General features: G+C 45.5%; 48 protein-coding genes and 1 pseudogene. 23 read left to right on the forward strand and 26 right to left on the reverse strand.

What is annotated here, in order from left to right:
* The 6 genes and pseudogenes from L5M28_RS17440 to L5M28_RS17465 form a co-directional block, all read right to left on the reverse strand.
* Positions 1–143 (reverse strand): annotated as a pseudogene (locus L5M28_RS17440) (IS982 family transposase); the annotation flags it as partial.
* A gap of 97 nt (positions 144–240) precedes the next feature.
* On the reverse strand, positions 241–1,881 hold the full coding sequence (locus L5M28_RS17445) for a methyl-accepting chemotaxis protein (protein WP_263204077.1): 1,641 nt from the start codon (positions 1,879–1,881) through the stop codon (positions 241–243).
* 127 nt (positions 1,882–2,008) lie between these two features.
* On the reverse strand, positions 2,009–3,157 hold the full coding sequence (gene chrA, locus L5M28_RS17450) for a chromate efflux transporter (protein ID WP_263204078.1): 1,149 nt from the start codon (positions 3,155–3,157) through the stop codon (positions 2,009–2,011).
* A gap of 200 nt (positions 3,158–3,357) precedes the next feature.
* A complete protein-coding gene (gene rlmC / locus L5M28_RS17455; protein ID WP_263195884.1) occupies positions 3,358–4,530 on the reverse strand; it encodes a 23S rRNA (uracil(747)-C(5))-methyltransferase RlmC in 1,173 nt (390 codons plus the stop codon).
* Between the two features lie 109 nt (positions 4,531–4,639).
* Positions 4,640–5,815: a glycerol-3-phosphate dehydrogenase/oxidase gene (locus L5M28_RS17460; protein ID WP_263204079.1), complete on the reverse strand. Its 1,176-nt coding sequence runs from the start codon at positions 5,813–5,815 to the stop codon at positions 4,640–4,642.
* 137 nt (positions 5,816–5,952) lie between these two features.
* Positions 5,953–6,450, reverse strand: a complete 498-nt coding sequence (locus L5M28_RS17465) for a MarR family winged helix-turn-helix transcriptional regulator (RefSeq protein ID WP_263195886.1) — start codon at positions 6,448–6,450, stop codon at positions 5,953–5,955.
* Positions 6,451–6,589: 139 nt separating this feature from the next.
* On the opposite strand from L5M28_RS17465, the gene L5M28_RS17470 reads away from it, so the two are divergent.
* From L5M28_RS17470 to L5M28_RS17480, 3 genes are all read left to right on the forward strand, one after another.
* A complete protein-coding gene (locus L5M28_RS17470; protein WP_263183275.1) occupies positions 6,590–7,015 on the forward strand; it encodes an organic hydroperoxide resistance protein in 426 nt (141 codons plus the stop codon).
* 275 nt (positions 7,016–7,290) lie between these two features.
* Positions 7,291–8,724: a cytochrome C biosynthesis protein gene (locus tag L5M28_RS17475; protein WP_263195887.1), complete on the forward strand. Its 1,434-nt coding sequence runs from the start codon at positions 7,291–7,293 to the stop codon at positions 8,722–8,724.
* Between the two features lie 86 nt (positions 8,725–8,810).
* Entirely contained in the window at positions 8,811–8,996 is a 186-nt protein-coding gene (locus L5M28_RS17480; RefSeq protein WP_028759392.1) for a hypothetical protein, read from the forward strand.
* Between the two features lie 81 nt (positions 8,997–9,077).
* Here the strand turns inward: L5M28_RS17480 and L5M28_RS17485 are convergent, their stop codons facing one another.
* Genes L5M28_RS17485 through L5M28_RS17495 form a run of 3 tightly spaced genes read right to left on the reverse strand, consistent with a single transcriptional unit; the run spans position 9,078 to position 10,384 of the window.
* On the reverse strand, positions 9,078–9,368 hold the full coding sequence (locus L5M28_RS17485; RefSeq protein ID WP_105250069.1) for a hypothetical protein: 291 nt from the start codon (positions 9,366–9,368) through the stop codon (positions 9,078–9,080).
* A 30-nt stretch (positions 9,369–9,398) separates the two neighbouring features.
* Positions 9,399–9,968, reverse strand: a complete 570-nt coding sequence (locus L5M28_RS17490; protein ID WP_263195888.1) for a class I SAM-dependent methyltransferase — start codon at positions 9,966–9,968, stop codon at positions 9,399–9,401.
* Between the two features lie 5 nt (positions 9,969–9,973).
* Entirely contained in the window at positions 9,974–10,384 is a 411-nt protein-coding gene (locus tag L5M28_RS17495) for a hypothetical protein (RefSeq protein ID WP_113939830.1), read from the reverse strand.
* 498 nt (positions 10,385–10,882) lie between these two features.
* On the opposite strand from L5M28_RS17495, the gene fccA reads away from it, so the two are divergent.
* The 4 genes from fccA (at position 10,883) to L5M28_RS17515 (ending at position 15,066) form a co-directional block, all read left to right on the forward strand.
* Positions 10,883–12,676, forward strand: coding sequence for a fumarate reductase flavoprotein subunit FccA (gene fccA, locus L5M28_RS17500; protein ID WP_113939829.1), 1,794 nt, complete (start codon positions 10,883–10,885; stop codon positions 12,674–12,676).
* A 257-nt stretch (positions 12,677–12,933) separates the two neighbouring features.
* Positions 12,934–13,923 carry a 2-hydroxyacid dehydrogenase gene (locus L5M28_RS17505; protein ID WP_263198678.1) on the forward strand — a complete coding sequence of 330 codons (990 nt, stop codon included), beginning with the start codon at positions 12,934–12,936 and terminating at the stop codon, positions 13,921–13,923.
* Positions 13,924–13,991: 68 nt separating this feature from the next.
* Positions 13,992–14,729, forward strand: a complete 738-nt coding sequence (locus tag L5M28_RS17510; protein WP_263204080.1) for a dienelactone hydrolase family protein — start codon at positions 13,992–13,994, stop codon at positions 14,727–14,729.
* A gap of 49 nt (positions 14,730–14,778) precedes the next feature.
* Entirely contained in the window at positions 14,779–15,066 is a 288-nt protein-coding gene (locus tag L5M28_RS17515; protein WP_263204081.1) for a hypothetical protein, read from the forward strand.
* Positions 15,067–15,405: 339 nt separating this feature from the next.
* On the opposite strand, the gene L5M28_RS17520 is transcribed toward L5M28_RS17515, so the two are convergent.
* The gene (locus L5M28_RS17520) at positions 15,406–15,558 is read right to left on the reverse strand and encodes a hypothetical protein (RefSeq protein ID WP_263196741.1); all 153 of its coding nucleotides are present in this window, start codon (positions 15,556–15,558) and stop codon (positions 15,406–15,408) included.
* Positions 15,559–15,882: 324 nt separating this feature from the next.
* On the opposite strand from L5M28_RS17520, the gene L5M28_RS17525 reads away from it, so the two are divergent.
* The 3 genes from L5M28_RS17525 (at position 15,883) to L5M28_RS17535 (ending at position 20,163) form a co-directional block, all read left to right on the forward strand.
* A complete protein-coding gene (locus tag L5M28_RS17525) occupies positions 15,883–18,597 on the forward strand; it encodes a TonB-dependent receptor (RefSeq protein WP_263204082.1) in 2,715 nt (904 codons plus the stop codon).
* Positions 18,598–18,730: 133 nt separating this feature from the next.
* Entirely contained in the window at positions 18,731–19,396 is a 666-nt protein-coding gene (locus tag L5M28_RS17530; protein WP_317630022.1) for a peptidase, read from the forward strand.
* Positions 19,393–20,163, forward strand: coding sequence for a PepSY domain-containing protein (locus L5M28_RS17535; RefSeq protein WP_263204084.1), 771 nt, complete (start codon positions 19,393–19,395; stop codon positions 20,161–20,163). The genes L5M28_RS17530 and L5M28_RS17535 overlap by 4 nt, the downstream gene beginning before the upstream one ends.
* A gap of 148 nt (positions 20,164–20,311) precedes the next feature.
* Here L5M28_RS17535 and L5M28_RS17540 read toward each other — a convergent pair whose 3' ends face one another.
* Positions 20,312–20,857 carry a mechanosensitive ion channel family protein gene (locus L5M28_RS17540; RefSeq protein WP_006080363.1) on the reverse strand — a complete coding sequence of 182 codons (546 nt, stop codon included), beginning with the start codon at positions 20,855–20,857 and terminating at the stop codon, positions 20,312–20,314.
* Between the two features lie 106 nt (positions 20,858–20,963).
* On the opposite strand from L5M28_RS17540, the gene L5M28_RS17545 reads away from it, so the two are divergent.
* The 4 genes from L5M28_RS17545 (at position 20,964) to ahpF (ending at position 26,008) form a co-directional block, all read left to right on the forward strand.
* Positions 20,964–21,707 carry a spermidine synthase gene (locus L5M28_RS17545; protein WP_113939824.1) on the forward strand — a complete coding sequence of 248 codons (744 nt, stop codon included), beginning with the start codon at positions 20,964–20,966 and terminating at the stop codon, positions 21,705–21,707.
* Between the two features lie 89 nt (positions 21,708–21,796).
* On the forward strand, positions 21,797–23,332 hold the full coding sequence (locus tag L5M28_RS17550) for a leucyl aminopeptidase (RefSeq protein WP_173246576.1): 1,536 nt from the start codon (positions 21,797–21,799) through the stop codon (positions 23,330–23,332).
* A 371-nt stretch (positions 23,333–23,703) separates the two neighbouring features.
* Complete coding sequence (ahpC, locus tag L5M28_RS17555; protein WP_105250080.1) at positions 23,704–24,273, forward strand: alkyl hydroperoxide reductase subunit C; 570 nt, start codon at positions 23,704–23,706, stop codon at positions 24,271–24,273.
* Positions 24,274–24,436: 163 nt separating this feature from the next.
* Positions 24,437–26,008 (forward strand): alkyl hydroperoxide reductase subunit F, encoded by a 1,572-nt coding sequence (ahpF, locus tag L5M28_RS17560; protein WP_263196734.1) that lies wholly within the window; start codon positions 24,437–24,439, stop codon positions 26,006–26,008.
* A 72-nt stretch (positions 26,009–26,080) separates the two neighbouring features.
* Here the strand turns inward: ahpF and L5M28_RS17565 are convergent, their stop codons facing one another.
* The 6 genes from L5M28_RS17565 to brnQ form a co-directional block, all read right to left on the reverse strand.
* Complete coding sequence (locus L5M28_RS17565) at positions 26,081–26,521, reverse strand: GNAT family N-acetyltransferase (RefSeq protein ID WP_113939821.1); 441 nt, start codon at positions 26,519–26,521, stop codon at positions 26,081–26,083.
* A 34-nt stretch (positions 26,522–26,555) separates the two neighbouring features.
* On the reverse strand, positions 26,556–26,885 hold the full coding sequence (locus tag L5M28_RS17570) for a hypothetical protein (protein ID WP_263204085.1): 330 nt from the start codon (positions 26,883–26,885) through the stop codon (positions 26,556–26,558).
* Positions 26,886–26,902: 17 nt separating this feature from the next.
* Positions 26,903–28,627, reverse strand: a complete 1,725-nt coding sequence (recJ, locus tag L5M28_RS17575; protein ID WP_263196730.1) for a single-stranded-DNA-specific exonuclease RecJ — start codon at positions 28,625–28,627, stop codon at positions 26,903–26,905.
* Between the two features lie 94 nt (positions 28,628–28,721).
* A complete protein-coding gene (gene dsbC, locus L5M28_RS17580; protein WP_263204086.1) occupies positions 28,722–29,447 on the reverse strand; it encodes a bifunctional protein-disulfide isomerase/oxidoreductase DsbC in 726 nt (241 codons plus the stop codon).
* A gap of 140 nt (positions 29,448–29,587) precedes the next feature.
* Complete coding sequence (gene xerD / locus L5M28_RS17585; RefSeq protein WP_212599768.1) at positions 29,588–30,490, reverse strand: site-specific tyrosine recombinase XerD; 903 nt, start codon at positions 30,488–30,490, stop codon at positions 29,588–29,590.
* Between the two features lie 120 nt (positions 30,491–30,610).
* Positions 30,611–32,023 carry a branched-chain amino acid transport system II carrier protein gene (gene brnQ / locus L5M28_RS17590; RefSeq protein ID WP_173246583.1) on the reverse strand — a complete coding sequence of 471 codons (1,413 nt, stop codon included), beginning with the start codon at positions 32,021–32,023 and terminating at the stop codon, positions 30,611–30,613.
* 528 nt (positions 32,024–32,551) lie between these two features.
* Between brnQ and L5M28_RS17595 the strand changes: the two genes are divergently transcribed.
* From L5M28_RS17595 to L5M28_RS17620, 6 genes are all read left to right on the forward strand, one after another.
* Positions 32,552–33,268 (forward strand): tRNA1(Val) (adenine(37)-N6)-methyltransferase, encoded by a 717-nt coding sequence (locus L5M28_RS17595; protein ID WP_263204087.1) that lies wholly within the window; start codon positions 32,552–32,554, stop codon positions 33,266–33,268.
* A gap of 236 nt (positions 33,269–33,504) precedes the next feature.
* Complete coding sequence (srmB, locus tag L5M28_RS17600) at positions 33,505–34,764, forward strand: ATP-dependent RNA helicase SrmB (protein WP_105250089.1); 1,260 nt, start codon at positions 33,505–33,507, stop codon at positions 34,762–34,764.
* A 362-nt stretch (positions 34,765–35,126) separates the two neighbouring features.
* On the forward strand, positions 35,127–36,338 hold the full coding sequence (locus L5M28_RS17605; protein ID WP_263204088.1) for an efflux RND transporter periplasmic adaptor subunit: 1,212 nt from the start codon (positions 35,127–35,129) through the stop codon (positions 36,336–36,338).
* A complete protein-coding gene (locus L5M28_RS17610; protein WP_263204089.1) occupies positions 36,338–39,529 on the forward strand; it encodes an efflux RND transporter permease subunit in 3,192 nt (1,063 codons plus the stop codon). Before L5M28_RS17605 ends, L5M28_RS17610 begins: the two co-directional genes overlap by 1 nt.
* A 228-nt stretch (positions 39,530–39,757) precedes the next feature.
* Complete coding sequence (locus L5M28_RS17615; RefSeq protein ID WP_263204090.1) at positions 39,758–40,465, forward strand: TatD family nuclease-associated radical SAM protein; 708 nt, start codon at positions 39,758–39,760, stop codon at positions 40,463–40,465.
* 190 nt (positions 40,466–40,655) lie between these two features.
* Positions 40,656–42,893: a PAS domain-containing protein gene (locus tag L5M28_RS17620; RefSeq protein WP_263204091.1), complete on the forward strand. Its 2,238-nt coding sequence runs from the start codon at positions 40,656–40,658 to the stop codon at positions 42,891–42,893.
* On the opposite strand, the gene L5M28_RS17625 is transcribed toward L5M28_RS17620, so the two are convergent.
* The 3 genes from L5M28_RS17625 to L5M28_RS17635 form a co-directional block, all read right to left on the reverse strand.
* Entirely contained in the window at positions 42,874–44,277 is a 1,404-nt protein-coding gene (locus tag L5M28_RS17625; RefSeq protein ID WP_028761621.1) for a hypothetical protein, read from the reverse strand. The genes L5M28_RS17620 and L5M28_RS17625 overlap by 20 nt on opposite strands.
* Positions 44,278–44,372: 95 nt before the next feature.
* Positions 44,373–44,927: a hypothetical protein gene (locus tag L5M28_RS17630; protein ID WP_113939813.1), complete on the reverse strand. Its 555-nt coding sequence runs from the start codon at positions 44,925–44,927 to the stop codon at positions 44,373–44,375.
* Positions 44,920–45,669, reverse strand: a complete 750-nt coding sequence (locus L5M28_RS17635) for a transcriptional regulator (RefSeq protein WP_105250092.1) — start codon at positions 45,667–45,669, stop codon at positions 44,920–44,922. Before L5M28_RS17635 ends, L5M28_RS17630 begins: the two co-directional genes overlap by 8 nt.
* 429 nt (positions 45,670–46,098) lie before the next feature.
* On the opposite strand from L5M28_RS17635, the gene L5M28_RS17640 reads away from it, so the two are divergent.
* Positions 46,099–46,920, forward strand: a complete 822-nt coding sequence (locus L5M28_RS17640) for a cytochrome C (RefSeq protein WP_168824862.1) — start codon at positions 46,099–46,101, stop codon at positions 46,918–46,920.
* 10 nt (positions 46,921–46,930) lie between these two features.
* Positions 46,931–47,449 (forward strand): hypothetical protein, encoded by a 519-nt coding sequence (locus tag L5M28_RS17645; RefSeq protein WP_263204092.1) that lies wholly within the window; start codon positions 46,931–46,933, stop codon positions 47,447–47,449.
* Positions 47,450–47,642: 193 nt separating this feature from the next.
* On the opposite strand, the gene nhaD is transcribed toward L5M28_RS17645, so the two are convergent.
* The 6 genes from nhaD to tkt all read right to left on the reverse strand — a co-directional run bounded on the left by nhaD (position 47,643) and on the right by tkt (position 56,012).
* Positions 47,643–49,112, reverse strand: a complete 1,470-nt coding sequence (nhaD, locus tag L5M28_RS17650) for a sodium:proton antiporter NhaD (RefSeq protein ID WP_263204093.1) — start codon at positions 49,110–49,112, stop codon at positions 47,643–47,645.
* Between the two features lie 231 nt (positions 49,113–49,343).
* Entirely contained in the window at positions 49,344–50,081 is a 738-nt protein-coding gene (locus tag L5M28_RS17655; protein ID WP_028761626.1) for a YdiY family protein, read from the reverse strand.
* 205 nt (positions 50,082–50,286) lie between these two features.
* Positions 50,287–51,354 (reverse strand): class II fructose-bisphosphate aldolase, encoded by a 1,068-nt coding sequence (fba, locus tag L5M28_RS17660; RefSeq protein ID WP_028761627.1) that lies wholly within the window; start codon positions 51,352–51,354, stop codon positions 50,287–50,289.
* A gap of 220 nt (positions 51,355–51,574) precedes the next feature.
* Complete coding sequence (locus tag L5M28_RS17665; protein ID WP_263204094.1) at positions 51,575–52,750, reverse strand: phosphoglycerate kinase; 1,176 nt, start codon at positions 52,748–52,750, stop codon at positions 51,575–51,577.
* Between the two features lie 134 nt (positions 52,751–52,884).
* Entirely contained in the window at positions 52,885–53,901 is a 1,017-nt protein-coding gene (gene epd / locus L5M28_RS17670; protein WP_105250098.1) for an erythrose-4-phosphate dehydrogenase, read from the reverse strand.
* A gap of 116 nt (positions 53,902–54,017) precedes the next feature.
* On the reverse strand, positions 54,018–56,012 hold the full coding sequence (gene tkt, locus L5M28_RS17675; protein WP_028761630.1) for a transketolase: 1,995 nt from the start codon (positions 56,010–56,012) through the stop codon (positions 54,018–54,020).
* Positions 56,013–56,457: 445 nt separating this feature from the next.
* On the opposite strand from tkt, the gene metK reads away from it, so the two are divergent.
* The gene (gene metK, locus L5M28_RS17680) at positions 56,458–57,609 is read left to right on the forward strand and encodes a methionine adenosyltransferase (protein ID WP_113939808.1); all 1,152 of its coding nucleotides are present in this window, start codon (positions 56,458–56,460) and stop codon (positions 57,607–57,609) included.
* Positions 57,610–57,671 lie beyond the last annotated feature (62 nt).

The following is a 57,671-nucleotide window of genomic DNA, read 5'->3' on the forward strand; positions in this document are numbered from 1 at the left end:
AAAAGTATGATGATGGTCATCACTTCGCTCATCGTCATACGGCCAGGGCGTTGACGCTTGCGTGTACCATCGGTTAACAGCGTTTTTTCCCATTCTGGAATGAAAACAGCGCAAAAATCATCGACATCGCAAAACACTTCCACTAATTTATGCATAGGCCCTCCGGTGTGATGGGGTTTCTCTTGGTCGAAAGATCCGATCACTTGGAGGGCTATTAGTTCAACATTTCTTATCCCGAGTTCAGGTTAAGTTAATACCTTCCTCTGATACCGTCAGACTCACTCTGGCCGCATCTTCGCTGGAGTGCAGTAGCTCATTCACAATCTCTTGGATGGCATACACGTTGCGGTTAATTTCTTCGGTTACTGAGCTTTGCTCTGTCGCCGCTGCCGCAATTTGGGTACTCATATCATTAATCGCAGTCACAGCCGAAGTCACTGACCCCAGACTGTCTGAAATCGTGCGAGAAGAATCTACTGAACGCACGCAGCTCTGTTGACTCTCTTCCATGGCTTTCACGGCTTGGGTCACTAGCTTATGCAGTGCCGATAACATCTCGTTGATTTCTAACGTGCTGGCTTGAGTTCGACTGGCTAAATTACGCACCTCGTCGGCGACCACAGCAAATCCACGGCCCTGTTCACCAGCACGGGCCGCTTCGATGGCGGCGTTCAATGCCAATAGGTTAGTTTGCTCGGCAATACCACCAATGACAGAAAGCACGCTGTTGATCTTCTGCGATTGCTCGCTGAGTGACTTTATACTGCCCGCCGCATTATTGATTTGCGACATTAAAGACGCAATCTCCTCAAGCGAAGCATCAACACAGCGCTGTGCATTCGCCACATCACCAGTAGCAGCGTGAGTCGCTTCGGCTACTTGAGTGGTATTCTTAGCCACTTCGTTCGCAGTGGAGGACATCTCAGTGATTGCAGTCACCACCTGATCGGTTTCATTGTTATGACTCACCAACTGGCTCGACATGACTTTAGTTTGATCATGAATCGCATTGGCTGCCGTTTTTACTTTTGCCGTCGCTGTCGCAACATCGCCGATAATATGCTGAAGTTTATCGACAAAGAGGTTAAAGGAGCGCCCAAGTTGAGCAATTTCGTCTTCACCTTTTACGGTAAGTCGCTTGGTTAAATCCCCTTCGCCCTTAGCAATATCATTTAAGTTATCGGCCATATTCTTGATTGGCACGACCATACGGTGGGCGGCAATCATAATGATAAAGCCAGTAATACCCGTAAGGAAAAGCGCTATCAGCAAAATCGCGAAGGATTTTTCTGCCATTTGCTCAGTCACTGTCTCGCGATAATCTTCAACAACAGCTTCAATATCATCGATATATGCCCCAGTACCTAACATCCAGTCAGTACCAGGGATCATCATGACGTAACTGATTTTTTCAATCTGCTCATTAGTATTAGGTTTTTGATAGTAGTAGGAAAAACTACCATCACCACGTTTAGCTGCATCGAGCAGACCGACAATAATTTTAGTGCCTCGGGGATCTGTCATATCTATTTTATTTTGCCCTTCTAAGCTAGGAAGTAGGGCATGGAAAATATTTTTCCCTTGAGAGTCATACATGAAGAAGTAACCCGCACTGCCAAAACGTATGTCTCTTAGCGCTTGATTCACATTCCCTTGTTCTTTTAACGATAATTGGTAATTCACTATACCAGCGGCAATTTCGGTAGCTTCTTTGATTTGTTGTTTACGTTCACCGACGAGCTTAGATCTAAAGGTAACCACCTCATCGGCAAGCGCATCTTGCTCAACATAATAAGAAACCGACATCAACACCAATAATGCGAGGATCAAAGGAAACAGCGACAGCAATAATAATTTATTGCGCAAACTCAACTTAGACATACTTGAATGCTCCAAAGGATTACAACTTGTATCTTCGGAGTATAGCTAAGATTGTTGTATTTCTATGCGCTTAAAGTAACAAAATCTTAATCTTGCTCAATAAACATTCGATTAATAACGACTCAGTTCAAAGCATATTAAGCAGCACACCACATACACTAAAGCCTAATACCAGTTGTAGCATAGGTGGTTTAAATAACTTTAATGCACCAAAACCGAGCAATACCAAGGCCATATCTTTACCTGAGAATACCGCCTGAGAAAACACGGGTTGATAAAGTGCTGCGGCAAGTAAGCCAACAACACAGGCATTCACTCCCGCTATCGCGCCAGCAATTTTTGGTCTTGCGGCAATCGCATGCCAACTTTTCAACCCCACCAGCATGAGTAAAAAACCGGGTAAGAAAATGGCTGCGGTTGCGATGCAAGCTCCCATGAAGGGCTTATCTAACATCACTTCAGCGCCTAAAAAGGTCGCAAAGGTAAACATAGGTCCTGGCACTGCTTGGGCAAAGGCATAACCTGTCAGAAAACGATCGCCACCTATGGTATCACCCACCGCAGTTTCCAACAGAGGTAGCACAACATGACCACCACCAAATACTAAGCTCCCTACGCGATAAAACTCACCGAAGATCCAAGCTTCAGATCCTAAATCCACGATAAAAAAACTGCCGATGAGCAACACGAAAAAGAGCAACAAATAGAAGTAATTCAATCGAATCGGTGCCAGCGCTACTGTGTCATCTTGGCTCGCACTCAATTTATAGATGCCGATAGTGGCGGCGCCGAGTAACAAGAGGATTTGCGTCAACATAGATGGCGCAATCAAAATTGCCGCAGCACTGACTAACATTAATAGGCGTGCGGATTTGCGTTGGCAGAACTGTTTAAACATGGCGAGAACGGCATCGGCAACCACAACGACGGCCATTAACTTAAGCCCATAAATCATCCCTTGAACATAATGATTGGCGAGCCAGGCCGACGTTGTTACCGCCAGTAAGTACATCAAAATAAAGGAAGGTAGTGTAAAACCGGCAAAAGCAGCAAGCGCGCCAACAAGCCCGCCTCTTTGATAACCAATGGCAAAGCCCACTTGGCTCGACCCTGGCCCCGGCATAAATTGGCTTAAGGCAACCAGACTGACGTAACGCTTATCATCGAGCCAACCGAGTTCATTTACGAAGGTCTGGCGAAAATAACCAATGTGCGCCGCAGGTCCGCCAAAACTCATCAAGCCCAAGGTAAAAAAGCGTAGGAAAATCTGTAGCATAAATCGCCGCCCATCAATGCATAAAGTGCTGAAGATTATGCCACTAAAAAGACACTTTGATGAAGTTTCACGCGAGCAGCACAGATAAAAGTATTGCAAAGACTCCACATGGTAGAGTCCTTATGATTGTTTGAGCGGACTTCAAGAGTCGTAAAGCGAGTGAACACAAATGCTTAGTGATAAATTGATGAGCTAAAAAATTAATCCTTCACCAACATAGCTAAGACTTCAAAATGATCCGTGTGGGGGAATAAATCGAATAACTGTACTTTAGTTAAGTGATAGCCTTGAATATGTTCGAGATCTTTCGCTAAGGTTTTGGGATTACAGCTTGAATAGAGAATCGCCTTAGGGGCAAACTCGCTTAAAGACTGACATAGTGCCTCGCCAATACCGCGCCTCGGCGGATTAACTATGATCAAATCCGGCTTATCGGCAGCGCTTTTACCCTTAGCAAAATCGGTGGAATCGAGCGCCATAAATTGTACGTTTTCGAGCCCCATCATCTGCGCTGACATTTGCGCGCAGGCAATCGCTTCAGCTTCAATTTCAATCCCTGTGAGGGTAATGTCTTTGGATGCACAGTGCAGTCCGAAACCGCCTACACCACAGAAGAGATCCCATAACGAATGAGGTGAAAACTCGGCAACCCATTCACGGGCCGTTTGATATAACTGAGCCGCAACGTGTGGATTGGTTTGGAAAAAGCTCTTAGGCCGAATAAACAAAGGCACATGATTAAAACGTTCTTCAAGCCTAGTATTCTCAGTTAAGAAAATCTCTTCATCACCCTCAAGTATTGCCATATGAACCGGTTGGATATTGACTGACACCACTTTTATTTGCGGATATTCAGCTAATAATGCAGGTAATTCACGTTCGATACGTTCGATACTATTGGTGGACCGCAGTACAAACCGCAGTAGATATTCACCACGCACTTGACTGCGGGTCAGCAGAATAAATTTAAGTTCACCCTTGGCTCTATCTACCCGATAAGGAGGAAGTCCAGCCTGCTGCACAAAGCGTGTTAAGCGATGTAATAAATCTTGCATATCAGATGGATATAAAAGGCAGTCGCAAAGATCTACCGCCTCGCCACTTGGGCTCACAATCCCCAACACAGGCGCATGGGCGGCGCCTAAGGCCACCATTTTAGCTTTATTACGAAAGCCGCTGTCCTCCCCAATTACCGGCAGCTGAAAAATATCGGGCAAATTAGCTGGGATAAAAGGCGCGAGTAGTTGCTGTAAAATTTGAGTCTTAACCGCCACTTGCTGCACCATAGGTTGTTGTATATGCTGGCAAGAAAGGCACTGACCTTGGTTAAAATAACCACATTGCTTGGCGGTATTTACAATAGCAGCATTCACGGCAGATCCTAGATATCAGTAAAAAAGCGCCACACTGTAGCGGTTTTACAGGTAAAAATCACCTTGAAGCATATTCAAATCAGCATCAAGTGCATAATTCACGGCGCACTCAAGATAGGGTAAGTTTATCAACATCAGCAATAGACTGCCGCTTACCTATGGCCTTTTCAATCCATTCAAGCACTTCGGCTGAGGTACTGCGAAACGTCGTTAACTTACCGCCATATAAACTGAGTATTCGCGGATGGGAAATTGATGTTTTCATCAAGGTATCCCGCGGTCGCTCAAAGGCTTGGCTATTTTGCTTAGGTAAAACCCGAATACCGCAGAAGGTTTGGGTAATTAAAGCCTTAAGTTCATCAATCTCCGGCGTTAGCGGGAAGTAATGCTTATAAATACCAAGCAGATAATTAATTTCAGACTCGGTCGCTTGGGGCGGCTTATCTAAAGAGGTTAATTCAGTTTCTGTGGTGCCGACTAAGGTTTGACCATACCAAGGCATCACAAATATTACCCGTTTATCGAAGCATGACTCTAAGTACAAGATACCATCGGGCGCAGGAATATCCAGTAACACATGGGCGCCTTGCACCCAATCGAGTTCAACACCCGAAAGTGGGGGCAAGACTTTGCTTAAAACAGCATTTACCCAAGGACCTGCAGCATTAATCACAAGCTTCGCTTCGGCTTTATGGATTTCGCCCCTGTGGCTAAAACTCAGCTCACAGGTCTCGCGCTTGTGTTCCAACTCAAGAAATTCAGCCTCGGCATACACTTCAGCGCCCAGTGCCTGTGCGCTACGCGCCACCGCTTGAGTTAATAGTTTATCGTCGGTCTGCGCATCCCAGTACTGAAATACGGCTTTTAATCCAGAGAGTTTTAATCCCTTGAAACGATGCCAATGCACAGCAGGTACTGACACAAATTGGCCTAAAGGATCAAATTCACTCAGCAGTACATACATACTCAGTCCTGCGCGAATGGTCCAAGGACTGCGCAGACTGTTGTCGTACACGGGAATATAAAAGGGCACAGCTTTAACAAGTGATGGCGCAAGATTGAGTAAATGTCGCCTTTCAAGCAATGACTTACGGACTAAATTAATTTGTCCGGTTTCTAAATAGCGTAAACCACCGTGGATAAGCTTGCTGGAATTCGCTGAGGTTTGGCCGCCAATTTCGCCCTTTTCAATCAGCAAGGTGGAATAGCCCGCTGCTGCCGCATATTGGGCAATGCCAACACCGCTGATCCCACCGCCAATAATGGCTACATCGAAACAGGCCATAACTCACTCTCGCTAACCTTCAATAGACGACTGACCCGCTGAGCCTCAAGCATACAACTCATTACGCTCAGTCGAACCGCTAATAAGCGTTAATATGTCAATAAGTTAATCTTAGATCAAATCTCGACGATAAGAGTTTAATCAATACTGGCATGTAATTGCTTAAGTGCTTGATCGCACATAGTCTTTAAGGCTTTTAGTTCGCTCGCCTCGCCGCCGACTTTGCAACGCATCAAATGGGGAATTTCACTTGCCTGTGTTTTGAGGGAAAGTCCTGCAGGCGTTAAGGCCAGCACTCTCACGCGTTCATCCTGCTCGCTACGCCCGCGAGTCACTAATCCTTTAGATTCTAGCCGCTTCAGCAATGGCGTTAACGTGCCTGAATCGAGGAAAAGTTTATCGCCTAAGGTTTTGACACTAATCCCCTGCTCTTCCCATAGCACTAGCATGACTAAGTACTGCGGATAGGTTAGATCTAATTTGTCCAACAAAGGCCGATAGGCACGCACCATAGCATTTGCAGCACTATAAAGTGAGAAGCACACTTGATTCTCAAGACATAAGGCATTCTCTGTGCTGGTATTTTCTGCCATATCGACAGGATTAACACGGGTGTTGGGTTGAGTTGTTGCCATAGGAAGATCCGACAAATTAAATATATTGCGCACAATATACTTGCATTCACACCAAAGATCGAATTATAGTTTATCACAATTGAATTGCGCGCAATTTAAATCGATTTACTTAATCCTTAACCTCAGAAGGTCTAATACTATGAAAACACTTTATGAAACACGTGCCACAGCAAAAGCGGGTCGTCAAGGTCAAGTCAGCACTGATGATGGTTTACTTGATGTCGCTTTAGCCTATCCAAAAGCCATGGGCGGTAGCGGTCTCGCCACGAATCCTGAACAACTGTTTGCCGCAGGTTATGCCGCCTGTTTCTCAAACGCCATTCTGCACGTCGCAAAAATCGGCAAAGTGGATATTACCGAAGCGCCAGTCAGTGCAGTTGTTGGGATTGGTGCCAATGACGCCGGTGGTTTTGCATTAGCGGTTGCCTTAGAAGTCAGCTTAGATTTACCGCAAGAAGCCGCAGAAGCCCTAGTGCGTCATGCGCATCAAGTTTGTCCGTACTCGAACGCCACGCGCAATAATATCGACGTGAAACTTAGCGTAAATGGCGTAACGTTAGGCTAACCATAACCCATCATCGACACCTGTTGATAACGTCAGAAATAGAGCACCCTCGGGTGCTTTATTCTTTATTAGCCAATAACGACTCAAGCTGAGAGTGAGTGTGCATCACACCATTTCACAGGGAGATAAACTGGTTTCAGTTCCCAAAAAATTATTATTCGCGAGTTAACTAACACTTCTTAATATCTAATTTAATCAAAATGATTGATTTAAGTAGAGTAAGAGATAATCGAACCGTTTGACGATACTTAAACCCACTCTCTGTGGGAGGCGCTATGACAAAATATCTATCGAAATTATCTCTCTTTTGCTCGCTATTATTCCTCTTTGCCTTTTCTATCCCGAGCTGGGCCGAGACAACACCCTCAAGCTCAGCGGATCGAACGTGGCATTATGCGAATGATCAGGGTGAGCTCAAAATTAAGCTGTATTTCTTTTGGTCAAAAACCTGTCCGCACTGTGCAGAGGCCCATCCCTTCATTGATTCATTACCGCAAAAATACCCTTGGATAGAACTCGAATCCCATAGGGTGTCAGATCCCGGCGTGCAGGATATTTGGCAAAATATCGCCTCCAAAACCAGTACAGAAGCACGCTCAGTACCCTATATGGCAAGTTGTGAAAAGGCCATTGTGGGATATTCAAGTGAAGCGGTAACGGGTGAATTTTTAGTCAATCGACTGAAGAATTGTTATTTATCCCTTGGCGGTAAACTGAGCGACGCTGACCTCCCCACTAAAGGAGCCACCAGCACAACCACAAGCGCTCAAACAGATGCACCGCTCTTTGGCACTTGTGGCACAGATACTGGTGAAGGCACCTGTGATGCCACCAGCTTAAGCGAGTCCGTTGCAGAGCCTGAAGTTCAACCCGTTGAATTACCTTTAGTGGGAGTAGTGACACCTGAGACTATGTCTCTGCCGTTACTCACCTTAGTGCTCGCAGGTGTCGATGCTTTTAACCCTTGTGCCTTCTTTGTGTTGCTATTTTTACTGTCGATAATGGTTAATGCCAAGAGTCGCAGCCGCATGTTACTCGTCGGCGGGATTTTCGTATTCTTCTCCGGCTTTATTTATTTCCTGTTTATGACGGCATGGCTAAACATCTTCCAACTGCTGGGGGCAGGCAGTGATGGCGGTATGATCATTTTAGCGGCGGGTTGTTTAGCTTTGATCGCAGGAGCCATCAATATCAAAGATTACTTCTTTACTAAGGGAGAAGTGACACTATCGATGTCGGCAGAAAATCGTACGAGTCTAATAAAACGCATGGGGAAACTATCCAATTCCAGTAACTTAGGCGCGTTACTCATAGGTTCTACCGTATTAGCTATCCTCGCCAATGCCTATGAGTTACTTTGCACCGCAGGCTTCCCAATGATCTACACCAGTGTGCTATCTATGCACAATCTGCCAGACATTGAACGCTATATGTATTTGGTTTTATACAATATTGTATATGTGATCCCGCTGGCTATTATTGTTATCGTTTTCAGTGCGACCTTAGGCAAACGTAAGTTAACCGAAAAAGAAGGCCAAACCCTGAAACTTATGTCAGGCGTGATGATGTTGGGGATGGGTATCGCACTGGTTATTGACCCAACAGCACTGCAAAATGTGAGTCTGGCACTCGGATTGATTTTAGGCTCACTAGGCGTTACAGCAATAATTGTCATCGGCCGAAAACTGCTCACGGCCAAGGTAAAATAATTGCAGATTGGCAAATTCATGTGTAACGACTAAAGTTAACCGTGGGTTTGCCGATAAAGGGATCCAGCTTACAATTGAGGTTAGTTATGTCAATTTCACTGAATACACAAGCTATCGCACCGAATCTAGAAAATGGTGCAATTGGCGTTAAGGTTGCTCAGTTAGCAAAAGAGCAGCAAAAAGCCGAAGGTAAAATCGCGGTAGATTTAATTGCAGCTGCGGCGCCAAAACCCGTAGGCAATGCAGGCCACAACATCAACACCACGGCCTAATTGTTAGCAATACAAAATCAAAAAAAGCGCTCTGATTATCAGGGCGCTTTTTTGTTATTTTCTCTAAAACGTCAGGCGAATTTAAGAAAAAGCGTTACCATTCACGTGCATAATAGTGAATGTCCACACCACAAACGCCAGTGGGATATGCACTAAGGCATAGAAACACTGATCGAGTCGCCCCATTCCTTTTGCTAACAAAATCAAATATAAGTGTAATCCAATCACCAAAGGAAATAGCGCTAACAGCGGATAGAGTGCGACAGGGTTTGCATCGGAAAATAAGCTGTGACTGAATAAAGCCCACGCCACCATAAAGGCGGTCGTCAACGGCGGCGTTGCAATGCGATATTGCTCTGGATAGGGAAACATCCTACGACCTCTGAGTCTCAATCAATAAATTTACGTTGTAGGTTTTCGCGCAATCAACTGGGCTTTATAACTGCTTTGAGTGGACTGCGGATCACATAATCGACCTTCAAAGTAATGTAAAGATTGCCAGTTAGCAAACACTGATTTGAGTTCATTTTCAGTAAGTAAGAAATCTGGGTTGCGTGGCCGACCTATCTGCGCCTGTTGCATTGTAAAGGTTTCATAGACGATAAGGCCTGTGCTCTTAACCGCCCTAGCAATTTGTGGCAGTAATGGGCGATGCAGATAATTAAATACTAAGACAATATCGTACTCTTCAACCGGCAATAATGGTCCTGCCTCTGCTTCTAAATCCCTTTGTAATTTGTAAGCATTAGCCTGATCAATGTGTGACATGGCTGACAAATCTCGATCGATAAAAGTCACTTCAGCCCCTTGCGCTAAAAACCACAAACCATTACGCCCAGAACCGCAAGCGAGATCGAGCACCTTAAGTCCATCGAAGCAACTCAAGTCTAAGTTAGACACAGATGGATTAGGCCAAGCGAACTCTGTGATTAACGCGGCAGGCGTTAAAGTTGACGTATGGGTTACAGACATATCAATTAGCCCTTAATTTCTTTTTTCGAGTCAATTTGCCGACGATGCACAATAGAATAATGCCTGAGCCCTGCAGGACCATGGGACACGATCACTGACAAAAAAAGTATCACGATTAACAGCTCAGGTTTGTAATGAGCCAGCGGCACAAACAGGCCAAGCAAGCCTATTTTTACTAAAGTTAACACTCCCTTAAGCTGGATCAGCCAGCGCCAATCCCTTACGATTTCCCATAACATTAATATGCTGCCCGTCGTCATCGCGAGATACCAATAACTCAACCATTGCACTTTATTTACATCTAATAAAATGCCACCACCAACACCAACGATCCCTAAAATATGTAATGCTCTTAAACTGGTTTTACTCAAACGTTGAAACCAAAAACGTTTTTCTGATATGCCTTGTTTGTGCATTACAACCCCTTAAGAATCAATTGCGTAACATTTAATTAAAATGATAATATAATTTTATACAATAAAGGCTTTTGAAATAACATTATTTATAGAATATATAAAAATAAATAAGCCATCACCTCAATATACAAGATTAAATTATAATATCTATAAAATACAAATAGATAAAACACGCTACCAAAACCATAATTCATACCATTTTTATTTTATAAAGTTAAAATCAATCCATTCAATATGTTAACTCACGCATGTTATACCGTATTGAAGCAGTGATTAGTCTCAACTTCATTAATATTTCCCATCCGATTGCACATTTTAAATATGTTATTTTCGCTGTAACAAAGGTTATGTGATCTGAACACACATATACCTCTTTAGATAGTGCTAAATTTGCAAATGGAGAATGCTCTAACAGTGCGTGAGCTGCGTAAAAAATAAATATCACGCCACGATGAATAACCCTTATTAAGTAGATGAATGTACGGCGGAGGAACTATCATGTTCACAAGAAAGATTCAAAAAACAGCACTAGCCATGCTGATCTCTGGCGCTATGGCAGGTACTGCCTATGCAGCACCAGAAGTGCTAGCCGATTTTCACGGTGAAATGGGTAGCTGCGACAGCTGCCACGTATCAGACAAAGGTGGCGTCACCAACGACAACCTTACCCATGAAAATGCTCAGTGTGTTAGCTGCCACGGTGATTTAAAAGAACTGGCCGCCGCTGCACCTAAAGATAAAGTATCACCCCATAAATCTCACCTAATTGGCGAAATTGCTTGTACTAGCTGCCATAAAGGTCATGAAAAATCAGTCACCTATTGCGATGCTTGTCACAGCTTCGGCTTTGATATGCCTTACGGTGGTAAGTGGGAACGTAAGTTTGTGCCTGTTGATGCAGACAAAGCTGCTCAAGATAAAGCCATTGCCGCTGGCGCAAAAGAAACCACTGATGTCGTGATCATAGGTTCAGGTGGTGCAGGTCTTGCTGCAGCCGTTTCAGCCCGTGATGCAGGCGCTAAAGTTATCCTGCTTGAAAAAGAACCTATCCCAGGCGGAAACACTAAACTTGCTGCTGGCGGTATGAATGCTGCAGAAACTAAGCCACAGGCTAAACTAGGTATCGCAGACAAGAAACAAATCATGATCGACGACACCATGAAAGGTGGTCGCAATATTAACGATCCTGAACTGGTCAAAACCTTAGCCAACAACTCATCAGACTCTATCGATTGGTTAACCTCTATGGGTGCCGATATGACTGACGTAGGTCGTATGGGTGGTGCAAGTGTTAACCGTAGTCACCGTCCAACAGGCGGCGCTGGCGTGGGTGCACACGTAGCACAAGTTCTATGGGACAATGCAGTGAAACGTGGTACTGACATCCGCTTAAACAGCCGTGTAGTACGTATTCTTGAAGATGCGAGCGGTAAAATTACCGGCGTATTAGTGAAGGGTGAATACACAGGTTATTACGTTGTCAAAGCTGACGCTGTCGTTATCGCAGCGGGTGGTTTTGCGAAAAATAACGATCGTGTAGCTAAGTACGATCCTAAGTTAAAAGGCTTTAAAGCGACTAACCACCCAGGTGCTACAGGTGATGGCTTAGACGTGGCATTACAAGCTGGCGCGGCAACTCGCGACTTAGAGTTTATTCAAGCTCACCCAACTTATTCACCTGCTGGTGGTGTAATGATCACCGAAGCGGTACGTGGTAACGGTGCGATCGTGGTTAACCGTGAAGGTAACCGCTTTATGAACGAAATCACCACCCGTGACAAAGCGTCTGCCGCGATTCTGCAACAAAAAGGCGAAAGTGCTTATTTGGTATTCGATGACTCTATCCGTAAGAGCTTAAAAGCCATCGAAGGCTATGTGCACCTGAACATTGTTAAAGAAGGCAAAACAATTGAAGATCTGGCTAAACAGTTAGATATTCCAGCGGCCGAACTCGCTAAAACAGTGAAAGCTTATAATGGCTTTGTTAAATCAGGTAAAGATGCTCAATTTGAACGTCCTGATTTACCACGTGAATTAGTTGTTGCACCTTTCTACGCTCTCGAAATCGCGCCAGCAGTTCACCACACTATGGGTGGTGTTGTGATCGATACTAAAGCCGAAGTGAAGAGTGAAAAAACAGGCAAACCTATTGATGGTTTATATGCAGCAGGTGAAGTCACAGGTGGCGTTCACGGTGCTAACCGCTTAGGTGGTAATGCTATCTCCGATATCGTTACTTATGGCCGTATCGCGGGTGCATCTGCAGCTAAATACGCTAAAGACAAAAAGTAAAATGCAATAACGGAGGGTTAAAGGACTAGCCCTCAGCTCATATAGTACGACTTTCAATATGAGAGCTCTAGCTTGAACACTTCAAGTAAAAGCAGTCAATCAATAAGCGAGCCGTCAGGGGCTCGCTTTTTTATTCCCAATTGATGATAAAGCTCACTCTTTTAACGGGGAATTTTCTAAGGCTAAGGACAAAAAGCCCTAACTCACTTACACTCTTTGCCAGATAATTACATCAGCAAACCCGTTAGGTGACTGAAATGAGAATTGGATTTTTTAGCGCGAAACATTACGACATGCAGCACTTTAACCGCACAAATGCTGCGTTTGGTGCACAAATTGAGTACTTCGATTATCGCCTCTGCATGCAAACAGTGAAGCTTGCCGAAGGTTTTGAAATTGTCTGCGCCTTCGTCAACGATTCACTCTGTGAAGAAGTTCTGGTCGAACTCGCTAAGGGTGGCACAAAAATTATCGCCATGCGCTGCGCTGGCTTTAACAACGTCGATTTAGTTGCCGCTAAACGCTTAGGCATGCAAGTCGTTAACGTACCAGCTTATTCTCCTGAATCCGTGGCCGAACACACAGTCGCACTGATGTTGACACTGAATCGAAAAATCCACAAAGCTTACCAACGCACCCGCGATGCCAACTTCTCCCTCGAAGGCTTAGTCGGCTTTAACATGTTCGGCAAAACCGTCGGCGTGATTGGTACAGGTAAAATCGGCGTAGCAACCATCAAGGTATTGCTCGGTTTTGGCTGTAAAGTCATTGCCTTCGATCCCTTTATCAATCCGGCTGTCATCGCGCTGAATGTTGAATATCAAGATCTCGACTCTATTTATGCCAACAGCGATATCATCAGCTTGCATTGCCCGTTGACCGCGGATAACCGTCATTTACTAAACCAAGCCAGTTTCGCCAAGATGAAACCCGGTGTCATGGTGATCAACACCAGCCGCGGTGGTTTACTCAATGCTTTCGACGCAATGGAAGCATTAAAACTGGGGCAAATCGGCTCGCTTGGGCTCGATGTATACGAAAACGAAAAAGGGCTGTTCTTCGAAGACAAATCGAATGAAATTATTCAAGACGATGTATTCCGTCGTTTATCAGCCTGCCATAACGTGATTTTCACGGGTCACCAAGCCTTCCTCACCGAAGAAGCCCTAGGCGCCATTGCCAAAACGACCTTGAACAATATAAAAGCACTATGTGCCGGTGAACTCTCAGGTAACGAATTGTTTTAACTGACAGATAAAATCCTGACTGCTAAAGTGAGGCTTCAACGTTTGAAGCCTCATAGAGGAATATAAATATGTTAGTGACTCAGGAAATTCAGGATATCTCCACGCCTTCCGGGCTAATGCGTACCTACATCTATCGCCCAGAAGCACAGGGAATATTCCCAAGTATCATCTTTTATTCCGAGATATTTCAGCAAACTGCGCCCATCGCCCGCACCGCCACTATTCTTGCTGGCCACGGTTTTGTGGTGTTAGTACCCGAAGTGTTCCATGAACTGAATCCTTTAGGCGCTGTGCTGGCCTATGATGAATCAGGTAAAGATAAAGGTAACGCCGATAAATTTGCCAAACCCCTAGAGCACCACGATAGCGATACCCAAGCACTGATCGATTTTGCCACTCAACAAACTTACTGCAATGGCAAAGTTGGCTCTATGGGCGTGTGTATCGGCGGCCACTTAGCCTACCGCGCCGCACTCAACCCCGCTATTTTAGGTGCATTTTGCCTCTATCCTACCGACATTCATTCCAACACCCTACCCTGCGCTTACGGTAATGACTCATTGAGCCGCAGCGGTGATATTCAAGGGGAATTAGTGTTAGTGTTCGGCAAGCAAGATCCCCACGTATCCGCGGAGGGACGAGTACTAATCCACCAGCAATTAATGGCGCTGAACCGTAACTTCACTTGGCTTGAAGTCAACGCCCAACACGCCTTTATGCGTGATGAAGGCGAACGCTATGATCCCGCACTCGCACTGCAAATGTACCTGCAAGCGGTAGCTTTTTTTCAAAGAGTGCTTCACTAGTTTATAAATTAAACATACAAGATATTAAATACTTAAGGAAAGAGTAAAAATGAAACCCTATAAAAATTTATCCTCAAAAAACTTAGCATTACTATTAATGATTACCCGAGTAACAACCGTTGTTTCGTTATTAGCCGTCGTGCTTTCATTAATTGGCCTAGCGAGTCAGTTTTGGATGACACGTGGATTTAGCCTTAACTTTTGGTCGACAATGGGTATAGCTACTCTTATCCCCTCTCTACAAGTGCTTTTGGGCTCTGGCATCATAGCTGCTATCATTGCATTTGAAGAATCCTACCGCCAAAAGTCTGAAGCCTTTATCGCCTCGTTAAAATAGCGTTCAGTAATTATCTAAAATACACCTAATGATCTAAGTTCAGAATTGTTCGAATCAAGTGAATCACTAAAACTAACATTATAGTTTTAGTGATTCATCATCTTTTTATTTAATTAAACTAAGCGCCTAGTAAAGGTAGATATTTGATACTTTTGCATTCAAAGATAATTCAATACATTGGAAATTGCGGATTCTGGCAAGGGATCATGGATATTCAACACTATGGCTCGATTCCCTTCAAACTGCAGTATGTCTGAATAGAGCTCTCGAAATGTATCAACCAGCTGAGTTTTACAATTAAAGAATAGGTAATATTGTTCGGGATATTTAGGCTTCCAGTCAAATCTCACTGTGCTCCCATTTTAAGCTCTCTTCCACCGCACCTAAATCCTGCACTTCGGCAATCGAAAAAATCAAAATTCGAATCCGCAATAGCAAGGGCGCTATATGCGCAGAATAGCCTTCAAACTTGTTCTGTACTTCCGCTTGCATGCTCTCATCCTCCAATTTATGCAATGCCGAATCATCATATCTGTAAAACAAAAAACTATGCAGCGGGCCCACATGGTTGAACTTCCAAACCCTTAGTCATTGGTGATTTATCACTTAGTGGAAATATAGAGATAGTGGAAATAAGCAGAAACAAGCGTAATTTTATTTTTCCATATCAAAAGTGTCGATTATATCAGCACTTTATTATAAACCGCGTATTAGGGGTGTGACACAGTGTCGCAGGTCGTTGAGTTTTTATTGAGATATCAGCTTAATCCTTTATAAAACATCTCATTATTTAAACAAACCTTTCATAGGCTTATTATGTCCCGCTCTGCAGTAATGACTTCAATTGCAATATCCCTAACAAGTATGGCCACTTTTTCAGGGATAGCAGCCGAAGCCGAAACTGAAGCAATGTTTCCAGCATCTGCAATTAAACCTCAATTATCGACTCCCACTGCTATCGAAAGGATTGCCATTACAGGGAGCCGAATTCAAAGGGAAGAGATGGCTTCCACAGCGCCGATGACCGTTTTTACCGCGCAAGATATCGAGAAAACCGGTGCCACCTCAGTTGAAGTATTGCTGCAAAGAATGACGGCTTCTGCGGGGTTTGCGGGTAATCAAACGAATGCCTATTGGACTGAGGGGGGCTATGGTTCAACCCAAGTTAACCTGCGCGGATTAGGGGTAAATCGCACACTCGTACTGCTCAATGGTCGACGTATGGTGAACAGTGGCACAGGGGCAAACTCCTCCGTGGATCTTAATACTATTCCCATTAGCGTGGTTGAACGAATCGAGGTATTAAAAGATGGTGCATCCGCCATTTATGGTGCAGATGCGGTTGCTGGCGTGGTCAATATCATCACTCGGCAACAAATCGAAGGGGTTGAATTTCAAGCGAGAACGGGCATAACCGAGCAAAATGATGGTGAACAGTACAAGCTCGACCTTGCCCTCGGTCATATAGGTGAGCGTGGCAGTGCATATGTGGCGATGAGTTACGATAAAACCCAAGCCGTCGATATGCTGAGTCGCGCACCTTGTCCGCTTGAGGAAGTGAATGGTGAGCTAGTGTGTGGCGGTAGCTCGGCGCTGCCGGGAGGCAGAGGCCATTTCATTGATGCAAATGGCAATCAAATCGGCAATGAATTAATGCTATTGCCAACAGGAAGTGCCCCTTACACCAGTAGCCATAAGGATAATACTTATCAGTATTTTAATGCGGTTCAACCTAACGAGCGAGTCAATCTGTTTGCCTACGGTGAATATGACTTAACGGCGAGCAGCCAAGTGTTTGCTGAGGCTATGTACACTCACCGTAGCTCACAATTACCCGCTACTCCGCAATCGGTGTCAGGTATCGTGATCCCTGCTTGGCATGAATCAAATCCGACCGATGCAGACTTCCTTCTCCAGAGTCGCAGACTGGCAGAAGCTCCCCGACAATTTAATATTCAAGCGGATACTTGGCGCTTAGTGACAGGTTTTAGAGGTGATTTAGACAACGGTTGGCAATGGGATGCTGCCGTTAACTTCGGCAGTAATCGTGGTTCCTATGAAGTGACCAATGTCATTAATAAGGTTCGTCTTGCCGACGCGACAGACTATAGCAATTGTAATATTGATCCCAATGTACCTTGCGCAAACTTTTGGGGAGCTGGCTCACTCACACCTGCAATGCTGGACTATTTTCTGTTTAACATGCGTGATAGCGGCGGTAATGAGCAGTTTAGCCTCACAACGAATATCACAGGCGATCTATGGCAGTTACCCGCGGGCATGATGAGTTTTGCCGCAGGACTAGAGCACAGAAACGAGAAAGGATGGAATGATCCAGACCCACTTAAAATCAGTGGTGAAGCAAACACTGCCCAGCAAGATCCGATTGATGGTCGTTACACTGCCGACGAAATCTATCTTGAAACCTTGTTACCTATTTTAAGCGGCCTGCCCTTTGCCAAGTCGGTCGAATTAACTGCGGCGTTGCGATATTCCTATTTTGATACCTTCGGTGGCGATACCAATTATAAAATTGGGCTACTGTGGGTCGTCAATGACGCAGTGACGCTGCGGGCCACGCAATCCACGGCATTCAGAGTACCTAATATTCCTGAGTTGTTTGGCGGCATAGATCAAGGTTCCATGAATACTACAGATCCTTGTAGCGAGTGGGCCAAGCTCGACCCTAGCTCGAATCGATACGCTAATTGTATGGCATCAAACGTGCCAACGAATTATAAACAAGAAGGCACAATATTAACCGACCGTGGTGGCAATGCTGAACTTGAACCAGAAGAAGCCAATACCTTTACTGCGGGTATTGTTTGGGATTTGGGGTTTATTGAAGGGCTCAATATCACGCTCGATTACTACAAAATTGAGATTGATAACGCCATTAACTCAGTCAATGGTTCGAGCAAATTAGCCGCCTGTTACGACAGCAAAGGGATGACACATCCTTTCTGTAGCGACGAACATTTTGTGCGAGACGCAATGACAGGCAACATCACCTATTTACAAACACAACTGGGCAACGCCGCCAACGAAGTGGTTTCAGGTGTTGATATGGCGATGTTTTACCAGAAAGAGATGGCAGGCTTGGTGACGAATACGACTTGGGAGCTGAGCTATTTAGATCAATACGATCTGCAAACCTACGCCGGCGCCCCCGTTGAGTCTCGAGCAGGCACCATAGGTTATGATGGTAGCTACACCAAATGGCGCTCAAACCTCTATTTTGATATCACCAATGACAATTGGCGCTTTAGCTACAACATTCAGTATATTGGCGCGGCGGATGATCAATATGCCAATGCCGCAGAGATAGGTGACTCAGTTGATGCGCTCACTTACCATAACGCACAGGTTCATTATCAAATGGACAACAACATCGCCTTAACGGCAGGTATCGATAATCTGTTCGACAAGCAAGCGCCATATCATCAAAGCTATACCGACGGTAATACCAACACTATGACGTATGACCTAATGGGACGTCGTTACTATGTCGGAATGAAATGGGCTCTGTAATGCTTTGGGCTTAAGGGGGCAATCCCCTTAAGCAAGCAGGCTAAATTAATTAAATAAAAGGTGAGTCATCAACTTGAAGCGGGTTAACACACTAAAACGAGTCTCATCGGCGCACTTTCTGCACAGATGGTTGATGCTATTGCTGGTACTGCCGATTGGGATCTGGTCAGTCACCGGCAGCTATTTCGTCTTAATGGACCTTGGGTTTATCCGTGGCGATCATATTAAAGTGCAAGACTTACGGCATATCGATCCCAGCCAAATCCATTACTCAATCGCAGCTGTTTATGAGCGTTTCCCTAAGGCTCAAGCAATCGCGTTAACCTCAATCACTGATACCCTCTATTACCGGATTAAACTGAACGATAAGTCCATTCTCGTGGACGCAGATTCGGGTGAGTTATTGCCTTCGATAACGGAGAAACAAGCCCGAATAATCGCTTCAAACTATCAGCATCACGGGTCTTTACCCTTAGAGGCTAAGCTTGTTAGTGCAACTCTGCTCACCGATATCGCCCCAGCTGAACTAGCGCCGCGATACTTGCCTGTTTGGAGAATAGATTTTAACGATAGTGCAGCCACAAGCCTTTATCTGTCAGCGACAACGGGTGAGTTAGTCACGCGCAGACATGACTATTGGCGTTTGTTTGATCTCTTTTGGAAATGGCACATTATGGATTACGACGAGGGTGAAGCCATCGACAATCTTCTGCTGCTGAGTTCGGCTCTCGTCTCTATTGTGGCTGTGTTAGCTGGCTTCGTCTTACTTTGGCAGCGCAGAAGGAAGTATCTGAAATGATGCCGAAACTTAAACCTAAGCCCCAAAGTAAACACTTCAAACGCTGGGTCAAAATCGCCCACTATTGGCTCGGTGCCATAGTAAGCATTCAACTGCTACTTTGGCTTGTTACTGGGGTCTATTTCAATTTAACGCCCCATGATGAACTCAAGGGAATGGAGTACCAGCTTAGCCATAGTCCTGCACCGCAAAAGCAAGAATTTGATCCACAAAAGCTCGTGGATATCGCTCCCTTACTGGCTAAACATACTCAGGTAGAAAGCCTGACATTAATGGCGCTCGCGGGTAAGCCCGTTTATGTACTCGATGCAAAGGTGCAGCGCTATGCACACCAGTGCCAGCAGCAAACCTTGATTGATGCATATACGGGAAATACCTTACTCATTAATAAACAAAGCGCGCAACAACTGGCGCTTGAAAGTTATACCGGGCCAGGGAAAATTACCCAAGTTAAGCAAATATCAGCCCCCATTAGCGAGTGGCCAACCCAGTGCAATTCACTTTGGCAAATAGATATGGATGATGACCTGTCGACGCGAATTTATATCAATACAGTTAATGGCGAATTAGTTGGCCATAAAAATGACCACACAGACATCGCCGACTTGATGTTTAAATTGCACTTTATGGATTACCTCAATCAAGGTACTTTTAACAACCCCTTTAGCTGGCTGCTGGGGATACTGACCTTGTTGTTATCCCTATCTGGCCTGTATTGGGTTATTGATAATCTTGTACTCAAGCGCTATCGGTTAAGTCTGAGTTGAATGGCTAGAACGGCAAGAGCTATTTCATTCATCTCATCGTACGCCGCGATGGGTTAATAGACCCTATAAGCCTGCCAAACGACTCAGACACGCCCACGAACGCTCAGCACAGTTTGATAATCAATATAGCGCTGCGCAACAATCCAAACTACTCAGGATCAAACTTCTTTTTGCCTTCGAGTAACGCCTGACGTTCGGCTAAGGGAGTCTGATCGGCCAGCTTTAACACTGCCTTTTGCAGCATGAGGTTATTAGGATAAGTGATGGTATCGCCGTTATCGCGGTGAATAAGCACATGGAATAAAGCGATTTCGATGATCACGCCGCTAATATCTTCATCCTTATCGACCACCCGAATGCGCTCGCCGATACGGTAAGGAAACACGAAAAAGATCAGCACGCCAGCGGTTAAATTACTCAATATCGACCATTGAGCAACCAATGCAACGCCCATCACCGCAAAGGCAGATGACACAAATAGCGACACATCCTGATAGCCCAGTCCGAGCGAGACCGCCATCAAGGACAGAGTAATAAAAAACATCACATAGGAAATAAAACGGGTCACTAAGCTGGTCCGTGCAACACTCACTTGCTTCATTTGCGCGAGTTTTCTAACCCAATGGGTTAAGGCGCGCTGTAAAAAGAGAAACACTGCAAGATAAATACAGGCAAGCAGGATTTGATTTGTCATAATAGCGGCTCAATTAACTAAAACTGTCTGAATTCTAACTTTTTTGCGCGAGCAGTTATAGCCCGTGCAAACAAGCCAAACAGCTAAACCGAGTAATTAATCCAATATGGCCGATTCGACCCTCTTACATGAAACCCAAGACGCACTAGGCCCGATTCGTGTAATCGATTATGACGACTCACGGATCTTGTCCTTTGGGGATAACGATGAGCAGAGTAAGATCCTCAAGGCAGCGCCCCATATTCCCCAGCACACTTATGTGCAAGCCATGTTGTTGGTTTTACTATTTTGTAAGCCCAAGAGCGCTATTGTTTTAGGTTTAGGCGGTGGCTCGATTATTCACTCACTGCGCAATTTCGACGCGGCAATAAAGTTAACAGCGGTGGAATTACGCCCCGCGGTGATTGAGTTAGCTAAGCGCTATTTTCAGCTGCCGATAGGTAAAAAGCTCAATCTTATCAATGATGATGCTATTGCTTTTTTAGCTGCTGGCGATCATAAAAAAGTGGATGTAATTTTTGCCGATATTTACACAGCCAAAGGCGTTGAAACAGGGCAGCTTTCGCCAATATTCCTTGAGCAATGCACTAACCTCATCAAACCCAACGGTTATTTAGTGCTGAACTGCTGGAAAGAACATAGCCAAAATCGCGAGTTGTTAGCCGACTTACAACAACACTTTGCCCATGTGAACGCTTGTCTCACAGGCGGCGGTAATTGGGTGATTTTTGCGAGCCAATCGCCACAGCTTTTAGGCACCTCGGCCCTTAAAAGTAGTGCTCAATCTTTATCGCAACAATTGGGTTTTGCCCTTGATCGATCATTGACACGCTTTGGGCCTTGGATTTAATACTAATATCAGCAAAATAGCGTAAATTAGTTAACCCTAAGGCTGAGCTTTGATATTCTTCTCACACTTCCATGATATGAGCTGTCACCATGAAAAATAATAATAAATTGATGTTAAGCGTTATGGCTCTGGCATGCCTTAACTCTCTCAATGCTAACGCCGAAAGTTTTAGTTTTGACACTCGTAGCTCACTGAATTCAGATACATTAGTGCTATTCCAAAGCGCTGATTCTACTACCTATGGGATCGACTTTTTACCTCAGTCGACCCAAGATCAATTAAACCTAGCAACGGCGGATAATATTTTTTCCGGCAAACGGGGGGAAATCCTCGAGATTTTGGTACCCAGCGAAATTGATGCTAAACGAGTCTTACTGGTCGGCATTGGCGATGCAAAAAACTTAACGCCCGGTGACATTAATACCATCGGTGGCAATGTTGCGGCCAAACTCGATACGGTTCCCCAAGCTACAGTGCGTGTACTCACCCAAGGCTTAACTGCCGCGCCGCTATTTGCCTCTGAGCTTGCACACGGAATTGAACTACGCAGTTATCGCTACACTCAGTTCAAAGCGAGCCCCCGTGCCGAGAAGAATTACCAAATCGCTGTCGATGATTTAAGTCGCAACCAAAAACACCATAAAAATCTGCAAGCGGTTGAAGCAGGTGTGTTTTTAGCGCGCGATCTGACAAACGCACCTGCAGACATTATGTATCCCGACAGCTTTGCTAACGAAGCCAGAAAGCTCAAATCCCTCGGCGTTAAAGTCACGGTATTAGAAGCCAAAGATATCGAACGTCTACAACTGGGCGCCTTAGCTGCTGTAGGTAAAGGCAGCGAGCGCCCACCTAAGTTAGTGGTCGCCCATTGGCCTGGTAGCAAAGACGTGCCAATCGCACTGGTCGGTAAAGGCATCACCTTCGACTCGGGTGGTTACAATATTAAGGCGACAGGTACTTCAATCGCGCGGATGAAGTCAGATATGGCAGGTGCAGCCACTGTGCTTGGCACTATTAAAGCCATGGCGATTCAAAAAGCGCCAGTCAACGTAGTGGCGATTATGCCCATGGCGGAGAACATGGTATCGGGTCATGCAATGATCCCAGGTGATGTGATTAAAACCGCCCAAGGTCTCACCGTTGAAGTGCTCAATACCGATGCCGAAGGTCGCCTAGTGCTGGCCGATGGCCTCTGGTATGCCAGAGAAAATTATAAGCCATCAGTGATTATCGATGTTGCGACACTGACAGGCTCAAAAGTGAGTGCGTTAGGCAATGTTTACGCAGGCTTGTTTACCGATTCTGAGCCTTTAGTGCAGCAGCTAACTTATGCTGGTCAACAGGTTGGCGAAAAGGTCTGGCGCTTACCGTTAGATCAAGCCTATGCGGATGAGCTTAAATCCACTATCGCGGATCTCACAAACACAGGTAAAGAAGGCAGCGCGGGGGCTTCCTCTGCGGCCATGTTCTTAAAACGCTTTGCGGGCGAACAGCCTTGGGCACATCTCGATATCGCAGGTAATGCATTAACCGCCACTGATACCGCTGTTGTGCCTGCGGGGGCAACAGGTTACGGCGTGCGCTTACTCAGCACTTGGTTAACTCAACCCAAAGCACAGAACTAGAACCGAGAACCTAGAACCTAGAACCTAGAACCTAGAACCTCAGTATCTTGTTTTAATTGTATTTACACTTTAAGGGATATCATTGATATCCCTTTTTTATGCTCGAAATTTATCTTATCTCAATCACCAAAGACCAAAGACCAGCCGGCTAAATCCAAACTACACCCAATCACGCCAAACCCGCAGCAGTCGCAGAAAAACCGATTGAGTCCGACCTAATCGCATCATCATTCTACTAAACCGATTAAGATAATAGTTTTTATCCGTTATCTTAATTTTAATCGAGTCGGTAATATGCTTCACATCGACAGGACGCAAGCAAATGTCCTCGTTATGAACTTAAGCCATCATCAACTAAATGGAAGCATAAAATGACTCAATCAATTATCAACAGCACAATCAAACCATTCAAAGCCACTGCATTCCACAATGGTGAGTTCGTTCCTGTAACTGAACAAGACCTGTTAGGTAAATGGTCTGTTGTCTTCTTCTACCCAGCAGATTTTACCTTTGTTTGCCCAACTGAATTAGGCGACATGGCTGATCACTACGAAAAACTGCAAGGAATGGGTGTTGAAGTTTACTCAGTATCAACTGACACTCACTTCACTCACAAAGCATGGCATGACACGTCAGACACCATCAAGAAGATCAACTTCCCAATGCTGGCTGACCCAACAGGCACTATCAGCCGTAACTTCGGCGTGATGATTGAAGAAGACGGTTTAGCACTACGTGGTACTTTCGTGATTAACCCAGAAGGCCAAATCAAGGTCAGCGAAGTTCACGATTTAGGCATCGGCCGTAGCGCTCAAGAGCTAGTTCGTAAAATTCAAGCAGCTCAATATGTTGCTACTCACGATGGCGAAGTTTGCCCAGCTAAATGGCAACCAGGTGACGAAACATTAGCACCGTCTTTAGACCTCGTTGGCAAAATCTAATTTAGCCTGCAAAGCGTCAACCCCGCCAGTCTAGCGTCCCAAGCTGATTGGCGTTACAGCCAACACAGTTGTAGCGCCACGCAGCAAAGGATTAAGCCCGCCCCTGCAAGGGCCTAGACTGGCCCCCTTATTTCTCCCTTTTAAGCGATTTTGGAGTCATCACATGTTAGATGCGAATTTAAAAAATCAACTGCAAACCTATCTGCAAAACCTCAAGAGACCAGTTGAACTTGTCGTGTCTGCAGATGAGAGTAGAAAGTCTCAAGAATTAAAAAGCTTAGCGCAAGACATTGTCAGCCTATGTTCTCTGGTGAGCCTGAAAGAAGTTCAGGGCGAACGCACCCCGGCGATGACAGTGATTAACCCAGAGCTTAATACGCAAATCAGCTTTGCTGGTCTGCCTATGGGTCACGAATTTACCTCACTCGTGCTGGCATTACTGCACACGGGTGGACACCCAATCAAACTCAGCGATGATATTATTGAGCAGATCCGCAATCTGCCAGGCAAATATGCCTTTGAAACTTACGTCTCACTGACCTGCCAAAACTGCCCAGACGTAGTACAGGCACTGAACATGATGGCGGCCATTAACCCGAATATCACCAACGTGATGATCGACGGTGCCCTGTTCCAAGAAGAAGTAACCAGCAAAAACATTATGGCTGTGCCTTCTGTCTACTTAAATGGCGAAGTGTTTGCAGCCGGCCGTATCAGCATTAGCGAGATCCTCAATAAACTAGATACCAATGCCGCAAGCCGTAAGGCCGATGAAATTAATGAAAAAGCGCCATTCGAAGTCTTAGTCGTCGGCGGCGGCCCAGCCGGCGCAGCAGCAGCCATTTATGCAGCACGTAAAGGACTTCGCACCGGTATTGTTGCCGACAAGTTTGGCGGACAAGTCGCTGAAACCGTCGGTATCGAGAACTTTATTTCGGTCAAAGCGACCGAAGGTCCAAAACTAGTGGCAAACCTTGAAGCCCATGTACGAGACTACGAAGTTGACATCATGGACAACCAAAAAGCCGTGTCATTGACGACTGACGGTTTATTCGAGCTTGAACTGGCAAGCGGTGCTAAATTACGTAGCCGTACCGTATTGTTAGCCACAGGTGCCCGCTGGCGTGAAATGAACGTCCCGGGCGAGAAAGAATACCGTGGCAAAGGCGTCGCATACTGCCCACATTGTGATGGCCCGTTATTTAAGGGCAAACGTGTGGCGGTGATCGGCGGCGGTAACTCAGGTATCGAAGCGGCTATCGATCTTGCGAACATAGTAGAACATGTGACTGTGCTGGAATTTGATAAAACCCTGCGCGCTGACGATGTACTGCAACGTAAAGCGGCTTCTATGGGTAACATTAAAATCATTACCCAAGCCATGACCACTGAAGTGACTGGCGATGGTACTCGGGTTAATGGCCTGAACTACACAGACAGAGCCACTGGCGAGAGTCACCATGTCGCACTTGCAGGTATCTTCGTGCAGATTGGGCTAGTACCGAATGCGGAATGGTTAAAGGGCACTATCGATTTAACCCCAAGGGGCGAAATCATAGTCGATGAGCGCGGCCAAACCTCAGTCCCAGGTATTTTTGCCGCAGGTGATGTCACTAACTCACCTTTCAAGCAAATTATCATTGCCATGGGCAGCGGCGCGACCGCATCACTGGGCGCATTTGATTACTTAATTCGCCACAGCGATGAAGAAACCACCGCGACCAAAGCCGCTTAAAGCTTAACTAGTCAACAGACATCAAAGCTAACGCAAAAAAATAGCCAGCATTTGCTGGCTATTTTTTTGATGTTAACTAAGGCATTGATAAGGCTTAGCAGGCCTAATTTGCATGAGCATTTCAGGGGTGTCGACCGCTTTAAATCCAAACTGGGCGTAGAGTCCATGGGCATCGCGGGTGGCTAACATTATCCGTCTTAAACCTTGTAATTCAGGATGTTCAAGAATTGCTGTTATCATCAACTTGCTTAAACCTAAGCCGCGGTGCGACTCAAGTACAAACACATCGGCAAGATAGGCAAAAGTGGCTTTATCTGTGATTAAGCGACCAAAAGCCACTTGTTGATTGTCCTTATCAAATACCCCAAAACACAGACTATTGGCTAACGCTTTTTGTAGCAGTGCCTTTGGCATGCCCTGCGCCCAATAACTATTACTAATAAAGCCATGGATAACCTCAAGATTCATTTCAGCTTGATCTGTACTGACTCTGTATCCTGTTTCCTGCTGCATTTTCCTTTCTCCGAAATTTTCCGTTAACGTCAGTTCAGGTGTTCTTGGCACTCATAAATATCATAAATGCCATCGCTAATAACACCACTTTAGCTAACGAATACAAAGCCCCCGCTAAAGTACCACCGCCATGATAACTAAAGGCTAAGTGGCGATTGATTTCATACTTAAAGGATTTAGCTAAATAACGGTAAGCGAGAAAGTAAAACAAGGAGGCTGCTGGCCAAATCCCCATAAGCAGCATTTGCCCCTGAGCCTTAGTGGTGAGTAAGGTTGAGATAAACGGTATGCTTAAGCAGACAACATATATCCAAGCAAAACGCTTAAGTAGCTGGCGGATTTTTTTATCGGATAATGATTTCAACTTCACTCCTTGTCATCTTACATAGCTTCGATTTGCTCAACCATAAGTTGCAGCGAAAAATTGCCGCGATACTCATTCACATCGAGTTTATACACAACACGAGCATGATTAATCGTCGCATCTGGCCAAGTGTGCAAATCCACATTAAAGGCAATGGCATCGAGCATCACAGTGCCGCATTGGGTTTCGAGTACGAGCTTAAGGTGGCGCTCACCGACAAGACGTTGTTGCACTATCGTAAAGTAACCATCGAATAACGGCTCTTCGAAAGCTTGTCCCCAAGGTCCCGCATTACGCAGTAACTGAGCCATTTCAAGATTCAACTCTGCGGGAGTGAGTTCGCCATCGGACCAAAGCTCGCCCGTTAACAACTCAGGTTTAAGCTGCTCACGCACCGCATCATCATAGGCTTTGGCAAATATCGCAAAACTGCCCGCTTTGAGCGATAAACCCGCCGCCATTGCATGACCACCAAATTTAATAATCAGTCCCGGATGGCGAGTGTTCACTAACTCCAATAAGTCGCGCATATGCAAGCCTTTGATCGAACGCGCCGAGCCTTTAATTTCACCATTGCCCGCATCGGCAAAGGCAATCACGGGTCTATGGTATTTGTCTTTAATGCGCGAGGCCAAAATCCCGATCACGCCTTGATGCCAATCCTCTTGAAATAGCGCTATACCCCAAGGTAACTCGGCTTCGTTGAGCTTTAAGTGCTCAAGGCTTTTTAAGGCTTCCTGCTGCATGCCGACTTCCAGCTCACGGCGTTCTTGATTCAATCCGTCAAGCTCTGCCGCCATGCGCCGTGCATACATCATGTCTTCGCAGAGTAAGGTTTCAACCCCAAGTGCCATTTCATCCAACCGGCCTGCGGCATTCAGTCTTGGGCCCACGGCAAAACCAAAGTCAGATGCGACAATCCGCGCCGGATTTCGCTTCGCCACTTCAAGCAACGCAGTAATCCCCACACGGCAACGCCCGGCTCGCACGCGCTGCAAACCTGCTTCAACCAAAATACGATTATTGGCATCGAGTGACACCACATCGGCAACGGTGCCAAGGGCAACGATATCGAGTAATGTGCCTAAATTAGGCTCAGCAATACTATGGGTTTGATACCAGTTTCGCGTCCGTAATTCAGCCCTTAATGCCGTCATCAAATAAAAGGCCACGCCGACACCCGCTATCGATTTACTGGCAAATGGACAGCCCGGTTGGTTAGGGTTCACTATCGCATCGGCAGCGGGTAACTCATGGCCGGGTAAATGATGGTCGGTAATCACCACTTGCATACCAAAGGCTTTGGCCGCCGCAACACCGTCAATTGATGAAATACCATTATCGACAGTGATCAGCATTTCAGCCTGTTTAGACGCCGCAACCGCAACAATTTCAGGGCTTAAGCCGTAGCCGTAATCGAAGCGATTGGGGATCAAATAATCGACTTTCACCGCGCCCATCATCCGCAGCGCCAACATACACACACTGGTTGAGGTCGCGCCGTCTGCGTCAAAGTCACCCACGATCAGAATCGACTTATTCGCCTGCATTGCATCGGCGATAAGCGCCGCGGCTTCGGGCAACCCTTTCATGGTTTCAGGTCTTAATAGACCCTTAAGGACAAGCTCGCATTCGTGGGTTAGCGCACCACGGCGAGCGTAAAGCTGTTTCAATAGCGGCGAAAGATGAGCGGGTAAATGGCTATCATCAACGGTTGGGCGACGGACTATCTTATGGATCAAGGGACTCAAACTCTCATGAAATCGTGGCAATAAGATAACAAAAAGGTGAGCCTTAAGCTCACCTTTCGTGGGATAAATTTTACATTTTAGGCTGTTACTGACGTGCCTCTAAGGTGCGTAATAAGTCTTCAGGCGGTTGATAGCCAGGGATCATATTGCCATCTTCTAATACGATTGCAGGCGTACCATTGACACCAAAGGTTGTACCTAACGCATATTGCTCGGCAATTTTAGCATCACATGTTGCCGCGGCAACTTTGCTGCCCGCTTTAGCATCAGTCATAGCTTTTAATGGATCTTTAGCACACCAGATAGCTTGCATCTCATCGGCATTAGCTGACGGCACACCCGCGCGCGGGAAGGCTAAGTAACGCACTGTAATACCAAGTTTATTGTAGTCAGACATTTGGCTATGCAGTTTACGGCAATAACCACAGCTAACATCGGTAAATACAGTGACCACATGTTTTTCGTTTTTCGCTTTATAGACAAGCATATTCTCTTCAAGCGGCTTCATCATTTCTAAACGCGGACCCGCTAATGCGGCTTCGGTTAAGTTTTTCATGCCCTTATCGATATCATACACACTACCGTGGAATAGTTTTGAACCATCACGGCTAATATAGAGCACGCCGCGGTTGGTCATGGCTTGATACAAGCCCTCAATTGGTGAGTCCTGCATAGAAATGACTTCAACATCTAACATCTCACCGAGTTTTAGCTTAATCGCAGCGGTATCGGGAGACGTCGCAGTGGCAGCGCTGGCAAGTGGTGCAACTAGGAGGGCAAAAACTAAGGATAATGCTGGGGTCAACTTCATGGGACATCCTATAAATTGTGTCGCTACAACGAGATATTGGGGCCGTTCTAACTCGAGATATTCAATAGACCCTGTATAGGGGCAAAAAGTTACAGACAAGCCGCGCGGAAAGCAAATTTATGCTGTAACTAAATCCTTTTTTAGCCTCTAGGATGATGCTGTTGATGCAATTCCTGCAATCTTGCCCGTGCGACATGGGTATAAATCTGTGTCGTCGATAAGTCGCTGTGACCTAATAACAGTTGGACAACGCGCAGATCGGCACCGTGATTGAGCAAATGAGTGGCAAAAGCATGGCGTAAAGTGTGCGGTGATAATGCAGTTTCAATCCCCGCACGCAGAGCATAAAGTTTAATCCGATGCCAAAAAGTTTGCCGCGTCATCATCTGACCGCGTTTCGACGGAAATACCACATCGGATTGCTTATTACCGAGCAACTCTTGGCGAGCAAATTTCATGTAGCCCTCCACTTCGGTAATAGCCAATTCCCCCAGCGGCACAAGACGCTCTTTGCCACCCTTGCCCACAATACGTACTAAGCCTTGGCGCAAACTCATTTGCTCCATGGTCAAGCCGACAAGTTCACTCACCCTGAGGCCAGTTGCATACAAAAGCTCTAGCATTGCCTTGTCACGGCATTCGACGGCATCATCCACATTGGGCTCAGACAGTAAACGGTCAACCTGCGACTCACTCAGAGAATCCGGCAAATGACGCGTTAACTTAGGCGACTCGACTAAGGCCATAGGATCGGCTGAAATCTGCTTGATCTGCACCAAATAAGTATAAAAACGCCGTAAACTGCTGAGCAGTCGAGCGCTACTGGTACGCGCAAAATTCTGCTCAACTCTAAAGGCCAGATATGCCCTAACATCGGCCTGAGAAACCGCAAGTAACGTCACTCCTTGCTGACCTTGATAACGATCAAAATGGCGTAGATCGGTACGATAGGCCGATAGCGTGTTATCACTCAGTCCCTTGCTTGACCAAAGATCATCAAGAAAAGCATCGATAAGTGGATCTGGCATATAAGTTTTAGGCACAAATACTCCATAAAAAAACGGCGTAATCAAATGATACGCCGTTGATATTAATTTAAATATGTCTAAGCCTGCATAAGCTTAACTGAGTTAAGCATAAAGACGAGAACTAGAATGCAAAGCCTAGGCTGCAGCCGTTTGACCACGGCCACGACCGAATACTAAACACAGTGCAATCGTCGCAATGGTCGGCAATAACCAAGCCATACCTTCTTCATAGAGTGGCAGCTTAGATAACACTGGAGACATAACATTCACTATATGGATAAAGCCCTGTGCTAAGCCATTCATGGCTTGACCATCAGCGTCAGTCAAACTTTTCGCTGCCACTTTAAGGCCATCGAAGATGCCGAAAAACAGTGCCACGCTCAGTACTGCACGATGTGCAAACTGTGGATTCGCAAAATAAGCGGTCAGGAAAGTCACAACCACAAGAGCAATAGCCACAGGATAAATCGTCATTAATACGGGAATACTAATAGCAATCAACTGACTTAGGCCCACGTTCGCAATCACAGCGCATATCAAGCTTAAAAAGATCACGAGGAAACGGTAAGACAGTTTAGGCATTAGCTCATTAAAGAACTCAGAACACGCACTAACCAGTCCAACCGCAGTGGTCAAACAAGCTAAAGTCACGACTGATGACAACAAGACTGAGCCTAGCTCCCCAAACTCGCGGGTCACGTAATTTGTTAATATTTCGCCGCCATTTTTAGTGCCGATAGCGATGTCGCCGGCGGTTGCACCTAAAAAGAACAAGGACACATACACAAAAGTTAAACCAGCGGCGGCGATAAAGGCTGCACGAATGAGATACTTAGTTTGATCGCTGGGTTGGTCAATGCCCTTTTTACGCAGGATATCAATAATCAACATACCAAACATCAATGATGCTAACGTATCCATAGTGTTATAGCCTTCCAAAATACCTTTGGTCAGCGGATGCTGTTGGTAATCCCCCACAGCTTGGCCTACTTCGGATGCAGGTAAAAATAGCACTGAAACGGCTAATCCGACCAACAAAATCAATAAAATAGGCGTTAATACTTTACCTACGCTATCGAGCAACTTACCTGGGAAAAGCGCCAGCAACATAGTGACAGCGAAGAAACCTAATGTGTATAGCAGTTGCGTCAGGTTTAATTCTAAACTGCCCAGCAAAAACGTTGCCGTAGTGTCATCAATAAATGGCTTAGCACCAATCTCGTAAGCCACTAATCCCGTACGCGGCGCAGCAAAAGCGGGGCCGATAATAATGTAAATCGCGACGGCCAATGTCGTTGCTGCAAATACTGGCAGCATAGCCATAACCTTACCTTGAGCCTTAGCGACAGCAATCAGTCCAACTAAAGGTAAACCTACGGCGGTAATCAAAAAACCCAACATGGCGAGGGGCATATTTTCGCCCGCTAACATACCCGCGAATGGTGGAAAAATTAGGTTTCCCGCACCTAAAAAGAACGCAAAGGTCATAAAACCTAAGCCTAATGTATCTCCGATACTCATCTGATTGTCTTGCACTGGAAGCCCCATCTTGTCTTATTGTTTTTTTACAAACTTAAGTGATTATGTGTCGATTAGCCATAGCTAAAACAAAGCCCATCCGGAGTGCAAATCTATGTTTACACAATTCCGTGGTAAATATGTTCGATATCTGCCGAGTTTATAAACGATGGCGAACGTTTATGTAGCCTAACTGACGACTAATTCACCAACAAACTCGTTTACCTATCCGTTAATCTTAAAAGTGATTAAAAATGGGGGCGAAACTAATACCAGACTTAAAGCATCAATACAAGACAACAAGTCCGTTCAGGCAAAAAAAGCGAAATAATGCTAATTAACTGCTAATAAAAGGTTTCTAAGGCAATAAATTAAAGCGTTAATTAAGTGAAATCAGTATTACCACGTAAAATAGTAAATGATTTGGCGACACAAATTCATACAGCTAGGACAGATGCGACTGTTTAAAAACATTAGCTAAAAACGAGGGCTAGAATTAGAATATTGCGCGCCCAATATTGGGCCTAAATCACTTTAGAACGGCAAAATTAACTCCCCATGGCATTCACTTTTAAACAATTTCATATCGATGACATGAATTGCGGCATGGCCGTAGGCACAGACAGCGTCGTCCTTGGGGCATGGGCACAACTGACCACCGCGAAATCAATCTTAGATATAGGCGCAGGCAGCGGCTTACTCAGTTTAATGGCCGCTCAGCGCAGTCAAGCACATATCACCAGTGTCGAATTAGACACCAATGCCGCCCATGCTTGCCAACATAACTTCCACAATAGTCCTTGGGCCAATCGACTGACCTTAGTTAATTGCAGCATCCAAGACTTTTGCCAACAAACTGAGTATCAAGGGTATTTTGAACACATAATTTGTAATCCCCCCTATTTTGAGCAAGGCACGCAAGCGATACAATCCCAGCGCGCTATGGCCCGTCACACAGATAGCTTAAGCTTTACCGCACTACTCGATGCCATTCATGTGTGCCTAGCACCACAAGGAAAGGCAAGTCTCATATTACCAATGCAGAGTATGGCCCGTTTCGACGAAATCTTAACGCACTCTCAGCTCAATTTGATTGAAATAACCAACCTTATCAGCATTGTAGGAAAAAGCGCTAATCGAGTACTCTGCGTACTCGCCCACAAGACTCATCCACAAATGGCTCCAAAGCTCAGTGATATCACTATTCGTGAACGTTCAGGCCAATACACACAAACCATGGTGCAATTGATCCAAGATTTTTACCTTAAATACTGATATCGAGTCCAATCCTGACACATTAAGTAAAGCTAGCTAAGTTTGGCAAATTTAACGAAAGCTCCAATTTCCCACAAATTAAATGCTAATACATTGACCTAAAAGTAATTAACTTATGCCAATTACCATAAAACTTTACTGACACAGAAGATAAACACCGGAGATCTAGATAAGTTATTTAAGTTAACCGCCATAACCTTTATAATGCTTCGCTATTATCCGTCGAGACGCTGCGCATGCAATTTGAAGATTTCCAGCTTGACCCTAGCTTATTAGAGTCGCTTAATGCCATGGGGCATCATTCACCCACCACTATTCAGCAAGAAACGATTCCTTACGCCTTAGAGCAAAGAGATATTCTCGCGCGCGCCCCGACAGGAACAGGTAAAACAGCGAGCTTTTTACTGCCATCGCTACAACATTTGATCGACTTTCCCCGTCGTTTTGCTGGACAAGCAAGAGTGCTAATTCTCACGCCAACCCGTGAGTTAGCCAGCCAAATCCACCGCTATGCGAGTCACCTAGCCACGGGCCAAGGTTTAGATATTGCTATCGTTACTGGTGGCGTTCCTTATGGACCACAGGAAGAAGCCTTAGCAGGCAACGTCGATATTCTGGTCGCGACCCCAGGCCGCCTGATGGAATATTTAGACAAAGGCAATTTCAACGCCCAAGAAGTCGATATCTTAATTATCGATGAAGCCGATCGCATGTTAGACATGGGCTTCTCTTCTGTGGTGCAAGCCATTGCTATTGAGGCCCAAGGCCGCAAACAGAACATGCTGTTCTCTGCCACCTTAGAAGGCGGCGGTGTACAACGTTTTGCCCGTGAAGTGTTAAACGACCCGATTGAAATCGATGTTGAAGCCCCTCGCAGTGAAAAAGCCAAGATCCACCAATGGATCCACTTAGCCGATGATAAAGAGCATAAATTTGCGCTGTTGTGTCATCTGCTACGCCAAGAAGATGTCAAACGGACTATCGTATTTGTGAAAACCCGCGACATCGTTTCTAGCCTAGAAGGCCAGTTACTTAAAGTCGGTATTCCTTGCGCCTTTATGCGTGGCGATATGGAACAGAAGAAACGCTTCCAAGCCTTGAGTCGCTTTACTAAAGGTGAAGTCAATGTCCTGTTGGCGACCGATGTGGCTGCACGCGGTATCGATATCGACGATATCACTCATGTGATCAACTTCGATATGCCACGTTCTGCTGACACTTATATCCACCGCATTGGCCGTACTGGCCGCGCTGGCGCAAAAGGTACCGCGATTTCGCTTGCCGAAGCCCACGACATGCGTATCGTCGGTAAAATCGAGCGTTATATCGAGCAACCGTTGAAACGCCGCGTGATCGAAGAGCTGCGTCCAAAGAATAAAGAAGCGCGCACACCGGGTAAGAAAAAAGCCAAAGTGAAAGCGAAAGAAGCTGCGAAGAAAACGAGCAAGAAAGAAGCGGCAAAGAAAGCGAGTAAAATCGCCCGTAAGAAAAAGTAATACCCGCTTAAATTCACCAAACTAAAGCCGCTATATGCGGCTTTTTTATTACCAAAATATAACTTACGTGGGTGATTTTACTAAAAATATCCTGCTATGTTTAATTATATAGAATGAAATGCGGCGAATTTAGAGCAGTTAACCCCAATACGTATTCATTCTTTTTTCAATATATTCCAATTACCTAACTGAACCTTTCATCACCTTTCTGCTCTAATTTTCGCCCAAATATCGATGCATGATGAGCATATCTGTCGCGGCATCACTTTTAGAAACATTTAATTTACAAAAATAAATTTATTGGCGTGGCCGACTCTGCTACTTTAACCCCATTACGCGATTAGCATGGATTTAACCATTATATGATGAAGACCCTAGTGAGGAGACTGTCTCCTTTTCTTATTCTGCTGCTGTTTGTATTTGGCGCAGCCTTATTAATGCAAACGAAGGAGGCGCCAGAACAAAAACCTGAAGAGATGCCCATTCCTATCGTTGATGTCACGCAAGTGACTCAGCAAACAGTATCGCTAAACTTACCTTCCTACGGCGTGGTTACCCCAAAGTATAAAACACAACTCGTGACCGAAGTTCAAGGCAGAATGCTCACTATCTCCCCTCATTTTGTTGCAGGTGGCATAGTCAAGAAAGGCGACCAATTAGCGCAAATCGAGCCCTCAGATTACGAGGCTGACTTAATGCAAGCCGAAGCGACGCTGGCCCAAGCCACCGCCGCACTGAACGAAGAAATAGCCCGTGGTGAAGTCGCTAAAATCGAATTCAAAGGCTACGACAAGGGCTTGCCCCCAGAGTTAGGTCTACGTATCCCGCAACTCAAAAAAGAACAAGCTAACGTAAAATATGCACAAGCAGCACTGGCGCGCGCCCAACGTAACCTTGAGCGCACGGTTATTCGCGCGCCCTTTGATGGCATAATCAAAGTTAGAAATGTCGATTTAGGGCAATACGTTAGCTTAGGCACTAATCTAGGTGAGCTCTACGATACTCGCGTTGCCGAAATCCGCTTACCCATTTCTAATGATGATTTAGCCTATTTAGAGTCTGTCGATAATCCCGATACCCAAGTCACGCTTAGCGCCTCTTTGGCGGGCAAAGAAAATACTTGGGAAGGCAATATTATCCGCAGTGAAGGTGTTATCGATGCCGAAAATCGCATGGTGTATTTAGTCGCAGAAATCAAAGATCCCTATCTGCGCGCGAATAAAGTGCCAGGTAGCTTACCACTTAAATACGGCAGCTTCGTCAATGCAGTCATCAAAGGTCGCACTGTCGATGGCATAGTCAAATTGCCCCGCCATGTGGTTCGTAACGACCAAGTCGCCCTAGTCAACGACAAAAATATCATTGAAATGCGCCAAGTAAATGTAGTTCGTAGTGATTTAGAAAATGTGTTCATCAAAGACAGTCTAAAAACGGGCGAACGCGTCGCTACGACCCACTTCAACAGTATGGCAAATGGGCAAATGGTCAAAATCTTAGGTGAAGCGGCATTGCCCACTGAGACACCAAAAGAAAATACTCCTGAATCGAGTCTTGCGGCCGCTGGAGTCAAATAATGGACACTCAAAAAGGGATCTTAGCTTGGTTCGCCCGCAACAGTGTGGCCGCGAACTTATTAATGTGTGTTCTGCTCATCGGCGGCCTGTTCAGCAGTATTTTGATTAATAAAGAGGTTTTTCCTTCTTTCGAACTCAATTTATTAAATATTTCCGTCGCCTATCCGGGTGCGGCGCCACAGGAAATCGAAGAAGGCATCAACATCAAGATTGAAGAAGCCATCCAAGATATCAACGGCATCAAGAAAGTGACTTCTGTGGCTAGCGAAGGCGTTGGCTCGATTACCGTTGAAGTTGAAGACGGTTACGAAGTGCAGACCATTCTCGATGAAGCCAAACTGCGGTTAGATGCAATTTCAACCTTCCCAGTGAACATCGAAAAACCGAATATCTCTCAAATCAAACCTGAGAATAACGTCATTTGGGTGTCTGTTTATGGCGATATGACACTCCACGATATGAAAGAATTGGCTAAATCGGTTCGTGACGATTTAACCCAACTCCCCGCGGTAACCCGTGCGAAAGTGACTGGGGTGCGCGATTATGAAATCGGTATTGAAGTTTCTGAGAATAAGTTACGAGAGTACGGCTTGACCTTCTCACAAGTCGCATTAGCAGTGCAAAACTCCTCCTTAGACTTACCAGGTGGCTCTATTCGTGCTCAAGATGGCGATATTCTATTGCGCACCAAAGGCCAAGCCTACACGGGCGATGACTTTGCCAATATAGTCGTCACAACTCGCGCAGACGGTAGCCGCGTGATGCTGCCACAAGTCGCGACCATCAAAGATGATTTTGAAGAACGTTTGGAATATACCCGCTTTAACGGCAAACCCGCTGCGATTATTGAAGTTACCAGCATTGATGATCAAAACGCCTTAGACATTGCAGACCAAGTCAAACAGTACGTAGAGCAGCGCCGCGCCACACTGCCAGCGAACGCTCAACTCGATACTTGGGGTGATATGACCCACTATCTCCAGGGCCGCTTAGACATGATGATGTCGAACATGTTTTACGGTGCCTTGTTGGTGTTTATCATCTTAGCCATGTTCCTCGATCTGAAGTTAGCATTTTGGGTCATGATGGGGATACCCGTGTGTTTCCTCGGCACTATGTTGGTCATGCCGCTCGAACCTTTCTCCATGACGATCAACATGTTGACCCTATTCGCTTTTATCTTGGTGCTCGGAATAGTGGTGGATGATGCCATAGTCATCGGCGAGAGTGCCTACACAGAGGTCGAACGCCACGGTCACTCGGTTGAGAACGTGATCCGCGGCGCGCAAAAAGTGGCGATGCCCGCGACCTTCGGGGTCTTAACCACAATTGCGGCATTTATTCCCATGTTAATGGTTTCTGGCCCTATGGGGATTATCTGGAAATCCATCGGTATGGTGGTCATCCTCTGTTTAGCCTTCTCACTGGTAGAGTCTAAATTCATTCTGCCAGCGCATTTAGCGCACATGAAGTTTAAAAAACCTGGCGCACCAAAGGGATTCTTTGGCCACCTAAAAGCCAATTTTAACGACAGAGTGCAATACTTTATTCACCACAGTTATCGCAACTTCCTCGAGCGCTGTATCAAACACAGATACAACGTGGTCGCGGCCTTTATCGGTGTATTAATTCTGTCTATTGCCTTAGTCGCCAGTGGCAAAGTGCGCTGGGTATTTTTCCCAGACATTCCCTCAGACTTTATTCAAGTTGAACTTGAGATGGATGAAGGCAGCTCCGAAGGAAACACCTTAAAAGTAGTACAGAGCATAGAAGAAGCCCTGTACAAGATGAACGAAAAAATGGAGAAAGATAACGGTTATCAAGTGGTGAAGCACAGCTTTATCAATATGAGCTCCCGTACCTCTGCCTTTATTTTTGCCGAACTGACGAAAGGGGAAGACCGTGAAGTCGATGGCGTGACGATTGCTGCCGCGTGGCGTGAACAATTGCCTGAGCTTTTGTCGGTTAAAAAACTCAGTTTTAACGCGAGCACCAACGATGCCGGCGGCGATATTTCCTTCAGATTGACCTCGAGTGACCTCGATGAGCTGTCCGCAGCCTCTAAAGAGTTGAAGCAAAAACTCGCCAGCTATGAAGGCGTGTACGATATTGCCGACAACTTCTCCTCGGGCAGCCATGAAATTCGCCTGAAGATACGTCCAGAGGCAGAAGCCCTAGGCTTGACCCTTTCCGATTTAGCCCGCCAAGTGCGTTACGGTTTCTATGGTTATGAAGCCCAACGTATTTTACGTAATAAAGAAGAAATCAAGGTAATGGTGCGCTATCCATTAGAGCAGCGCCGCACTGTGGGTTATCTTGAAAATATGCTGATCCGCACGCCAACGGGCACTTCGGTTCCCTTCTCAACCGTGGCACAAATTGAAAAAGGTGAATCCTACGCCTCAATTACCCGTGTTGACGGTAAGCGAGCGATCACCATCACGGCAAATGCCAACAAAAACATCGTTGAACCTTCAAAAGTAGTGCAAGAAATCCAAAAAGATTACCTGCCACAATTGCAGGCCAAGTACCCTAAAATCCAAACTGCACTGGACGGTGGCAGTTTGGATGAACAGAATGCCATGGTCGGTTTGATGCAAGGCTTCTTCTTTGCGCTGTTCACCATTTATGCTTTGATGGCCGTGCCACTTAAATCCTACAGTCAGCCGTTAATCATCATGTCTGTGATCCCCTTCGGGATTATCGGCGCCCTGTTTGGTCACTTAATTCAGGGACTCGCGATGAGCGTGTTAAGTCTCTGCGGCATAGTGGCATTAGCGGGTGTGGTAGTGAACGACTCCTTGATTTTGGTGGACTTTGTGAACCGTGCGCGGGAGCAAGGGCAATCGGTCTGGCAGGCGGCGGTCGATTCAGGCTGTTATCGTTTTAGGGCGATCATCCTGACGTCACTCACCACCTTCGTCGGCTTAGTGCCTATTATTCTCGAACGTAGTTTGCAGGCGCAAATAGTGATCCCTATGGCGACATCCCTCGCTTTCGGTATCCTGTTCTCGACCCTTGTGACGCTAATTTTAGTGCCCTTGCTGTACATCATACTCGACGACGTTAAGCGCACTAGCAGCCGCTTCTTCCATTGGTGGTGGCAGCCTAAAAAAGACCATGAAGTGGACTTTACACCTGAGCATTTAGAGCCGCCAGTCCCCACTGACTATAAAAAAGACTATCTATAGGAAGTTAACTAGAAGCAGTTAATCAATGTCTTGAACCTTAAAAAGAGAGCTTAGGCTCTCTTTTTAATCCTCTGTGCGAGTCAATAACCTCTCAATCATCTATGTCATTTTGAGTCTGCTGCGAGTGGCTTGAGCTTTCAAGTTGCGATCTAGTTGACAGTTATCGCATCAGGCTTTCGCTACACTGTGTTTAAGTCGTCAGCTATCGTTAAAATGAAACCCATCATTATGTCTGAGCATCTGCACAAGCAAAATATTGATAAACCACAAATTGTCACCACAGAAACCCTAGCGAACGGTCACATAACAGATGAAGTTTGCACAAATGAAACCTGTGCGACTGAAACGCTTGTCTATGATATTCGTCGCAGTCGCTACCTTAATATTACGGGTCGCTGCACCCTGCGCTGCGCGTTTTGTCCAAAACATAATGGCAGTAAACAGATCCACGAATATCAACTGGCACTGTGTCACCAACCTAAGCCCGAAGAAATTATTCCACTGCTTGGCGATGTTAAAGACTTCGAAGAATATGTGTTTTGTGGCTATGGCGAACCGACCTTAAATCTTCCAACTTTGCTTGAGGTGGCGAAAGAAATTAAACAAAGAGGCGGGCGAGTACGCATTAATACCGATGGTTTAGGTAATTTAGTCCATAGGCGCAATATTTTGCCAGAACTGGCCAACTGCGTTGATAGTTTATCCATTTCCCTCAATGCGGATAATGAAGCCGCCTATATGGAACATTGTCGCCCCAAACTCGCCGGTTCTTATGCCGCCGTACATGCTTTCATCGCATTAGCGCCACACTATATTGAAACGGTACAAGTTTCAGCCATCGAAGGATTGGCGGGGGTTGATATCGACATCTGTCGGGAACAAGTTGAGTCCTACGGCTGCGAATTCAAGCATCGCATATTAGGCGCCTTAGGCTAAACGGCATTCTAATACAGCCAAAATCGACTGAAATACCCAAGCAGATAACACTGTCGATTACCTGAGTGGTACATGTGTGAATCGTCTTAACTTTTACTCAAGAAATCTTGCTGAGTAACTTGGCACTGTCGTAACAATTCTTTCGTGTTAACATAGCGAAATTAACAGTTCACCCACTCATAATCGGTTCATGCTGAAGAATAACCCAAGCACGTATCCCGCTGCGCCACTGCTCTCTTTAACTCAAGGGATCTATTGGTCGCATCAACGCTTACTCGCTATTGCAAGCCAGCTTTCTATGCTGGTGATTGGCATGATTATTTTAACTCACTTAATCATTACGTTAGGTGAACGACGCCTGCAAGAAGAGTGGGCAACGCAAAGATACAGTGAACTGCAAACCATAGGCTCATTGATCGCAGATAAAGTGTCTTTTCAGCAATTTCGAACCCAAATTTTCGCCAATGGGGAACTGCTAAAACAATACTTAAGCAATCCTACCGCCAAGCAACAACTTCAATTGCAGGAAAACTGGCAAGATCTAGTAAAACATATTCCTGAGTTACTCGGCATTGCACTGTACGATCCCCAAGGTAACTATAAATTCTCAACTCCCCCTAATTTCAATAAAGATGCCTTACCACCGACCTTACTTGGAGCGAGTCGGAGCATGGGTGGCAAGGAGGTCTATACCTCGCCACTGGAATTTGTTCCGATAGACGGCATGCTTGAACCTTATATGTATCAAATGGCGTGGCTCGAGAAGCCCGATCAGAGTTCTATCGGTTATCTGGTGACGTACAACTCTATGGTAAAAATGCTGGAGGCCATAAAACCAGCCTTTTCAAGCAATAAGTCCCCTATGTTAGTGCTTGATACTCAAGGATTACTCTATGCGGGCGCGAGCGATCTCGCCCCTCTAAGCAATATGCCAGAGACCTTAGGAGCAAGTTTAAGACAGAGCTATCCGGCCCTGTGGCGCGATATGTCCATGAGCAACTTTGGACAATTCCACGGTGAAGAAGCCACTTATGTTTACCTTAAAATCGAACTCACAGCCCAACCTGAGACCCACAGAGAATATTTTTTACTCTCCTATGTGCGCAACTCAGACATAGCAGCTCGTTTCTCACAATGGCAAAACATTGTCATTGTGGCATCGTTAATATTAACGGTTTTAGCCGCTTGGGTTGTACTACTCAGCCACATGTATCGCTTACAACAGCGTTCACGCCAATACAGTATTGATGTTGCTAATGGCTTATTTAATAGTGACATCGGCTTTATGATGGTCAACGAAAATGCCAGAGTCATCAGCGCCAATACTAAAGCGTCACAAGCGACCTTAGTACCATTAGATGAACTGACAGACCGAAGCCTACAGCGTACCTTATGCCTCGATGATAAAACCTACACGGAGTTAATGGAGCAGGTACATAAAACAGGTCAATGGTCTGGTGAAATCAGTCTAGACAGTATCGATGGCCCCACGCTGCGGGTTCATATCCGCCAAGCACCAAGGGCGAGCCGAGGCTCACCACATCTATTAATCACCCTTGAGGACATCAGTGAGTTAATCAGCAGCAAACAAAATGCTTTTCTCAGTGAGCTTTTATGCGATAACACAGTCGCGACAGCCCTCACAGATGCTAACGGTAAACTGATTAAAATCAATCCAGTATTCGATGCGCTAATGCAACTCAATGGCGATTTAAATCAAGATTTAGCGTCATTACTCGCGAATGATTTAGGCAATCAATGGCAGAGGATCAGCGCCCAAATTGCCATGCAAGGTCAGTGGCAAGGGCAAATTCTATGCTCACCTAAACAGCCGCATTCCAATTGTTTGCAAGCCACCTTGAAGGGCCATGTGGCCGCCGATGGTGAGATTGATTATATCGTCTGCACTTTAGAGCAAGCCGCCGAGCGTGGTCGAGGCACAGAGAAGCGTAACCTTGTGCCCCATCGCAGTACTATTCTGCTGAATTTGGCAGATTTAGAACGTTACTTTAACTCTCTGCCGCCACCAAGCCGTCTCAGCTCAAGCTTACTGTTAATGGATATCAATCCAGAGGGCATGCTAAGCCACATGAGTGATATCGACCAACTGGCAAATCGTCAGCAAGAAATAGAAGTGCAATTATTGCTTGAAATTCCAGCTAATTATCAAATTCTGCATTGGCAGCTAGGGAAGCTCATTGTGATGTTACCAGACACAGACGCCACCCATGCGCACAACTTTGCCCTCAATATGATGGAAAAGCTCAATGGTAATGGCTTAGGGGAAGGTATTAGTATTGGTATTGCGGGTTATCAAGAAGGCCAGACATTAGAGCAATATTTGAATAATGCCGAAGTCGCCCTAAAACGGGCGAAGCAAAATAACGATCAGAATATCGGTCAAGCCTTTACTCGTCATCAATCGTAGATTCGGGTGCATTAACGGAGTCAGGCAACTGACTCTGGGTAATTTCTATGATTGCCGAGCGGTTCATGGTGATTTTATAGCGAATATACTGCGGGGCTTCGCGCCCATCACGCAACACTAAAATCAGGTTGACTTGATAGCGCCGCTCAACCGATTCATAACTAATTTTGCCTTCAACTTCCTTATAAATCTTCGCTTTACCCCGTTCTAAATAACGGGCGAAAGGCACTAAGCTAAAGCTAACTTGCTCTTGAATAGTCGAATATCCCGCTTGGAATTCACTCTGATTCACCTTAGTGGCGATTTTATAGTGCAGAATTTCCGCATCGACTTTATTTTGGCTATGTCTGTGCTTTAGAATGTCACTGACTTTTTCGGGTAGATCTTGCTGACGCATAAACTCAAGCCATACCAACTGCTTAGCGATAACCGCCTGACTCGTAGTATCCCGTAAAATGCGGCTCCAGCGTGGTCTGCCCCGCTGAATAAATCGCCACATGGCATTGCGCACATCGTCCTTAAAGATTTCCCTGAAACCATAGATCACAGCCAAAGTCAGCACTAGTGCAATAGTAAAACCACTAAAGGCGCCCTGCGCTTGAATTATCAACGCAGACACCACCAACATCACTAACGCGGTCGCCAGTCCTGTCGTAAACTTTTTAAGGCCAATCCCTAAAGGCTTTAACTCTTCTTTGAGTACCACACCTTGTTGGATTAAACGGCGCAACAACAACATCTTGTTAGAGATACGGTTAGGATCTTGCTTAGTTTGCGCTGAGTTGTACTTATGCTCATCACGATAGGCACATTCATTACGGCAGAGCGTGAGTACCCGCTCTAAAATATCGTTGAAATCACTGGTACGAGTGGCATAAGCGAGCACTTTGAGTAACTGCTGCTCACAAAACCAAGACAAGTAGTTATCAGCATTTTCAAAGTAAGATTTCCATTTGGGATCACCCGGTTCGTTACGACGAAACTTTTTCAGCAACTGGGCAATTTGTTCGCGTAATTCGTCGAGGGCAAAATAAAAATGGGTTACATCTGTGATTTGATTGAGTTCTTTAACATCGTTTTCAACCGCAACCGCAAACTGATAAGCGAAGAGATTTAGGTACAACCTGAATTCTTCAACAGTACGGCGATTTAAACTGGCAAAACGCCCCTGCACCAGAGGTAAGTGCAAGCCTTCTGAATAGTATGAGCGACGTCCAACTATTGAGCTGTAGTAATACTCTTCTTCATTGAGCGTGCGCGAGCCTATGCCCATTTCCTTAGGTAAAAAGAAATAGAGATCAAGCTGACGATTATCGCCCTTTTCCATCTGATGGCTGAACTTAATCGACAGGGATTCTTCTTGCTTTACACGTATCTTAGACACAACACCCTTTTCATGAATCCCTCACTGGAGACTCACCACAGTAATCACAAATCAATGAGCACTAATCTTAACTGAAATAAACTCAAATTCACTGATTAAATTCGACTATTTACGATTCTGCATCCACAAATGGTATTGCTAGGCTGAAAAAGGACCACGGCATAATCTTTGGTGTCATCCATATCTAACACCTCGATACTGAGATTGTGCATTTCCGAGTCATTAAAATGTAAGCTGCTGATATAGGATAGATATTTCATATGTTCTGGCCAATTTTTTTGCTTTTCAATTTCAGATTCCGTTTTCGTTTTAACGGTAACTTTATAGGTCATGCTATTGGCCTCAATACTGTCGACTTTGCCTTGCATTAAAATATTGCCCGCACTCGTACCGTCAATATTAAAGTAACGATAATTGATCTGCGTATTGTCAGCGGCAATCAAAACATCCACGAGTAGGTAAAATTTACCGTCACTGCTAACACTCGAGCTGCCGCTAGGATTGGCACTAGAATGGCGGTCGAATAATTCAGAGCTGCAATTTAAAATCATCGTCTGATTGGTAGCCGACTGTTTGTATATCACACCGCAGGCCATAATCAATGCCGACAAGATAACAATATTAATCGTCCACTTTAGCCATTTAGCCACAGATGTTAACCTCCTGCAGCCAAGCAGCATCGATGAAGGTTTTCGGTCGAGTGAAATCACTGATTTTAATATTACGGATCACTGACTGACCGAGTTTTTCGCCTCGAAAAGTAATATTAAGCACTTGTTTATCATGGGACAAAGAAGCATAAACATCAGCCCAATCACTTTGACCGCAGGCGATTAATCCTGCACTTAAGCGCTCACCTAATTCGAAGAGTAAAGTGTTATTAGTATTGGAATCAGCAAATAAGTGTAATCGTACTTGCTGGCCTGAAGCCAAAGGTAATATTGAGGTCATAAGTGCTTGGGTTGGCTTGCTGTGATCCGTATGATTCAAATAAAACACCGAAAACGCTAACATAAACCCGAATAACACTAAGGCACTCCACAAAGGCACTGTGTGCAATCTGAGGTAATTAACACCTCTAAACTCAGTCCCATTAGATGGTTGGAGTAAATAACCTTGGCCTTTCACGGTTTCAATCAAGCCCTCATATTGAGGTCCAAGAAAGCTGCGAAGCATAAAAACAGCACGGGCCACAGAGGTATCAGTTAGCGGCGGATGCTTTCCATCCCCCGTCTTCAGCATGTGCTTAGAAACCAACTTACCTTGATGCTCAACAAGTAAATTAAGCACTTGTAACTCGGCTCGAGGAAGATGCCAAGATTCATCGCGAGACAACTCAATCAGTATGCCTCGTTCCCGATCAAACCTGCAGTCTCCCAATTGCATCAACATCCACTCAACTCCATAAAAACACAAAGTTAAGTCTATGCAAACTAACTAATGATTAATGTGATCTTGCTAACCCAAGTCAGCAAATAGTTAATTTTCGTGAGACGACCCCCAAGTTCAGCGCTATTAGGCAAAAACATGCGTTAACTCACAGGAATAAATGCCATTTAGCACATGGGAAATTCGGCATAAATTTACATAAATATAATAAATATCGGGACGATGAGCACCTTACAATCTGTTTAGTTAATTAAAATGCAGAATTTAAGTCGGTTAATTCTATTGTAGTGACACTATTTACCGCTCATGTAAAAGGCAAATATCCTCCGGCGTAAATCACAATATTTATCTCAAGCATGCTTAGAATTTACGCCATCAATTTATCTTTAGCATTTGATAAATAGAAGTAATCCTACATAGAGGAAATACATAATGAGCATAAATAGACGTCAAGCATTAACCCGTATTATTGGTATTAGCACCGCTGCGGCAGGTGCAACACTCATGGGAACATCGGTTCTCGCGGCAACGAATGCCGATGGTCAATATCAATTAGCGATAGGTGAGAAACTTAAATACGTTCCACTTGATGCAATGGCAACAGCAAAACTGGCCTATGAAACGGGTGGAGGTTGTATGCACCAAGTTTTTCATGCCGTTGTGACTATGCTAGCCCAATCAAATAGTGCCGATGCAGACAAGTTCAAAACAATCCCAACGGCATTAGCCGCCTATGGTTTTGCAGGGGTAACGGGTCAAGGCACGCTCTGCGGTAATCTTAATGCGATAGGCATGTTAGTGAATATTTTAGATGACATTAATGGTCACAATAACGCCGTGATAGCTAATACCTTCCGCTACTACGAAAATACAACGCTCCCTTTATCTTCACCTGAATTTGTTACTGGTATTGGCTCGACAGCAGAAAAAACGGCTCTTGTGGGCAGTTCATCAAAAGCCAAGAGCGTGTTATGTCACTCATCTATCAGTAACTGGTCAAAGGCTTCTGGCTTACCATTCGCGAAAAAAGGTGAACGCTGTTACCGCTTATCCGCGTCTATGGCTTATTACTTAGTCGATGTATTAAATCGTGCCTATCAAGGGGAGAATATCGGCGCCCTTGTTGGTAGTAAACCAACACCAGATGCACAAGATTGCCAAACTTGTCACGGTAGTACTAGCACACTAGGCTCTGCGGCAAGTGTAAAAACAGACATGGAATGCACCACTTGCCATACAGGGCATTTCAATTAAGGAGACTGTGATGAAATACCCATTACTCACATTGACCCTCGCGACATTAATGCTCGTAGGATGTGGCAGTGACAGCAATAACACTGAGCCAGAAACTCCGCAGCCACCTCCCGTCGAAAATGCAGTAAACATTGATGAAGCAACGCAGATAAATCTCAAGCTTGAGCAATTTGACTCGAGTACAGGGACAATTCAATTTTCACTGACGGATGCGCAACAAGAAGCGATCACTGCGGCAAAAACCTATGATATTTACTATTTTGGGTTCCCCGACAAAGCCAAGGAATCCTCGAATCCGAAGGCATGGAAACACTGGCATGTTACCCAAAATTATCGTTGCCAAAGTCTTGGAGAATGCAGCGGTAAATTAACCGAAGTCACAAGCGGTCAATATCAATTTGAGATAGCAGGCTTAGATTGGGCTCAGCAGGATCCAACTGGTTCAGTGGCACAAATTAAAGTCGCGATTCAGATCTACGGCGCAAAAGCCAATAACGAGCTGGATTTAATTCAAGTGCTACCGCAATAATCCTTCCAATGACATATCCAAACAAATAGAGGCATCCATCGGATGCCTCTATTTTATTCATTGATATCTAGACGTTATGCGATTGAATTTTGTTAGCTAGATGTTGTTCGCTAAATAATTCGCGATATTATCCGCTACAAAACGACTCACAAACGTCAATACAGCCCAAAAGATGAATGAGCAGTACTTTTATTTAGAACATCGCAGCATTGAGCCACATATGTACTAAAATGCTCGCGATATAACCCAGCGCAATGACAGGTGTCCAACGCAAATGGGCACCAAAGGTGTAAATCCCCCTAGCTTGTCCCATTAACGCGACCCCTGCAGCACTGCCAATTGACAATAAACTGCCCCCAACTCCTGCGGTTAACGTTACCAGTAACCATTGGCCTAAGGCCATCTCAGGGTTCATCGTCAACACAGCAAACATCACCGGAATATTATCAACAACAGAAGACAACAGACCGATAGCCACGTTGGCATAAGTCGTATCCCAATTGGAATACAAAGCCTCAGATACTAAGCTCAAGTACCCCATAAAGCCAAGGCCACCCACACATAGCACTACACCATAAAAGAACAACAGGGTATCCCATTCAGCGCGGGAGATCCTGCTAAACACATCGAAGGGCACCACACTACCAAGTTGCTGCAGACGCTGCTCGTCCTGACGCAATTCAGCCTTTGCACGTTCGCGGGCAACGGAACGATTGAAGGTTTTACGCAGATAAAAACCAAAGAATTGTAAGAAACCTAATCCCGTCATCATACCCAATACAGGCGGCATACCTAAGAAGGAATGAGCACACACTGCCGTAGCGATTGTGAGTAAAAACAACGCAACAATTCGCTTAGCACCCGGCTTAGTATAAACATGCTCTTTTTCTGGCTCTGGCACGAAATGTGGAATAAACACACTCATAATGGCAGCGGGTAATGCAAAGTTCACTAAAGCAGGAATAAACAGATGGAAGAAATCGCTAAAGTGCACTAATCCTTTTTGCCACACCATTAAGGTCGTGATATCACCAAACGGACTAAACGCACCACCCGCATTAGCCGCAACAACAATGTTGATACAGGCTAGGGTGATAAACTTGCGTTGCCCTGCCCCCACCTTCATCACCACGGCACACATCAATAGCGCAGTCGTTAAATTATCTGCCACGGGTGAGATAAAGAACGCCATAAACCCTGTCAACCAAAATACGGTTCTTAGACTAAAACCACGGCCGACAAGCCAACCACGAATGGCATCAAACAAATTTCGCTCTTCCATAGCATTGATATAAGTCATCGCCACAAGTAAGAAGAGTAGAAGCTCAGCATATTCAAGCAAGTTATGTTTGAATGCCGCTTCCGACACTTCAGACATACCATTTTGTACATACACAAAACCTATCATGCCCCAGATAATCCCTGCCGCGACCAGCACAGGTTTCGACTTGCGTAAATGTAACGACTCCTCAGCCATCACCATTATGTATGCAAGTACAAACACAAAGACAGCAACATAACCCACACTCGAGGCGGTTAAATTAAGCCGTTCTATCCTTTCTGTCATAGCCCATGCTGCAGGTGAGAATCCGCTCAATATTGCAACGCAGAATAGACTCCATAACGCCATTCCACTGCCTTTAAACAACCGCTGTAATTTCATTAAAGTTCATCTCTACGTAGGAAATTAGTCGAAAATTACCATAGCTTCGGCATAGTAAATGTTGATAAAACGCAACTTTCTATGCATTACCCTATAACCAAAGGCGTTTAAAACATTAATTTTTGTATAACTACAGCGATAACTAATAAAGAAATATTTAACTTAGTCTAAAAAGAGCCAATAAAAAAGCACCTCAAAGGTGCTTTTTAGTTTCTAATCAGCATCACAGCATTAGAAGGAATATAACAAGGTCATATTGGTTTCTGTATCTGTACTTTTCTTATTATCCAACGGCTCGCTGTTGTAACGCACAATAATGGCAAACTTCATTGCTAATGCGCCGATAATATTCGCCGTTAACGAAGTTTCAGAACGGGCATCGAGCTTATCACCGTAATCGGCAACGAAACGTTGTTGGAATTTAGAGGTGTCAGTGATTTCGGTTTCAAAGTTGATCACGCCGTGAGCGACGACGCTGTCATTGGTGTCATGGCCTTCGATAAGTGCTTGCTCTGTGTCAAGACGCTGATAGATATAACCTGGACCGACTTCGACATCTAAAAAGGTCTTACTAGTATCATAGAATCTATAACCATAACCCGCTGCGCCAGATAGCGTGTAATCATAACCTGTGAACGGATCAACTTCATAATTACCGTTAGCAAACAAGTAGCTACGATCTGTCATCTTGTAGTTACCTTGTGCGCCCGCTAAATAGCGTTTCGCGGTAACAGAACCTGTATCCTCTTTATATAAACCTTCGAGTAAGTACTGATTCTCCCAATCGCCAAGCTCATGCTTAAGATTTAAACGTCCTTTGAATGATGAGGTTTCAGTGTTACCTGTGGTTAAGGTTGCACCAAGCTCAGCTTCACCTGCGAATGTCTCATCGCCTTTTACAAAATCGGCCCCAGCTGTCGCCATAAAAGGTGCCGTCATTAATAGTGCTGCGGTCAGTACTTTCTTCATGTTTATCCGTTCCTGTTCCGTTAAATCCAATCCCTATAAATATCTGTTCGTCCCAGCGATGCTGAATAAGCACATATTAATAAGGGTTAGTATTTTCCCCTGAAAATCTGCGCGATATTAACATTTACGATTAAAAAATGAAAATTGCAGCTATTTAAAGTATAAAAAAACCCGCCTTAGCGGGTTTTTATCTCAGTGATAATGCTTACATATTGATCTTAGGATCTAACGCGCCAGACTGATACGCTTTATACATTGCTTGTAAAGACAATGGCTTAATCTTAGATGCTTGACCTGCACAGCCGAAAGCTTCATAGCGAACCGTACAGATATCGGCCATGGCTTCCATTGATGCTTTCAAGAATTTACGTGGATCAAATTCACTTGGGTGTTCAGCTAGGAATTTACGAACAGCACCCGTTGATGCTAAACGTAAGTCGGTATCAATGTTGACTTTACGTACACCGTGTTTGATACCTTCTACGATTTCTTCTAATGGCACACCGTAGGTTTCTGGGATCTGACCACCATATTGGTTGATGATCTTTAGCCACTCTTGTGGCACAGAAGATGACCCGTGCATCACTAAGTGAGTATTAGGAATACGCGCATGAATTTCTTTGATGCGGTCGATACGCAGTACATCGCCCGTCGGTTTACGACTGAACTTATATGCACCATGGCTAGTACCGATAGCAATCGCGAGTGCATCAACATGGGTATCGGCAACGAAACGCGCCGCTTCTTCAGGGCTAGTCAGCATTTGATCATGACTTAAAATACCTGATGCACCAACACCATCTTCTTCGCCAGCTTGGCCAGTTTCTAAGCTGCCTAAACAGCCGATTTCACCTTCAACTGACACACCACACGCATGGGCAAATGCCACTGTACGACGGGTAACATCAACGTTGTACTCGTACGATGCAGGCGTTTTGCCGTCAGCCATCAAAGAACCGTCCATCATGACTGATGACATGCCTAATTGAATAGAACGCTGACAAATATCAGGATCGGTACCGTGGTCTTGGTGAATACACACAGGAATATCTGGGTACTGTTCAAGAGCCGCTGCCATCAAATATTTTAAGAACTGTGGGCGAGCGTATTTACGCGCGCCAGCAGAAGCTTGCACTATCACAGGGCTGTCTGTTGCTTCAGCGGCCTGCATGATGGCACGCATCTGCTCTAAGTTGTTAACGTTAAACGCAGGCACACCGTATCCATGTTCTGCTGCGTGATCAAGTAGTTGTCGTAGGGAAATTAACGCCATTTTTTAACTCCAATAATAGGGTGATATCTATCACCGAGGTCGCTATCGTTTGGATGGATTTTTATACCCGCATTCAACTCTGTACCTTAAATAAACAACTTAAATTAAGTACCTTAGATGAATACGGGCGGTTTTTTATAATTTTTACTTTTTATCAAAGCTTTGATGTTATCAGAGCTTATCGCGGCGTCTTATGCGCCGCGTTTTTTAAAACTTAATATTAAGCGCCGCGCTTTTCTAACATAGCCACAGCCGGTAATTCTTTACCTTCGAGGAACTCGAGGAAAGCACCGCCGCCAGTCGAAATGTAAGACACTTTATCGGCAATGCCGTACTTATCAACCGCAGCCAAAGTGTCACCACCGCCTGCGATAGAGAACGCTTTTGAATCAGCAATCGCTTGGGCGATACGCTTAGTACCTTCACCGAATTGGTCGAATTCGAACACGCCCACAGGGCCGTTCCATACGATAGTGCCTGCAGATTCGATGATTTTAGCCAGTGCTTCAGCGCTATCTGGACCAATATCGAAAATCATTTCGCCATCAGCGACTTCGCTAACCGATTTTAAAGTTGCCACAGCAGTTGGGCTAAACTCGCCCGCAACGACCACATCGGTCGGCACAGGAATATCGGCGCCACGGCTCTTAGCATTAGCCACTAAACGCTTAGCTTCGTCGATCAAATCCGCTTCATACAGCGATTTACCGACATTGTAGCCCGCCGCCGCAATGAAAGTATTGGCAATACCGCCGCCAACCACTAACTGATCGACTATGCCTGAAAGACTTTCTAGCACGGTCAGCTTAGTCGACACTTTAGAGCCACCGACAATCGCCACCATAGGACGCGCAGGATTATCTAATGCCTTGCCTAAGGCATCTAATTCTTGTGCCAGTAATGGACCGGCACAGGCGATTGGGGCAAACATGCCCACGCCATGGGTCGATGCTTGGGCACGATGTGCAGTACCGAAGGCGTCCATCACATAGACATCACACAGCGCTGCCATTTTTTTCGATAAGGCTTCGTTGTTCTTACCTTCACCCACGTTGAAACGCACGTTTTCGAACACAACCACTTCACCCACGGCAACGTCAACGCCATCTAAATAATCCGTCGCTAAACGCACAGGACAAGACAGGGCTTTTGCCAAATAATCGACCACAGGTTGCATAGAATATTCAGCATTGTATTCGCCTTCGGTCGGACGACCTAAATGCGACATCACCATCACAGCCGCACCTTTTTCAAGGGCCAACTCGATAGTCGGTAGAGAGGCGCGCAGACGTGCGTCACTGGTGACGACGCCGTTGCTGACAGGGACATTGAGATCTTCGCGGATAAGCACGCGCTTACCTTGTAGATCCAGATCTGACATATTGATAATTGCCATGGTAACGCTTCCTTTTATAATCAAAAAACAAACTGTTTCACACATAGCCGGTATGAATTGACTGCCGCTCGGCGTTCGACATCCCGTCGAATTGACATAAATTCAGTGACCCACAAGTGAATAATCTACTTTTATCAGCCTCGCTTGGCCGCAATCATCGCCAAACTCGTATCTAACATACGATTGGCAAAACCCCACTCGTTATCGCACCACAGGAGTAACTTCACCAACTGACCGGCGCTCACACGGGTCTGGGTACCATCGACAATACTGGAGCGCGGATCATGGTTGAAATCACATGAGACTAAGGGCTCATCAGTATAGCCTAAGATGCCGTTAAATCGCCCATTGGCGGCTGATTCCAGCACCTGATTGACTGTGGCAATATCGACGGTTTTTTCTAAGGTCACGGACAAATCGATGGCGGTCACGTTGATGGTGGGCACGCGCACCGAAATCGCTTCAAACTTATTTTTCATGTGTGGCAAGATCCGCTCAATACCGCGGGCAAGTTTAGTGTCGACAGGGATAATCGATTGACCAGCAGCGCGGGTACGACGCAAATCATCATGATAAGCATCAATCACTTGCTGATCATTCATCGCCGAATGGATAGTGGTAATGGCACCGCTTTTAACGCCGAAGTGGCGATCGAGCACATCGATCACAGGCACGATACAGTTTGTGGTGCAAGAAGCGTTGGACACCACAGTGTGTTCGGCGCGGAGTAAATCGTGGTTTACACCATAGACGATAGTGCCATCGACATCGGCTGAGGATGGATGACTTATCAGCACTTGTTTAGCGCCGGCGTGAATATGGGCTTCGCAGCTTTGACGATCGACTAATACGCCTGTGGCTTCATAGACAATATCTATGTCCATCTCGTGCCAAGGGAGTTTTGCCGGATCGGGCTCGTGGAGAATTTTTATCGCATCGTCGCCAATCAGCATATGATCATCGACGAGCTTCACTTTATGCGCAAACCGACCGTGGGTGGTGTCGTACTGGGTCAGATGAATAATGGCTTCAGGTTTAGCTAATTCATTAATCGCGACAATCTGCATTTGCTGCCGTTTTCCAGACTCATATAAAGCTCGGAGAATAGAGCGGCCGATACGGCCATAACCATTGATAGCGACTCGGATCATTGAGGTCTCAATTTCCTCTTAATACAAAAACGGCCTGCAAACGATTGCAGGCCGCATTATACAGATTAACACTTAAAAAGTTTAACCTTTTGTATTGAATCTAATCCCTTGAGCGATTAGCCCAATGATTTTGCAGCATTCAGCACATTTTCAACGGTGAAACCGAAGTGATTCAATAGCACGTTACCCGGCGCAGACTCACCAAATGTGGTCATGCCCACAACAGTGCCTTCAAACCCGACGTACTTGTACCAGAAATCGGTATGCGCCGCTTCAATAGCCACACGTTTAGTCACAGCACGTGGTAATACAGATTCTTTATAAGCAGCATCTTGCTTATCGAACTCAGTTGTCGATGGCATAGAGACTACGCGAACGTGTTTACCTTGCTCAGTCAGTGCAGCGGCTGCATCCATTGCCAATTGTACTTCGCTACCAGTTGCGATCAGGATCAGTTCTGGTGTACCCGCACAGTCTTGCAGTACATAAGCACCTTTAGCCACATTAGCTAATTGCTCAGCGGTACGCGCTTGAGCTTTCAGGTTTTGACGGCTGAAGATCAGTGACGTAGGTGCATTACGGCGCTCAATCGCAGCTTTCCAAGAAACTGCCGTTTCTGCAGCATCACATGGACGCCATACGGCCATATTTGGCGTCATACGCAGGTTAGCTAATTGCTCAACTGGCTGATGCGTTGGGCCATCTTCACCTTGACCGATAGAGTCATGGGTATAAACGAAGATGTTTTGAATGCCCATCAGCGCCGACATACGAACTGCGTTACGAGCATATTCCATGAACATCATGAACGTTGCGCCGTAGTTGATGAAACCACCATGCAGCGAAGCACCGTTCATAATGCCGCTCATGCCGAATTCACGCACGCCGTAGTAAATGTAGTTACCAGCTGGATCGTCTTGAATACCTTTAGAACCTGACCACAGTGTCAAGTTAGAACCCGCTAAGTCAGCAGAGCCGCCTAACAGTTCAGGCAACATAGCGCCAAATGCACCGATAGCATTTTGTGAGGCTTTACGGCTCGCAATACCTTCGGCTTTGTCCTGTGATGCTTGCACGAATGCCTGCGCTTTTTCTTCGAAATCAGCAGGTAATTCACCTTTCAGTACACGGCGCTCGTATTCAGCAGCCAGTTCTGGGTGAGCAGCGCGATAAGCTGCAAACTTCTCGTTCCACGCTGCTTCACGGGCAGCACCGGCTTCTTTGGCATCCCAACCCGCATAAACGTCAGCAGGGATTTCGAATGGCGCATGTGGCCAGCCAAGGAATTCACGGGCTGCTGCGATTTCCGCATCGCCTAATGGCGCGCCGTGGCAATCGTGGCTGCCTGATTTGTTGGGTGAACCAAAACCGATAATGGTTTTGCAGCAAATCATTGTTGGTTTATCGGTAACGGCTTTAGCCGCTTCGATAGCAGCACGGATTGCCGCGCTATCGTGACCGTCGACACCGGCAATCACATGCCAGCCGTAAGCTTCAAAACGTTTTGGCGTATCATCGGTGAACCAGCCTTCAACATGGCCATCGATAGAAATACCGTTATCATCCCAAAATGCGACCAGTTTACCTAAGCCTAAAGTACCGGCTAATGAACAGGCTTCGTGGGAAATACCTTCCATCAAACAGCCATCGCCGAGGAAACAGTAAGTGTAGTGATCAACGATATCGTGACCATCACGGTTAAACTGTGCCGCTAAGGTTTTCTCAGCAATCGCCATACCGACAGCGTTGCTTATGCCCGCACCGAGTGGACCCGTTGTGGTTTCAACACCTGGGGTGTAACCGTATTCTGGGTGACCCGGGGTTTTAGAATGCAATTGACGGAACTGTTTTAGCTCTTCAATTGGTAATTCATAACCAGTCAGGTGAAGTAAAGAGTAAATCAGCATTGAACCGTGACCGTTAGAGAGGATAAAACGATCTCTATCTACCCATTTCGGATTGTTCGGGTTGTGCTTAAGGAAATCATTCCACAGCACTTCAGCAATATCTGCCATACCCATTGGGGCGCCGGGATGGCCTGAATTTGCTTTTTGAACTGCATCCATACTTAACGCACGGATTGCGTTTGCGAGTACTTTACGGGAAGACATGCTCTCTCCTGCTTGTTTGTGGGGTCTAGCGGGCAATTTGGATGCATATTTTCCCCTACATGCCAGTGTGACGCAAACTAAAATTACCATTCACTCAGCAAAAGATGGGCGAATATGTACCCAAACAACCTGAAGATGCAGGATTTAGGTCGCTTGAGTATACAAGTCGCAGAAACAAGCCAGTCACTCTACTGGCGTTTACTTAAGAGGGCATAGCAAGGATCACTTGTAATAGAGAAATAAATTTCTCAAAAACATAGTAAACTTAATGCTATGAAATATAAGTAAAATAACCTATTTATGACTGAGCGTAGTCGTTTTCAGGTCACAATCTGAGAGGATTTTTTATTATCGGGGGTGATCGGCAATCGGATTTAAACTAAAATAGCCGTCTAGATGTAGATGCTTCTACACGTTTGAATGCTAACGACGAGATTTTCCTACTATGGCAAAGCACTTGTTTACTTCTGAGTCGGTCTCAGAAGGTCATCCCGATAAGATTGCAGATCAGATTTCTGATGCTGTGCTAGATGCAATTCTGGCTCAAGATCCAAAAGCACGCGTAGCGTGTGAAACTTATGTCAAAACCGGCATGGTATTAGTGGGTGGTGAAGTCACTACCTCTGCCTGGGTTGATATTGAAGAAATCACCCGTAAAACGGTGCGTGAAATTGGTTATACCCATTCAGATATGGGGTTTGATGCAGACTCGTGCGCAGTATTAAACGCCATTGGTAAGCAATCACCCGACATTAATCAAGGTGTAGACCGCGCAGACCCTGCAGAGCAAGGTGCTGGCGATCAAGGGTTAATGTTTGGCTATGCCAACAACGAAACCGACATTCTGATGCCTGCACCTATCACCTATGCTCACGCATTAGTGAAACGTCAGTCTGAAGTGCGTAAAAATGGCACGCTACCTTGGTTACGCCCAGATGCGAAAAGCCAAGTCACTTTTGCCTATGATGATGGCAAAATTATCGGTATCGATGCAGTTGTGTTATCGACTCAGCACAGAGATGACGTTTCACAAGCCGACTTAATTGAAGGCGTGATGGAAACCATTATCAAGCCAGTATTACCGGCTCAATGGTTAAACAAAGATACTAAGTTCTTTATCAACCCAACTGGCCGTTTTGTTATCGGTGGTCCAGTAGGCGATTGCGGCTTAACGGGTCGTAAGATCATCGTTGACACCTACGGCGGCATGGCCCGTCATGGTGGTGGCGCATTCTCTGGTAAAGATCCATCAAAAGTGGACCGTAGCGCAGCATACGCTGCCCGTTATGTGGCAAAAAACATAGTTGCAGCAGGTCTTGCTGATCGCTGTGAAATCCAAGTGTCTTACGCTATTGGTGTGGCAGAGCCGACCTCTATCAGCATCGAGACCTTCGGTACTGGTAAGGTGTCTGAAGAAGTGCTGATCAAGTTAGTCCGTCAACACTTTGAACTGCGCCCATACGGTTTAACGGCCATGCTAGATTTAGCACGTCCAATTTATCAAGCGACCGCCGCTTATGGCCACTTTGGTCGCAGCGAATTCCCATGGGAAGCGACTGATAAAGCCGAAATATTACGTGCTGACGCGGGTCTATAGTCTTAATTCATTTCAATTTTTACACTTAAGACCCATAAAAAAACCGCTACCCAGCGGTTTTT

This window comes from Shewanella sp. SW32 (assembly GCF_025653365.1).
GTDB lineage: Bacteria > Pseudomonadota > Gammaproteobacteria > Enterobacterales > Shewanellaceae > Shewanella > Shewanella oncorhynchi.

Coding starts and splice junctions, on each gene's coding strand:
- L5M28_RS17445 (WP_263204077.1), bottom strand. CDS start 1,881: ATGTCTAAGTTGAGTTTGCGCAATAAATTATTATTGCTGTCGCTGTTT.
- chrA (WP_263204078.1), bottom strand. CDS start 3,157: ATGCTACAGATTTTCCTACGCTTTTTTACCTTGGGCTTGATGAGTTTT.
- L5M28_RS17460 (WP_263204079.1), bottom strand. CDS start 5,815: ATGGCCTGTTTCGATGTAGCCATTATTGGCGGTGGGATCAGCGGTGTT.
- L5M28_RS17465 (WP_263195886.1), bottom strand. CDS start 6,450: ATGGCAACAACTCAACCCAACACCCGTGTTAATCCTGTCGATATGGCA.
- L5M28_RS17470 (WP_263183275.1), top strand. CDS start 6,590: ATGAAAACACTTTATGAAACACGTGCCACAGCAAAAGCGGGTCGTCAA.
- L5M28_RS17475 (WP_263195887.1), top strand. CDS start 7,291: ATGACAAAATATCTATCGAAATTATCTCTCTTTTGCTCGCTATTATTC.
- L5M28_RS17480 (WP_028759392.1), top strand. CDS start 8,811: ATGTCAATTTCACTGAATACACAAGCTATCGCACCGAATCTAGAAAAT.
- L5M28_RS17485 (WP_105250069.1), bottom strand. CDS start 9,368: ATGTTTCCCTATCCAGAGCAATATCGCATTGCAACGCCGCCGTTGACG.
- L5M28_RS17490 (WP_263195888.1), bottom strand. CDS start 9,968: ATGTCTGTAACCCATACGTCAACTTTAACGCCTGCCGCGTTAATCACA.
- L5M28_RS17495 (WP_113939830.1), bottom strand. CDS start 10,384: ATGCACAAACAAGGCATATCAGAAAAACGTTTTTGGTTTCAACGTTTG.
- fccA (WP_113939829.1), top strand. CDS start 10,883: ATGTTCACAAGAAAGATTCAAAAAACAGCACTAGCCATGCTGATCTCT.
- L5M28_RS17505 (WP_263198678.1), top strand. CDS start 12,934: ATGAGAATTGGATTTTTTAGCGCGAAACATTACGACATGCAGCACTTT.
- L5M28_RS17510 (WP_263204080.1), top strand. CDS start 13,992: ATGTTAGTGACTCAGGAAATTCAGGATATCTCCACGCCTTCCGGGCTA.
- L5M28_RS17515 (WP_263204081.1), top strand. CDS start 14,779: ATGAAACCCTATAAAAATTTATCCTCAAAAAACTTAGCATTACTATTA.
- L5M28_RS17520 (WP_263196741.1), bottom strand. CDS start 15,558: ATGCAAGCGGAAGTACAGAACAAGTTTGAAGGCTATTCTGCGCATATA.
- L5M28_RS17525 (WP_263204082.1), top strand. CDS start 15,883: ATGTCCCGCTCTGCAGTAATGACTTCAATTGCAATATCCCTAACAAGT.
- L5M28_RS17530 (WP_317630022.1), top strand. CDS start 18,731: ATGCTATTGCTGGTACTGCCGATTGGGATCTGGTCAGTCACCGGCAGC.
- L5M28_RS17535 (WP_263204084.1), top strand. CDS start 19,393: ATGATGCCGAAACTTAAACCTAAGCCCCAAAGTAAACACTTCAAACGC.
- L5M28_RS17540 (WP_006080363.1), bottom strand. CDS start 20,857: ATGACAAATCAAATCCTGCTTGCCTGTATTTATCTTGCAGTGTTTCTC.
- L5M28_RS17545 (WP_113939824.1), top strand. CDS start 20,964: ATGGCCGATTCGACCCTCTTACATGAAACCCAAGACGCACTAGGCCCG.
- L5M28_RS17550 (WP_173246576.1), top strand. CDS start 21,797: ATGAAAAATAATAATAAATTGATGTTAAGCGTTATGGCTCTGGCATGC.
- ahpC (WP_105250080.1), top strand. CDS start 23,704: ATGACTCAATCAATTATCAACAGCACAATCAAACCATTCAAAGCCACT.
- ahpF (WP_263196734.1), top strand. CDS start 24,437: ATGTTAGATGCGAATTTAAAAAATCAACTGCAAACCTATCTGCAAAAC.
- L5M28_RS17565 (WP_113939821.1), bottom strand. CDS start 26,521: ATGCAGCAGGAAACAGGATACAGAGTCAGTACAGATCAAGCTGAAATG.
- dsbC (WP_263204086.1), bottom strand. CDS start 29,447: ATGAAGTTGACCCCAGCATTATCCTTAGTTTTTGCCCTCCTAGTTGCA.
- brnQ (WP_173246583.1), bottom strand. CDS start 32,023: ATGGGGCTTCCAGTGCAAGACAATCAGATGAGTATCGGAGATACATTA.
- L5M28_RS17595 (WP_263204087.1), top strand. CDS start 32,552: ATGGCATTCACTTTTAAACAATTTCATATCGATGACATGAATTGCGGC.
- srmB (WP_105250089.1), top strand. CDS start 33,505: ATGCAATTTGAAGATTTCCAGCTTGACCCTAGCTTATTAGAGTCGCTT.
- L5M28_RS17605 (WP_263204088.1), top strand. CDS start 35,127: ATGATGAAGACCCTAGTGAGGAGACTGTCTCCTTTTCTTATTCTGCTG.
- L5M28_RS17610 (WP_263204089.1), top strand. CDS start 36,338: ATGGACACTCAAAAAGGGATCTTAGCTTGGTTCGCCCGCAACAGTGTG.
- L5M28_RS17615 (WP_263204090.1), top strand. CDS start 39,758: ATGTCTGAGCATCTGCACAAGCAAAATATTGATAAACCACAAATTGTC.
- L5M28_RS17620 (WP_263204091.1), top strand. CDS start 40,656: ATGCTGAAGAATAACCCAAGCACGTATCCCGCTGCGCCACTGCTCTCT.
- L5M28_RS17635 (WP_105250092.1), bottom strand. CDS start 45,669: ATGTTGATGCAATTGGGAGACTGCAGGTTTGATCGGGAACGAGGCATA.
- L5M28_RS17640 (WP_168824862.1), top strand. CDS start 46,099: ATGAGCATAAATAGACGTCAAGCATTAACCCGTATTATTGGTATTAGC.
- L5M28_RS17645 (WP_263204092.1), top strand. CDS start 46,931: ATGAAATACCCATTACTCACATTGACCCTCGCGACATTAATGCTCGTA.
- nhaD (WP_263204093.1), bottom strand. CDS start 49,112: ATGAAATTACAGCGGTTGTTTAAAGGCAGTGGAATGGCGTTATGGAGT.
- L5M28_RS17655 (WP_028761626.1), bottom strand. CDS start 50,081: ATGAAGAAAGTACTGACCGCAGCACTATTAATGACGGCACCTTTTATG.
- fba (WP_028761627.1), bottom strand. CDS start 51,354: ATGGCGTTAATTTCCCTACGACAACTACTTGATCACGCAGCAGAACAT.
- L5M28_RS17665 (WP_263204094.1), bottom strand. CDS start 52,750: ATGGCAATTATCAATATGTCAGATCTGGATCTACAAGGTAAGCGCGTG.
- epd (WP_105250098.1), bottom strand. CDS start 53,901: ATGATCCGAGTCGCTATCAATGGTTATGGCCGTATCGGCCGCTCTATT.
- tkt (WP_028761630.1), bottom strand. CDS start 56,012: ATGTCTTCCCGTAAAGTACTCGCAAACGCAATCCGTGCGTTAAGTATG.
- metK (WP_113939808.1), top strand. CDS start 56,458: ATGGCAAAGCACTTGTTTACTTCTGAGTCGGTCTCAGAAGGTCATCCC.